This window comes from Salinispora pacifica CNR114 (genome assembly GCF_000514775.1).
Taxonomy (GTDB): Bacteria; Actinomycetota; Actinomycetes; order Mycobacteriales; family Micromonosporaceae; genus Micromonospora; species Micromonospora pacifica.
Map to the genome: position 1 here is coordinate 1 of NZ_AZWO01000028.1, position 57,671 is coordinate 57,671.

General features: G+C 68.7%; 37 protein-coding genes and 1 pseudogene (1 of these 38 running past the window's edge). 15 read left to right on the top strand and 23 right to left on the bottom strand.

Annotated elements, in window-relative coordinates:
- A partial coding sequence (locus B118_RS0117575) for a transposase family protein (RefSeq protein ID WP_080678069.1) occupies window positions 1-725 on the bottom strand: 725 nt, incomplete at its 3' end.
- Between the two features lie 536 nt (window positions 726-1,261).
- On the opposite strand from B118_RS0117575, the gene B118_RS31820 reads away from it, so the two are divergent.
- Complete coding sequence (locus B118_RS31820; protein ID WP_028193099.1) at window positions 1,262-1,771, top strand: DUF6444 domain-containing protein; 510 nt, start codon at window positions 1,262-1,264, stop codon at window positions 1,769-1,771.
- On the opposite strand, the gene B118_RS0117585 is transcribed toward B118_RS31820, so the two are convergent.
- The 7 genes from B118_RS0117585 to B118_RS0117615 all read right to left on the bottom strand — a co-directional run bounded on the left by B118_RS0117585 (window position 1,713) and on the right by B118_RS0117615 (window position 12,542).
- On the bottom strand, window positions 1,713-3,410 hold the full coding sequence (locus B118_RS0117585; protein ID WP_028193100.1) for an RCC1 domain-containing protein: 1,698 nt from the start codon (window positions 3,408-3,410) through the stop codon (window positions 1,713-1,715). The two genes, B118_RS31820 and B118_RS0117585, sit on opposite strands and share 59 nt — an antisense overlap.
- A gap of 6 nt (window positions 3,411-3,416) precedes the next feature.
- Entirely contained in the window at window positions 3,417-3,656 is a 240-nt protein-coding gene (locus B118_RS0117590; RefSeq protein WP_018811991.1) for a hypothetical protein, read from the bottom strand.
- Window positions 3,657-3,922: 266 nt separating this feature from the next.
- Window positions 3,923-5,596: an amino acid adenylation domain-containing protein gene (locus B118_RS0117595; protein WP_028193101.1), complete on the bottom strand. Its 1,674-nt coding sequence runs from the start codon at window positions 5,594-5,596 to the stop codon at window positions 3,923-3,925.
- Window positions 5,593-8,610: a condensation domain-containing protein gene (locus B118_RS0117600; RefSeq protein ID WP_028193102.1), complete on the bottom strand. Its 3,018-nt coding sequence runs from the start codon at window positions 8,608-8,610 to the stop codon at window positions 5,593-5,595. The genes B118_RS0117595 and B118_RS0117600 overlap by 4 nt, the downstream gene beginning before the upstream one ends.
- Window positions 8,607-9,728, bottom strand: a complete 1,122-nt coding sequence (locus tag B118_RS0117605; protein WP_028193103.1) for a 2-oxo acid dehydrogenase subunit E2 — start codon at window positions 9,726-9,728, stop codon at window positions 8,607-8,609. Before B118_RS0117605 ends, B118_RS0117600 begins: the two co-directional genes overlap by 4 nt.
- Complete coding sequence (locus tag B118_RS0117610; protein ID WP_028193104.1) at window positions 9,718-11,700, bottom strand: thiamine pyrophosphate-dependent enzyme; 1,983 nt, start codon at window positions 11,698-11,700, stop codon at window positions 9,718-9,720. The genes B118_RS0117605 and B118_RS0117610 overlap by 11 nt, the downstream gene beginning before the upstream one ends.
- An 11-nt stretch (window positions 11,701-11,711) precedes the next feature.
- Complete coding sequence (locus B118_RS0117615) at window positions 11,712-12,542, bottom strand: class I SAM-dependent methyltransferase (RefSeq protein WP_080645042.1); 831 nt, start codon at window positions 12,540-12,542, stop codon at window positions 11,712-11,714.
- A gap of 300 nt (window positions 12,543-12,842) precedes the next feature.
- On the opposite strand from B118_RS0117615, the gene B118_RS0117620 reads away from it, so the two are divergent.
- The 4 genes from B118_RS0117620 to B118_RS0117635 all read left to right on the top strand — a co-directional run bounded on the left by B118_RS0117620 (window position 12,843) and on the right by B118_RS0117635 (window position 21,165).
- The gene (locus tag B118_RS0117620; RefSeq protein ID WP_080678067.1) at window positions 12,843-14,501 is read left to right on the top strand and encodes a condensation domain-containing protein; all 1,659 of its coding nucleotides are present in this window, start codon (window positions 12,843-12,845) and stop codon (window positions 14,499-14,501) included.
- A gap of 70 nt (window positions 14,502-14,571) precedes the next feature.
- Window positions 14,572-15,837: an MFS transporter gene (locus B118_RS0117625; RefSeq protein ID WP_018220070.1), complete on the top strand. Its 1,266-nt coding sequence runs from the start codon at window positions 14,572-14,574 to the stop codon at window positions 15,835-15,837.
- Complete coding sequence (locus tag B118_RS0117630; RefSeq protein ID WP_028193106.1) at window positions 15,837-18,932, top strand: type I polyketide synthase; 3,096 nt, start codon at window positions 15,837-15,839, stop codon at window positions 18,930-18,932. The genes B118_RS0117625 and B118_RS0117630 overlap by 1 nt, the downstream gene beginning before the upstream one ends.
- On the top strand, window positions 18,916-21,165 hold the full coding sequence (locus tag B118_RS0117635; RefSeq protein ID WP_028193107.1) for a lantibiotic dehydratase: 2,250 nt from the start codon (window positions 18,916-18,918) through the stop codon (window positions 21,163-21,165). The genes B118_RS0117630 and B118_RS0117635 overlap by 17 nt, the downstream gene beginning before the upstream one ends.
- A gap of 57 nt (window positions 21,166-21,222) precedes the next feature.
- On the opposite strand, the gene B118_RS0117640 is transcribed toward B118_RS0117635, so the two are convergent.
- Together B118_RS0117640 and B118_RS32985 are read right to left on the bottom strand one after the other, a co-directional pair.
- Window positions 21,223-24,135 carry a condensation domain-containing protein gene (locus B118_RS0117640; RefSeq protein ID WP_028193108.1) on the bottom strand — a complete coding sequence of 971 codons (2,913 nt, stop codon included), beginning with the start codon at window positions 24,133-24,135 and terminating at the stop codon, window positions 21,223-21,225.
- 120 nt (window positions 24,136-24,255) lie between these two features.
- Complete coding sequence (locus tag B118_RS32985; protein ID WP_238323978.1) at window positions 24,256-24,402, bottom strand: hypothetical protein; 147 nt, start codon at window positions 24,400-24,402, stop codon at window positions 24,256-24,258.
- A 721-nt stretch (window positions 24,403-25,123) separates the two neighbouring features.
- Here B118_RS32985 and B118_RS0117645 point away from each other — a divergent pair.
- The 4 genes from B118_RS0117645 to B118_RS0117660 all read left to right on the top strand — a co-directional run bounded on the left by B118_RS0117645 (window position 25,124) and on the right by B118_RS0117660 (window position 38,988).
- On the top strand, window positions 25,124-27,850 hold the full coding sequence (locus B118_RS0117645) for a LamG domain-containing protein (RefSeq protein WP_238323986.1): 2,727 nt from the start codon (window positions 25,124-25,126) through the stop codon (window positions 27,848-27,850).
- 306 nt (window positions 27,851-28,156) lie between these two features.
- Window positions 28,157-34,240 (top strand): RHS repeat-associated core domain-containing protein, encoded by a 6,084-nt coding sequence (locus tag B118_RS28445; protein WP_238323988.1) that lies wholly within the window; start codon window positions 28,157-28,159, stop codon window positions 34,238-34,240.
- A gap of 23 nt (window positions 34,241-34,263) precedes the next feature.
- Window positions 34,264-34,791 (top strand): hypothetical protein, encoded by a 528-nt coding sequence (locus tag B118_RS0117655; RefSeq protein WP_028193110.1) that lies wholly within the window; start codon window positions 34,264-34,266, stop codon window positions 34,789-34,791.
- Between the two features lie 669 nt (window positions 34,792-35,460).
- On the top strand, window positions 35,461-38,988 hold the full coding sequence (locus B118_RS0117660) for an nSTAND1 domain-containing NTPase (protein ID WP_028193111.1): 3,528 nt from the start codon (window positions 35,461-35,463) through the stop codon (window positions 38,986-38,988).
- Here the strand turns inward: B118_RS0117660 and B118_RS0117665 are convergent, their stop codons facing one another.
- From B118_RS0117665 to B118_RS0117680, 4 genes and pseudogenes are all read right to left on the bottom strand, one after another.
- Window positions 38,989-39,255 carry a hypothetical protein gene (locus B118_RS0117665; RefSeq protein ID WP_018220064.1) on the bottom strand — a complete coding sequence of 89 codons (267 nt, stop codon included), beginning with the start codon at window positions 39,253-39,255 and terminating at the stop codon, window positions 38,989-38,991.
- Window positions 39,233-39,838, bottom strand: a pseudogene (locus B118_RS0117670) (AMP-binding protein); the annotation flags it as partial. The pseudogene B118_RS0117670 and the gene B118_RS0117665, both read right to left, overlap by 23 nt.
- Window positions 39,839-39,893: 55 nt before the next feature.
- Window positions 39,894-40,142, bottom strand: coding sequence for a hypothetical protein (locus tag B118_RS0117675; RefSeq protein WP_028193112.1), 249 nt, complete (start codon window positions 40,140-40,142; stop codon window positions 39,894-39,896).
- A 63-nt stretch (window positions 40,143-40,205) separates the two neighbouring features.
- Window positions 40,206-40,586 (bottom strand): hypothetical protein, encoded by a 381-nt coding sequence (locus tag B118_RS0117680; RefSeq protein ID WP_028193113.1) that lies wholly within the window; start codon window positions 40,584-40,586, stop codon window positions 40,206-40,208.
- 439 nt (window positions 40,587-41,025) lie between these two features.
- Between B118_RS0117680 and B118_RS0117690 the strand changes: the two genes are divergently transcribed.
- On the top strand, window positions 41,026-41,367 hold the full coding sequence (locus B118_RS0117690) for an HIT family protein (RefSeq protein WP_018220049.1): 342 nt from the start codon (window positions 41,026-41,028) through the stop codon (window positions 41,365-41,367).
- Window positions 41,368-41,481: 114 nt separating this feature from the next.
- On the opposite strand, the gene B118_RS0117695 is transcribed toward B118_RS0117690, so the two are convergent.
- The 3 genes from B118_RS0117695 to B118_RS0117705 are packed head-to-tail and all read right to left on the bottom strand — an operon-like array spanning window position 41,482 to window position 47,746.
- Complete coding sequence (locus tag B118_RS0117695) at window positions 41,482-43,122, bottom strand: hypothetical protein (RefSeq protein ID WP_028193114.1); 1,641 nt, start codon at window positions 43,120-43,122, stop codon at window positions 41,482-41,484.
- 11 nt (window positions 43,123-43,133) lie between these two features.
- Entirely contained in the window at window positions 43,134-46,208 is a 3,075-nt protein-coding gene (locus B118_RS0117700; RefSeq protein WP_028193115.1) for a helicase-related protein, read from the bottom strand.
- Entirely contained in the window at window positions 46,205-47,746 is a 1,542-nt protein-coding gene (locus tag B118_RS0117705) for a sigma-70 family RNA polymerase sigma factor (RefSeq protein WP_028193116.1), read from the bottom strand. Before B118_RS0117705 ends, B118_RS0117700 begins: the two co-directional genes overlap by 4 nt.
- Before the next feature lie 202 nt (window positions 47,747-47,948).
- On the opposite strand from B118_RS0117705, the gene B118_RS0117710 reads away from it, so the two are divergent.
- The 4 genes from B118_RS0117710 (at window position 47,949) to B118_RS0117725 (ending at window position 51,661) form a co-directional block, all read left to right on the top strand.
- Window positions 47,949-49,520, top strand: a complete 1,572-nt coding sequence (locus tag B118_RS0117710; RefSeq protein WP_028193117.1) for a nucleotidyl transferase AbiEii/AbiGii toxin family protein — start codon at window positions 47,949-47,951, stop codon at window positions 49,518-49,520.
- A 64-nt stretch (window positions 49,521-49,584) separates the two neighbouring features.
- Window positions 49,585-50,277 carry an ATP-binding cassette domain-containing protein gene (locus tag B118_RS0117715; RefSeq protein WP_018811971.1) on the top strand — a complete coding sequence of 231 codons (693 nt, stop codon included), beginning with the start codon at window positions 49,585-49,587 and terminating at the stop codon, window positions 50,275-50,277.
- A complete protein-coding gene (locus B118_RS0117720; RefSeq protein ID WP_027647966.1) occupies window positions 50,274-51,026 on the top strand; it encodes a DUF7224 domain-containing protein in 753 nt (250 codons plus the stop codon). The genes B118_RS0117715 and B118_RS0117720 overlap by 4 nt, the downstream gene beginning before the upstream one ends.
- Window positions 51,023-51,661 (top strand): hypothetical protein, encoded by a 639-nt coding sequence (locus B118_RS0117725; RefSeq protein WP_027646445.1) that lies wholly within the window; start codon window positions 51,023-51,025, stop codon window positions 51,659-51,661. The genes B118_RS0117720 and B118_RS0117725 overlap by 4 nt, the downstream gene beginning before the upstream one ends.
- 24 nt (window positions 51,662-51,685) lie before the next feature.
- Here B118_RS0117725 and B118_RS32990 read toward each other — a convergent pair whose 3' ends face one another.
- From B118_RS32990 to B118_RS0117745, 6 genes are all read right to left on the bottom strand, one after another.
- A complete protein-coding gene (locus B118_RS32990; protein ID WP_018811968.1) occupies window positions 51,686-51,919 on the bottom strand; it encodes a hypothetical protein in 234 nt (77 codons plus the stop codon).
- 16 nt (window positions 51,920-51,935) lie between these two features.
- Window positions 51,936-52,724, bottom strand: coding sequence for a hypothetical protein (locus B118_RS28450; RefSeq protein ID WP_238323980.1), 789 nt, complete (start codon window positions 52,722-52,724; stop codon window positions 51,936-51,938).
- On the bottom strand, window positions 52,705-52,911 hold the full coding sequence (locus B118_RS33905; RefSeq protein WP_238323982.1) for a sigma factor-like helix-turn-helix DNA-binding protein: 207 nt from the start codon (window positions 52,909-52,911) through the stop codon (window positions 52,705-52,707). Before B118_RS33905 ends, B118_RS28450 begins: the two co-directional genes overlap by 20 nt.
- Window positions 52,881-53,237 carry an RNA polymerase sigma factor gene (locus B118_RS28455; RefSeq protein ID WP_238323984.1) on the bottom strand — a complete coding sequence of 119 codons (357 nt, stop codon included), beginning with the start codon at window positions 53,235-53,237 and terminating at the stop codon, window positions 52,881-52,883. Before B118_RS28455 ends, B118_RS33905 begins: the two co-directional genes overlap by 31 nt.
- A gap of 820 nt (window positions 53,238-54,057) precedes the next feature.
- Window positions 54,058-56,388: an ABC transporter permease gene (locus B118_RS0117740; RefSeq protein WP_018811965.1), complete on the bottom strand. Its 2,331-nt coding sequence runs from the start codon at window positions 56,386-56,388 to the stop codon at window positions 54,058-54,060.
- Window positions 56,385-57,071 carry an ABC transporter ATP-binding protein gene (locus B118_RS0117745; RefSeq protein WP_018811964.1) on the bottom strand — a complete coding sequence of 229 codons (687 nt, stop codon included), beginning with the start codon at window positions 57,069-57,071 and terminating at the stop codon, window positions 56,385-56,387. The genes B118_RS0117740 and B118_RS0117745 overlap by 4 nt, the downstream gene beginning before the upstream one ends.
- Before the next feature lie 138 nt (window positions 57,072-57,209).
- On the opposite strand from B118_RS0117745, the gene B118_RS0117750 reads away from it, so the two are divergent.
- Window positions 57,210-57,671, top strand: the 5' portion of a protein-coding gene (locus tag B118_RS0117750; protein ID WP_018811963.1) for a sensor histidine kinase. Its footprint extends 372 nt past the window's final position; 462 of the gene's 834 nt are visible here — the first part of the coding sequence; the start codon lies at window positions 57,210-57,212; the stop codon falls past the right edge of the window.

Below are 57,671 nucleotides of genomic sequence, written 5' to 3' on the forward strand. Positions count from 1 at the left end.
GTGTGGGCGGCGCGGCGGTAGTCGCGCAGGATCGTGAAGCACTTCATGCGGGCCAGGGCGTGTTCGACCTGGGCTCGGACAGTGCGGTGGTGCCTGTTCAGGTCCTTCTTCCAGTCGGGTAGTTCGCTGCCGTCGGCGGGTTTGCGGTACGGGATGATCACGTTGGGGTTGCCGCGGTAGGCGCCGTCGGCCATGACCGGCCGTCCTGCCAGCTTCTGGTCGATGCCCGAGGTGCGGTAGACGATGGTGTCGTTGCGGTTGCCGGGTTGCGGGTCACCCAGGGCCACGACAAGGTGGGTGTGGGCGTCGATGGCGACCTGCAGGTTCGTCGAGTAGCGGTAGTTCTTGCTCGGGGCGGCCAGGCGGTGGTCGCGAGTCGGGACGAGGGTGCCGTCGACGATCGCGATCTGCTGATCAACCCGGCGTCGTTTGGTCGGGGCCAGGGCCAGCAGTGGGCCGAGGGTGTCGATGACCCGGTGCGCCGCGGAGTGCGACACCCCGAACAGCGGACCGATCTGGCGCATGGTCAGGTTCGTGCGCCAGTACACGGCCACCAGCAACACCCGGTCGGCGAGGTCGAGTGACCACTGCCGGCCCGGCCGCCCGTCCGCGATCGCGTCACCGCCCCGCTCGGCGACCAGCCGGACCAGCCTGCGGAACTGGACGGGCTGTAGTCCGGTGAACGGGAAGATCCATTCCGGGCGGGTTGACGTGATCACCTGCACCCCGAACATCCTGCACGACTGTCCCTAACAGACGGACATCAGGGTTACGAGACATCCCTTAGAGAGATGGATCGAACTTTTTTGGACGCTGTTGCGTCAGAGATATCTAGCGAGGGCCGCGTTGATCAGGAGCAGGTGTTCCGAGAGCTTCGGGAACGTACCCTTTCTCCCGTCGAGGCTATTTACGTTGCTTCTCGCGTTCTTGGCCTGTCCTTGCCTGATGCGAAAACCGCGATCTATGCGAGCGGTGCCTGGTCGGATCAGCGCGAGAACTGGCAGCAAATTCAATCTGGCTTAGAGGGGAAGTGAATCTCCTCCGGTGCTGTATCTAATCTGATTGCCTGAGTGGTGGCTCCCGTCGTACTTCCCTCGGTGAGGGGCCACCGTGCTAATTTTGTGTGTCTATTGATCCGAAGCCGATAGTGTTATTTAGAAGTTTCCTATTCTTGGATTTCCGAGGGTAAGTGCTGCGTAACTGGATAGGTGCCTGACCTCGACAATGCTGTCTGCTGTGGAGGCTGGTAGGTTGACCAGCCATGCCCGCCGATCCGTCGCCGTCGTATGACGAGTTGTTGGCGGTTAACGCCGGGCTGGCCGCGCGGTTGGAGCAGGCGCTGACGCGGATCGCTGAGCTTGAGGCCCGGTTGAAGCAGTCGTCTGGTAACTCGTCGAAACCGTCGTCGAGTGACGGGCTGGCCAAGCCGGCGCCGAAGTCGCTGCGGGGTCGTTTGGGTCGCCGGCCGGGCCGTCCCGCTGGCAGCGAGGGCACCACCCTGGCCCAGGTGGCTGATCCGGACGTGGTCGTCCGGCATGTGCCGGACACCTGTGGCGGCTGCGGTGGCGGCCTGACCGGCGTGGCCGAGGTCGCGGTGACCCGCCGGCAGGTGTTCGACATCCCCCTGCCTGAGGTTGTGGTGACCGAGCATCAGATCGTCACGGTCTCCTGCCCGTGTGGGCATAACACCACCGGTCCGACATGGATGGTCCTCAGGTCCTGTGTGTTGGTCGGCGTCGGTGGGTGGCGAGGGTCAGGGCTGTGCCGGTGAGGGTGAGGAGGAGTCCGGTGGTGAGGATGGTGGGCAGGTTGGTGCCGGTGACGGGGATGGTGGGCTTTGGGCTGGTGGGGTTGGGGATGGTGACTGTGGTGGGGTTGGAGGTGGAGGCTGGGCAGTTGTTGTCGCCGTTGTAGCGCGCCTGGATGTGGTGTGTGCCGGGTGTCAGGTGGGTGGCGGTGAGGGTTGCGGTGGCGGTGGGGTTGCCGGTCAGGGGTGTCGTGTCCAGGGTTGTCGTGTCGTCTAGGTAGGTCACGGTTCCGGTGGGGGTGCTGCCGGTGCAGGTCACGGTGGCGGTGAGGGTGAGGGGTTGATCCGGTGTCGGGTTGGGTGGGGTCGCCTGCAGGGTCGTGGTTGATGTCGATGGGACGACAGCCAGACTGTGGAAGCTGCCGGCGGTGACGGCGGTGATTGTGGTGTCGGCTGGCAGGTCGACCGCGATGGGGGTGCTGCTGTTGCTGTTGGTCCCGTCGCCCAGCTGGCCTGAGGCGTTGTAGCCCCAGGCCAGTATGGTGCCGGTGGAGGTCAGCGCCAGGCTGTGGCCGGCCCCGGCGGCGACGGTGGTGATTGTGGTGTCGGCCGGCAGGTCCACCGCAATGGGGGTGTTGCTGGTGGTGGTGCTTCCGTCGCCCAGCTGGCCGGAACCGTTGCCGCCCCAGGCCAGCATGGTGCCGGTGGCGGTCACTGCCAGACTGTGGCCGCTGCCGGTGGCGACGGCGGTGACCGTGGTGCCGGCCGGCAGGTCCACCGCAACCGGGGTGCTCCTGTTGGTGATGGTCCCGTCGCCCAATTGGCCGGTGAAATTGGCGCCCCAGGCCAGCATGGTGCCGGTGGCGGTCACCGCCAGACTGTGGCTGCTGCTGCTGGCGGCGATGGTGGTGATCGTGGTGCCGGCCGGTAGGTCCACTGTCACGGGGGTGCTGCTGGGGGTGGTGGTCCCGTCGCCCAGCTGGCCGGAACTGTTGGCGCCCCAGGCCAGCACGGTTCCGGTGGCGGTCAGCGCCAGACTGTGGGCGTTGCCGGCGGCGACGGCGGTGACTGTGGTGCCGGCCGGCAGGTCCACCACAACAGGCGTGCTGCTGTTGGTGGTGGTTCCAGCGTCTAGCTGGCCGGTGACGTTGAGGCCCCAGGCCAGTACGGTGCCGGTGGCGGTCACTGCCAGACTGTGGCGGTCGCCGGCGGCGACGCCGGTGATCGTGGTGCCGGCCGGCAGGTCCACTGTCACGGGGGTGCTGCTGGGGGTGGTGGTCCCGTCGCCCAGCTGGCCGGAACTGTTGCCGCCCCAGGCCAGTACGGTGCCGGTGGCGGTCACCGCCAGGCTGTGGCCCTGGCCGGCGGCGACGGCGGTGATCGTGGTGTCAGCCGGCAGGTCGACTGTCATGGGGGTGCTGCTGTTGGTGGTGGTCCCGTCGCCTAACTGGCTCTCGGCGTTGTCGCCCCAGGCCAGGCCGGTGCCGGGAGGGCTTGCTGCCGCCGACGGCACGCTCTGCGCGAGCACGGGTGCCGCGCCGACCGAGGTTATGCCCAGCACGATTGCCACCATCAGCGGCGCCGCGAACAGCTCCCGCAGACTCGCGGGCCGGACCCAGCTTCTTCTCACGTCCGCGACCGTGCCGGTCCAGAAGCTCTCCACCTACCCCTACCCCTCTGTCTCCCCGCCACCGGCCGCGTCCGACCACGGCCTGTACAACGACTCCAGCCGGCCGCAGGTCTCGACCGCGTCGGGGAGGTCGGCGCGGGTGCGGTTGGCGCGGTAGAGGCCAGCGTCGTAGCGGCCGCTCAGCGCGGGGCTGACACGGGTGTGCGCCTGAAGAAGTTCAGCCGGCGTTGACAGTGTCGTTGATGAGTGGTTCGTGGTGATCTCCTTGGAGACCACCACTGGTCGCGGGGCTCCAACGTATGCGGACAGGCCCCGACGGCTTCCTGGGATCGCGGGCTTTCGGAGCGCCGTTGACAAGGCGATTGACGCGTCGTACGACAGCGTGCTCGTCTACACGCTTCCTCCTGCCCCGCCTGTGGCGGGGCAACCAGGAAGGGCTGGGCGTCTGGCGGGACCCACCGCTGTGCACCCTCTCCTGAGCACGATGGCGCTGGTCGCCCGGGTCTTTGTGTCTCGGCCACGCACGTCACCGGGCGGGTGCGGAGCTACTGGGGACCGGGCAGCATCCGGTGCAGGGCACGGCGGTCGACCTTGCCGGTGGAACTGAGCGGCACTTCGGGCAGCACCAGCCAGCGGGCCGGGATCATGTAGCCGGGCAGCCGTGCGCCGAGCGCCATGTTTAGCCGCCGCGGCAGCGTGCCCGGCGAGTCGCCACCCGCGGCCAGGACGAACCCGACCAGCATTGAGTCGGGGCCAGACCCGACCTTCTCCACGAACGCGGTGTCGACGAGCCCAGTGGCCAGGACCGCGGATTCGACCTCCTCCAGCTCGATCCGGAAGCCCCACAGCTTGATTTGGCGGTCGAGCCGGCCGAGCACCTCGTAGTCGCCGTCCGGCCGAAGCCGGGCCAGGTCGCCGGTGCGGTAAATAGTCTCGCCGGTGTCGGGATCGGTGACGAATCGTGGCGCGGTAAGGTCGGGCCGGCGCAGATAGCCGAGTGCGACGCCGGGGCCGCCGACGCACAGCTCGCCAGTCCCGCCCGGCGGTACGGGGCGCAGGTTCTCGTCGAGGATCCGCAGCGTGGTCTGCTGCAACGGCCGGCCGATCGGGATCCGGTCCAGATCGGAGAGACTCGTCTCGGTGCAGTCGAAGTAGGCGGCGAAGGTGGTGGTCTCTGTCGGCCCGTACCCGTTGACGATCCGGCCGGGCGGGCCGGCGGCGAGGACTCGGCGGACCGCGGTCAGGTCCAGTTGCTCGCCACCGACGACGAGGTTACGCAGCGGGGCGAGCGCGGCCGGTCGTTCCCGGGCGATCAGGTGGAACAACGACGTGGTGAGAAACATGGTGGTGATGCCCGCCGAGGTTAGCAGCGCGTTCCATTGGGCGAACGTCACGTCGGTCAGCGCCGGGAAGACCACCACGGTGCCGCCGGCTACGAGCGTGTTCCACACCTCGAATGTGGTGGCGTCGAACGCGGGGTTGGCCGCGTGCGCGACCTGGTCACCGGGCGCGATGGTGCAAAACAGCGGGTTGACGGCGAGCCGCCGCACCGCGCGGTGCGGCACCACCACACCCTTCGGCGCGCCAGTGGACCCGGATGTGTACATGACGTAGATCGGGTCGTCTGGGGTGGTCGCCGGCGGCAGTGCGTTTCCGGCGGACGCGGCGTTCCGGTGCGCGACCAGCCGCAGGCCGCGGGTGACCGGCGTGCCGTCGGCAGCGCTGGCCGGCTGCAGAATCGCGGCGATCTTGGCCTGGCCGAGGATCGAGGTGATCCGGTCCGGCGGCGCGTCCGCGTCCAGGCACAGATAGGCCGCGCCGGTCCGGGTGACGGCCAACATCGCGATCACCAGGTCGACGGAACGGTTCATTCGCAGGCTGACAATGTCACCGGCGCCGACGCCGCCATCGGCCAGGTCGACCGCGAGCGCGCCGGCCGCCGACCACAGGCCGGCGTACGTGAGCGTGTCCCCGGTCGTCGCGTCCGTCACGGCCGGCGCGTTCGGGCGCGCTGCGACCTGTGCCTCCACCAGGTCGTGGACACCGTCGCCGCGCGCGCTGCGCGGGCGCTGATCGGTCCATATCCTGCCAATGTGGTCTAGGCACTCCACGCGGCTGCCGGTGAACCCGGTCTCGCGCCAGCCGTCCGGTGGCGCTGTGCCGCCAGCCGGCCAGATCGAGTACTGCTCCTCATCGTTGACCACCACGAGGTGTGTCATCGCGCGCCCCCGTTCAGGAGTCTGACAATCTGCTCCACGAGCCCGTCCACGGTTGCCGTGCGGTGCACTCCACTGCCGTGGTGTACGGCGAGTCGCAACCGCCCATCGCGCAGCTCTCCGGCAATGTCGAGCAGGTAGGGCCAGCGGCCCTCCGGGTCCTGGGCAGTGCCGGACGGGTGTGTTGACGGCCGCAGGATTCGGGCAGCCGGCTGCCGGTCCCAGGAACCGATCTCGCCCAGGTAGTTGAAGCTGACCTGCGGCCCGGCCGATCGCGCCTGTTCCTCCCGTACCGCCGGATCGGGGTGTGCGTGGGTGAGGAGGCCGTGCCCGAGCCCGTGCATCGGCACCGCGCCGATCTGCACGCGCAGCTCGCCGGCGAGCCGTGGCAGGGATGATGTGTGGCCCAGGCGCAGACGGAGCGGGTAGAAGTACTGAAACCAGCCGACTGTCCGCGTCACGTCGACGTCGTGACCGGGTGGCCCGCTGCGGCCCGGCGCGGCCAGTGCGACGGTCACCTCGTCCCCGCCCTGCCACGCGGCGATCGTGACGGCGGTGGCGGCCAGCAGTAGGTCGCTGAGGCCGGCACCGGCTGCGCGTGCCTCCGAGGCAAGCCGCGCGGTGACGTTGGCGGTGAGGACCCGGTGCACTCCGGCCCGTGAGCCGAACCGCACGGCGGTACCGGGTAGATCGACTGGCAGGTCCTCGGCGCGGGCCTGCGCGCGCCAGAATGCGCGCTGGCCGGTCAGCTCCGGGGCGGCGGCCGCCGCGCTGAGCAGGCGCGCCCATGCGGCGTACGGCAGCGACGGTGGCGCCGGCCGGGCAGCGGGGTCGAGCATGTCGGCGAGGTCGTTCATGAGCAGCGTGCGGGAGAAGCCGTCGACCAGCAGGTGATGGCAGATGAGGAGCAGCCGGTCCGGCTGCCCGCCGGGCATCCGGAAGTGGACGGCCCGCATCGGCGCTGTCGACAGGGACAGGCCGCGCTGTGCGGTTTCCGCGATGTCCGCGCCGAGCCGGTTTGCCTCTTCCGCGTCGGCGTCGCGTAGATCGTGCGTGTCGAATGGTACCGGCCCGGTGTCCGGGGTGCTGATCTGCCGCCGCTGTCCGGCGCCGTCGGGGACCAGCCGCAGCCGTAGCGCGTCGTGCCGTCGGGTCAGCGCGTTCACCGCCCCGGACAGCTCGGTCGCGGTCACGGGCCGGACCAGTTCCGCATGGTACGGATGGTTGAAGTGCCCGGGACGGCTCAGGTGCGGCAGGATCTCGGTCAGAAACCACGCCTGCGCCGGGGTCGGCGGCACATCACCCGTGACCACCGTCTCCCGTCGCTGTGGCTGACGGCGTCCCAGGGCGGCGAGTCCGGCGACGGTGGGGTGGCGCAGCAGGTCGCCCGGGGAGAGGGGCAGCCCGGCGGCGGCCGTCTCGGCGATCACCTGGATCACCTGCATAGAGTCGCCGCCTAGCTGGAAGAAGTTGTCGTCCGCGCCGATCCGGTCCACCCCGAGCACCCGCGCCCAGACACCGGCCAGCAGTGTCTCCGTTGGAGTGCCCGGCGCCCGGTAGGCGGCCGCCGCGGGTGCCGCCAGGACCGTGCGGACCCCGTCCGGTATCGGCGCAAACCGGCTGATCGGCTGGTCCGCACCGCTCGCCATCCGATCCAACAACCCGATCAGGTCATCCGCCCACGCGGCCACGTCCGGCTCGTCGAGGTGGCCGGCGAACCGGCACACGCCGGCCATCCCGCCACCCGCGCCGACCGTGACGGTCACGAACAGGTCCATGTCGGTACGCCCGGCCGGCGCCGGGTCGAGCAGGAACCGCGCCCCGCCGCCGTGCCGCTCCGCAACCGGCGCGTCGAGCAGGCTCAGCATGGTCTGGAACAGCGGGTTGTGCCGGTCCCCGCGGGTCGCGCGTAGGGCCCGAACCACGTCCCCGAACGGCACGTCCGCGTTTGCCTGGGCTCCGCCGACGGCACGGTGGGCGCGACGCAGCAGCTCCCGGACTGTCGGGTCGCCGTCCAGGTCGAGCCGCAGCGCCTGCGGGTTGTAGAAGCAGCCGACCACCCGGGCCAGTTCCGGTCGGGTACGCGTGCTCGCCGGCACGCCGACGATCATGGTGTCCTGCCCGTTCGTACGCCGCAGCGCCAGACTAGCCGCGGTGAGCAGCGCGGCGTACCGTGTCACCCGCTCTGCCCGCAGCAGCCCGAACAGCGCGGTGGTCCGGCTGGCCGGCAGCTGCAGCGGCACCTGCCCGCCTGGCCCGGACTCGGCCCTGGCCCGGTGCGCCGGCAGCGTGGACAGCGGTGGCGTGCCGCGCAGCGTATTCGTCCAGTACGCAAGCCCGCGTTCCCGGTCCGCGGCACGCTCCGCGGCGCAGTGCTCCCCGAACTGGTGGCCGGCGTCGGCGGACCTGCGATGCCGGTCGGCGACCGCGTCGTCGTACGCGGCGGCCAGGTCGTCGAGGACGATTGTCACCGAAGTCGCGTCGAAGACGATGTGGTGCACGGCGGCCAGCAGCACGGTCTCCCGATCGCCGAGCTGGACCGCGTGCAGCGCCACCGGCGGCCCGTTGGTCAGGTCGAAGGTCCGGATCCCGTGCTCGGCCGTGAGCCTGTCGAACGTGGTGTCACGCTCCGGCGCCGGCAACCCGGACAGGTCGGTCCAGGCGAGCGTGGCGCGCAGGTCGTCGCGGACCACCTGCGCCGGACCCTCCTCGACGATGACGGTGCGCAGCGCGCCGTGTCGGTCCAGCACCGCCCGGATCGCAGTCTCCAATGCCTGCCGGTCGAGCGGGCCGGCGATTCGGATCGCGAACGGCACGGTGTACGCCGGGTGACGTGGCGTCAGCGTCTCCAGCAGCCACAGCCGTTCCTGGGCGGGGGACAGCGGCCAGGACGCTGCCGATACCGCCGGGCGTTCCTCGGCGTTCTGCCGGCGTCGGCGCAGCCGCAGCCGTTGCAGGAACAGTCGCTGCTGTTCTGGGGTGAGCCCGGCCAGCTGCGCGGCGAGAGGATCGCTCATCGGTCCGCCAGCAGCTGCGCGCGCACCCGGGTGAGGAAGTCGGCCACCGCCCGGCCGCTGGTGACCCGGTGGTCGAAGACCGCGGTCAGCGTCATCGGGCGGCCGGGCAACGAGGTGTCCGCGCCGACGCCGACTGCGAGCGTCTGGTCCTGGTTGATCCGCGGCTGGAATTGCAGGATGTTCTGCCCGGACAGGTCGCTGACGGTGACGGTGGCACCGGCGACATCGTCCGCGTGGAGGCTGCGATCGTGGTAGGCGGCGAGCAGGTCGAGCAGCTCCAGCGTGATCTGTTCCGGATCGAGCCGGTCCGCGTGCTTGACTACCGGTACTCGCAGGCCGTGTCCAGCGTCCACCGCCACGCCGACGTTGATCTCGGTGTACTGCTCCACATGGTCACCGGCGAACCGCGCGTTCAGTCCGGAGAAATCGGTCAGGGCACCGGCCAGTGCGTGAATGATCAGTGCCAGCGGCAGTGGTGGCACGTTGCCCTTGGTCGGGGCCCGGTCGAGCGCGTCCGCGCCGAAGGCGACGGTGAGTGCGCTGGCGAGTGCGGCGCCGCCCGCGTGCAGGCGGGCAATCTCGGTCTGTTTGGCCGGGCCGATCGGCGCACGCCGCACTGCGGGCCCAGTTCGCGTCAGCTCCTCAGCGGTCCGGCGGACGATGGCGCCGGTGACGAGGCGGCGTTCCTGGAACAGATCCGCGCTCAGGTCGAGTCGTCTCAGTTCGCGCAGACCCTCGGCGGAGAAGCGCGGCCCGCTCACGGTGGGTACTGTCTCGTCATCGTCCGGTCCGCTCACGGTCGGTGCCGTCTCGTCATCGTCCGGTCCGCTCACGGTCGGTGCCGTCTCGCCAGAGCCCCATGCGGTCGCGGTCAGCTCGTCCAGCGAGGGGAAGAGCAGCGCGATCGGCGTGCCGGTGGGAACCACGTCGCCTTCGGCGGCGAGCTGGCGCAGGTACCCGGGACCGGGTGACTCGATGACGGTGACCGCCTTGGTCGACTCGACCTCGAGCAGGTTGTCGCCGGCGGAGACCTGCTCGCCGTCGGCGACCAGCCAGCGGAGCACTTCGGCGGCGTCGTCGTTAGGGTTCTGTCTCGGCAGGGTCACTTCAGCCGGCACCGTGCAGCACCTCCAGCGTGGCGGTGACGACCGAGTCGGCCGCGGGTAGGACCGCCCGTTCCAGCGAACGGGCGGCCGGGATCGGAACCGGCGCGGCGGCGACCCGCGCCAGCCGGGGACTCCCGGGGACCGGGCGCTCGGCGAGCTGGGCCAGGACCTCGGCACCGAAGCCGGCGAAGCCCTGCCCCTCCTCGGCGACCACGATCGCGCGACTGCCGGCCAGCAGGGGGCGCAGTGGGCCAAGGTCGAACGGGAAGATCTGGGCCGGGCAGAGGACCTGGGCGAGGACGTCGTGTTGGACAAAGAGCCGGTCGGCGGCGGTGAGTAGCTCGTCGAGCATCCCGCCGTAGCCGATGAGCGTGACCTCGGCGGTGGTGTCGTCCGGGGCCACCCGCACGGTCGGCAGCGGGTCCGCGGTCTGCCAGGCGATGAACCCGTCCGGCAGGCTCGCACCGAGCCGGCGGCCGTAGAGCAGCTTGTTCTCCAGCACGACCGCAGGGTCACTGTCCCCGTCGAGCAGTCCACGGTAGATGGTAAGTGGGTCGAGCAGGCTGTGCAGTGCGGCGACTCGCAGGCCGGGGACACCGACGAGGTGCCGGTCGAGCGTTTGGCTGTGGGTAGGCCCGTAGCCGCGATGTCCGCCCATCGGGGTGCGCAGGACCAGGCGGCCGGGTCCGCTGGCGCCGTAGACCGCGTGCAGCTTCGCCGCCTGGTTGATCAGCTGATCGGCGGCGAGTAACACGAAGTCGCCGAACATGATCTCCACGAGCGCGCGCCGTCCGCCGAGCGCGAGCCCGGTGCCGACTCCGACGATCGCGGCCTCGGAGATCGGCGTGTTGCGAACCCGGCCGGGGAACAGCGTGCTCAGCCCGGCCGTGGCCTTGAACGCGCCACCGTACGGATCCTCGACGTCCTCGCCGAGCAGGAGTACTCCCGGGTCCGTGTCGAGTAGCGCCTTGAGGCCATCGCGTAGCGCGGTGACCACACGCCGGCCGTCGGTGGCGGCCATCTGGTGGAAGCACGCCGGCTCCGGGTCGGCCGGCCGGGGCAGCAGCACGGTCGGGTCCGGTATCGGCGAGGCCCGGGCGGTCTCCACCGCCTGCTCGACCCGCTCGCGCGCGGCCCGGTCCAGCGCGGCGATGGTCTCCCCGCCCTGGTCCAGCGCGCGGCGTAGCGGGTCACGGAACCATCTCGCGGCGATCTGCGCGGGGTCGCGGTGGTCGTCGCCCTTGGAGTGCGGGGCCAACCGGTACGTGTCGATGATCAGCATCGCCGGCCCCGCACCGGAGCGGACCGTGTGGGCGGCGTGCGCTGCGGCGGCGGACAGCGCGGCCGGATCCGCGGTGCCGGTTTCCACGACCGGGATGCCGAACGCCTCCGCGCGCCCGGCGGCGGTGCCGGCGGTGGTGGTGCGGGTGTCGGTCGACTGCGCGACGCCGTTGCGCTCCAGGACCAGCAGCAGCGGCAGGTGCCAGAGCGCGGCCAGGTTCATCGTCTCGTAGAGCACGCCCTCGCCGAGCGTGCCGTCGCCGATGAGCGCGACCGCGATTCCGGGGGAGGCGTCGAGCCGGTGCGCCATGCCGGTGCCGGCGGCGATCGGCACCAGGCCGCCGAGGACGCCGCCCGAGTAGAAGCCGTCCCGGTGCAGGTGCTGGCTGCCGCCGAGGCCGCGGCAGGCCCCGTCGTGGCGGCCCATGATCTCGGCGAACAGCCCTTCCAGGTCGTGCCCGGCGCCGAGATAGTGCCCGTGGCAGCGGTGGTTCGAAAAGACGGTGTCGTCCCGGATCAGGATCTCGCCCAGCGTGGCACCGACCAACTCCTGGCCGATGCAACAGTGCACGGTACCGGACAGTTCACCGTCGGCGAAGAGTTCGAGCAACCGCTCCTCGGCCCGGCGAATCAGCAACGCCCGCTGCAGCAACGGTGTGGCGGGAAGGTCGGTCTCGGGCGCCGGCGGGAGCGGTGCGGTCACCGGTCCCGTCCTCACCGCTCCGGCTTCGTGGCGACGAACGTGACGACCAGCGGCAGCGGGTCACCGGGGAGCCGCCAGTACCCGTCCTCGCCCTGCACCATCGATGGGAATCGTTGCCGCATGTCGAACGGCAGCTCCCGGAGTCGGTCGATGCGCAGGCCGGCGTTGATGAGCGCGGTCGCCAGGCTGCCGACGGACCATCGCCAGAAGTACTCGGTGTGCGGCTCGACCGGCTTGAGATCGGCGTAGGTCTTCGCGACCTCCATCCGATTCGGACCGTCCTGGAACAACGAGTAGGTGAGGCGTAACTCTCCGTCCGTCTCGGTGAACAGTGGTAGCACCGGGTGGATCTCCACGATGCACACCTTGCCGCCGGGTTTCAGATAGGAAGCGGCGATTTCGGCCCACCGGTCCAGGTTGTGCATGAACACGAGCGCGCCGTAGCTGGTGAAGACGATGTCGAACTTCTCGTCCAGCGTGTTGGGTAGCTCGAAGATGTCGCTGCGGATGAACCGGGTGTCCAGCCCCAGTTCGGCCGCGATCGCGCCGGCGTTTTCGATCGCCTCGTCGGACAGGTCGACGCCGGTGGCTCGGGCGCCGAGTCGGCTCCACGACATCGTGTCCAGGCCGAAATGGCATTGCAGATGCAGCAGCGATTTGCCGGTGACGTCACCGACCTCCTCGATTTCTATTCTCTGTACCGTGTTGCGGCCGTTCTTGAAAGCCTCGACACCATAGAATTCGGTGTCGAGATGCTCCTTTGCGCGTAGATTCCAACCATTTCTGTTGGCGCTTACGCACTCTTCGATGGAAGGGGTGACAATCGCGTCGGAAGTGGTCATAAAATGATCACCTTCGCTGGTCGCGGCTCGTGTCCAACGCAATCTAACTGGCCGATCTGAGCTCGTCAATAGCGTCCGGATGGCCCGATTTTTGTGGTGTTGCAGCGGCTCTGTCGGCGATGTCGGCGCATGCCGGACACGGAATAGCGCATCCTCTATGTCAATTCCTCGAAATTTTGTGACCTAGCCCTGCCCCTTTCGCGGGTTCGTTATTCATGCCATACTTCCCGACGTAATGCATTCGATCATCGACTTTTTCGTGCTATAGGTTTCCCGCTGGCGACACATTCGGGGGATTAAATGATCGACGATGCAGCTGAGGTTGGCGACGCGGGCCTTCTTGCGGCGTCGCCCGCTCAGGAATCGATGTGGTTCGCCCTGCAGCTCACTCCGGACCCGGCCTACCACGTGCCGTATCGGGTCCGACTGGACGGCCCGCTCGACCCCGGCGCGCTGAGCGCCGCCCTCGGCGACCTGGTCACGCAGCACGACGCGCTGCGGGCCTCGTTCCCGCTCACCGGCAGCGAGCTGCGGCAACGGGTCCGGTCGGCCGGCGCGTTCACCCTGCGCGTCACCGATCTCGTCGCGCTACCGCCCGGAGCCGCGACGACGCGCGCGGAGGAGTTGGCCCGGGAACCGTTCGACCTGGCGGGCGGCCCGCTGCTGCGAGCCGAGCTGCTGCGGCTGGCACCGGACCGGCACGAGCTGATCCTGGTGGTCCATCACCTCGTCTTCGACGGCAGGTCGGCGCGGGTGTTCTTCGCCCAACTCGCCGAGGCGTACGCGGCCCGCGCCGCGCACCGTATCCCGGAGCTGCCGCCGCAACCCGTGGCGTACCCGGACCTGATCGACGCCCAGCGCGTCCGCCCGAGCGGTGTCGACCTCGCGTACTGGCGAAACCGCCTGCGCGACATGCCACCACCCCTGGCTCTCCCCGGCTCGCCGGCCCCGGGCACCCCGGACGGGCTGCACCGCGTACGCCTCACCCCCGACCTGGCCGACCGGGTCCGGGGCACCGGTCGTCGACATCGGTGCACCTCGTTCATGACCATGCTCGCCGCGTTTGCGGTGCTGCTGCGCACACACACCGGCCGCACCGACGTGGTGATCGGGTCACCGGCCGCGGATCGCCGACGCCCGGAGACCGCGCACGCAATCGGCCTGTTCGTCAACATGCTGCCGTTGCGCGTGACGATGACCGGCGCTCCGGCCTTCGCGGATGTTCTCGCCGGGGTACGGGACGCGGTGCTGGATGGATTCGGTCATCAGATCCCGGTCGAGGACATCATCCGGGAGACGGGTCCCGCCCGCGGCGGACACAGCCCGCTCTTCCAGGCCGTGTTCTGGCTGCATCCGGCGCAGGCCGAGTCGCCGACCCTCGGCGACTGCCGCACCACGGTGGAGGAGATCTTCACCGGCACCGCCAAGTACGACCTGACGCTCGGCGTCCGCGAAGCCCCGAATGGCACGGTCTGCGACTTCTTCTACCGGGGAACGGCGCTGGACCCGGCCGGGGCTGACCGGCTCGCCACCGCGTACGTGCAGCTCCTCGCCGCCCTGACGGACCCGGACGCGGTCCTTCCGAGCCTGCCCCCACCGGTCGTGACGGCCGCGACGGCCACGGCCACGGCCACGCCGATCGCGGAGTCGGCCGGATTGCTCGCCGGCCGAATCGCCGAGGTCTGGCGCGAGGTGCTGGACGTGCCGGCCGTCGGTTCGCAGGACAACTTCTTCGACCTAGGCGGCCACTCCCGGTTGATGCTGCGCGTGCAGGGCTTGCTCGCCGAGCGGCTCGGCACCGACGTGTCCATGCTGGACCTCTTCGACCACCCGACCGTCGCCGCGCTCGCCGGTCACCTGGCCGCCACCGCACCACCAGCGGCAGCCGGCGACGATCCGGCGGAGCGCCGGCGTGCCGGCGCGCTCCGCCTCCGACAGGCGAGGGGGCAGCAGGAATGAGCAAGCTTGCGAGCGAACCAGCGACTCAGCGCCGACCACGGCGTGGCCGCAACGTCGAGGTGAGTCCGGCATGACGCGAACATCGAGCCGGCTGGGGACGTTCGTGGCGCTCTGGTTGGCCGAGTTGGTGTCGCTGACCGGTACCGCGATGACCGGCTTCGCGCTCGGCGTCTGGGTCTACCGCACGACCGGATCGGCCGCCCAATTCGCCGGCATCGTAGCCGTGCTCTACCTCCCGCAGGTGCTGGTCACGCTGGTCGGCGGCGTGCTCGCCGACCGGTACAGCCGGCGCCGGTTGATCCTGCTCGCCAACGCCGGTGGCGCTGCCGTGCTGGCCGTGCTGGCGGTGCTGGTGGTGGCGGACGCGCTGAGTGTGGCGTTGGTCTACACGGTCACGTTCCTGGTCGCCACCTGTGGTGCCATCCAGTACCCGGCGTTCGCCTCGTCCGTACCGCAACTGGTCCCAGAACGTCTGCTGCCCCGCGCCAACAGCATGGTGCAGATGGCGACCGCGTCCTCCCGGCTGCTCGCCCCGGCGTTGGCGGCCCTGTTGATCCCAGTCGTGGAGATTCTCGGCGTGGTCCTCATCGACCTGGCCACGTTCGCCGCGATGGTCGTCGTCCTGGCGGTGATCCGGATCCCACAGCCGGCCGCGACCGGGCAGGCCACCGGCGTCCGCCGGATCATCGGCGACATCGGCGCCGGATGGGCCTACATCTCCCGCCAACGTGGTCTGCTGATTATGCTCGGCTTCTTCTCGGTAGCCAACATCGCCGCCGGATTCACGCTCGCGTTGTTGCCTCCGCTGGTCCTGGAATTCGGCACGCAGGGCGACCTCGGCCTCATCCTCTCTGCCGAGGGCCTGGGCTGGCTCGCCGGCGCCATCCTGATGATCATTTGGGGTGGACCGCGCCGTCGCGTCCACGGTGTGCTCGGCGCCGGCATCGTCTTCGGCATCGGCATCGCGATCCTCGGCGTGCGCGCCACAGTCCCGGTCGTCGTGGCCGGCGTGCTCGTCTATGCCCTGGCCCTGCCGGTGATCAACGCCTGTAACGCGACAATCTGGCAGGCCAAGGTGCCGGCTGACATGCTCGGCCGAGCGTTCGCGACGCTCCGTGTGGTGGCGCTCGCCTCGGTACCGGTCTCCGCGCTCACCGCCGGAGTCCTGGCCGACGCGGTCTTCACGCCGCTGCTCGGTGAGGAGCGCGGCATCGCGGGTCTGCTGATCACCGTCGGGTTGCTGCCGATCGTGGCTGGGGTCGCCGCGTACCTCTCCCGCCACGTCCGTGGCCTCGACCGCGAGCCGGCTCCGGCAGCGGGCGTGGGAACGAGCTGATGACGAACTCGCCGGACGAAGTCACCAACCTGGAGATTGCGGTGATCGGTATGGCCGGCCGCTTCCCGGGTGCACCAGACTGCACGCGTCTGTGGGAGACAGTTCTGGCCGGACGCGAGCGGATCACCCGCACCCAACCGGATCGGCCCGGCCACGTTGCGGCGTGGGGACGGTTGGACGACATCGACCGATTCGATGCGGCCTACTTCGGATACTCGCCGCGGGATGCCGCACTACTCGACCCGCAGCAGCGGATTTTCCTGGAAGTTGCGCAGCACGCGCTGGAGCACGCCGGCCACCACAACGGTGGCCGTGCCCGGGTCGGCGTCTACGCGGGCAGCAGCATCAGCACGTACCTGCTGCGCAATCTGCTGGGCGGCACCACCAACGCCGGCTACGGCGAACTGATCATTGCCAATGACAAGGACATGCTGGCATCCCGGGTCTCCTATCACCTCAACCTCACCGGGCCCAGCGTGGCCGTGCAGACGGCCTGCTCGACCTCGCTGGTCGCGGTGCACATGGCGGGGCAGGCGCTGCTGGCCGGCGAGTGTGAGATCGCGATCGCCGGCGGAGTCTCCGTCCAGCCGCCGCAGGGCGGGTACCACCCCGAGCCTGGCGGGGTACTGTCTCCGCGCGGGGTCTGCCGGCCGTTCGACGCCACGGCCGACGGCATGGTCCCTGGCAGCGGCACGGCCGCCGTGGTGCTCAAGCCGTTGATCGACGCGGTTCGTGACCGTGACACCGTGTACGCGGTGATCGCGGCCACTGCGGTAAACAACGACGGTGGTGACAAGGTCGGTTTCACCGCGCCCCGAATTGACGGGCAGGCGGAGATGATCCGGACCGCGCAACGCCTGGCCGGCATCGATGTCACCCGGATCAGGTACGTCGAGGCACACGGCACAGCCACACCGCTCGGCGACCCGATCGAGGTCGCGGCGCTGACCCGGGCGTTCCGTGCCGCGACCGACCGGACCGGGTTCTGCGCGCTCGGGTCAGTCAAGGCACTGATCGGTCACCTGGATGCGGCGGCCGGTGTCACCGGTCTGATCAAGACGGTGCTCGCGCTCCGCGCTGGCGTGCTGCCACCGAGCCCGTACCTCGGCACGATCAACCCGGAGCTGTCCCTTGCGGACAGCCCGTTCTACCTCCCCCGGGTCCCGCAGCCGTGGCCGGGTGACGGGCCGCGGATCGCGGCTGTCAGCTCGATCGGCATGGGTGGGACGAACGCGCACGCGATTCTGCGGCAGGCACCCGTGCCGCCGGCCCCGGTGGGCCGGCGGCACCGATGGCACGCGGTCGCGGTCTCCGCCCGGTCGAGGAAGGCGCTGGATCGGATGCGCGCCGACCTGGCCGACCGGTTGACGCCCGGCGACGACCTGGCCGATGTGGCGTTCACGTTGCAGGCTGGGCGGCCGCGGAACGCGTACCGCGCTGTGGTGGTGGCTGAGGACCCGGCCGGTGCCGTCGAGGCGCTCCGCAACGGCGGGCGGCAGGCGCACGAGCCCCCCGGCGACGTACCCGTGATGTTCCTGTTCCCGGGACAGGGCGCGCAGCGTCCGCGGATGGGACACGGGCTGTACCAGACGGAACCGGTCTTCCGGGCCGCGGTGGACGAGGTCGCCGGGCTGGCCCGCGCGCACGGCGTGCCGTTGCTGGAGCTTCTGTTCGATGACACACCGAAGGCCGCAGCACGCCTGACGGACACCAAGATCGCGCAACCCGCGCTGTTCGCGGTGGAGTACGCGCTGGCGCGCCTACTCAATTCGTGGGGGATCAGGCCGGTCGCGATGCTCGGGCACAGCGTCGGCGAGTACGTGGCCGCCGCGCTGGCTGGCACGTTCTCACTGGCCGACGCGGTGGCGCTGGTGGTGACGCGCGGGCGGCTGATGGCGGGCCTGCGGCCTGGGACGATGCTCGCCGTAGCCGTCGCCGCGGACGAGCTACCGGCGCTGCCCACCGGCGTCTGGCTGGCGGCGGACAATGCGCCGGGCAGTTGCGTCGTGGCGGGCGAAACCGGCCCGGTCGATGCGTACGCGCAACAGCTGGCTCGCGACGCGGTCCCGACCCGGCGGCTCGCGGTCTCGCACGCGTTTCACACGCCCATGGTCGCGCCCGCATTGACCGAGCTGGCCGAGGCAGTGTCCGCAGTGCAGGCGCGCCCACCGGAGGTCCCGTTCGTATCGTGCCGGACCGGGCGGTGGATCACCGCGGCGGAGGCCACCGACCCGGGCTACTGGGCTGGGCAGGCCGCCGATCCGGTGCGGTTCCGGCCGGGGCTTCGCACGCTGCCGGATGGCATCCTCCTTGAGGTTGGGCCAGGTATGGGGCTGATCGGCTTTGTCACCGACCGCACCGCGTTGCCCACGCTCGGCCGCTGGGCTCCCGGTGACGAGCCGGATGGCGAGGAGAAAGCCCTGGTCACTGCGCTCGGCCGACTCTGGCTGGCCGGCGCCGCTATCGACTGGACGACCTTCCACGGCCCCACTGCTGGCAGGGTGCCGCTGCCTGGATATCCGTTCGCGTCGGACCGGCACTGGGTCGCACCCGGCCTTCATTCCGAGACTCCTCGCCCGGCCGGTTCCGACCTGGCGGACCTCCGGGCCGCCTCCGCCGACGACGTGACGGTCCGGTTGCGGCGGGTCTTCGCGGAGCTGCTGGGCATCGCCGAGGTCGGCGACCACGACGACTTCTTCGAGCTCGGCGGCACGTCGTTCCTGGCCACCCGGGTTGTCGCCGTGGTCAACGACGAGTTCGCGGTGCGCCTGACCTCCGGGGACCTCTTCGACGCGCCGACCGTCGACACCCTGGCCGAGCTGGTCTGGCGGCAGCTCACCGAAGGAGACGATGAACTACTCGAGGAGATCAGGCGGCTGTCGCCGCAGGAGGTCCGCGCGGCACTAGAGACTGTCGGGACGCCTGGCGACGGCTTCGGTGGGTCCAGCCGCCGACCGGCGGCGGCAGAGCTTGGTCCAGACACCACACCGGTATCCGGACCGAGCCCCGCGTTGCCGGACCGCCCCCTGGACTCCGCCTCGCTCGCCCCGGAGTGTCCCGACCGCCACTTGGGCGACGATGACGGCCGGGGCTGAGTTCGCCGCCGCCCGGCACCTCGTGCCGTTCGGCGAGCGGTGGGCGATCTGGCGGTGGGTGGCGCTGCGCGGTGCGGGCATGCCGGTCGACTGGCTCGCCCGGCTGAGTCGCCCCGGGCTCGCGACCATGGGCGAGGAGGAGTTCGTCCGGGCAAGCGCTGAGCTCGCGGCGGACCTGCGAGCGCTCGCGGCCGAGCCGGCGCTGCGGGAGGCGATCACCTGGCAGAACCGGCACGCGCTGCGAACCGGGGTGGACGTGATGCTGGCCTCGCCGGGGCGTCGTTCCTCAAAATTCCGGCAGAAGGAGGCGTTGGTCGCCCGCTACCTGCAACGCTACTGCGCGAAGAACGACACGATCGGCTTCTTCGGGCCGGTCGGCTGGGCCACAGTTCGCGATGACGGGCCGGCCATCACGATACGCCCGGGATCCGGTCTGGTCGCGGAACGGACGACATATCTTGAGGGCTGGTGCGCGGACGAGATCGCGGCCGTGATCGCCGCGGACGAGGAACTGTGGCCGTGGCTGGCGCCGCGGATACCGCCGTTCCTGCGCCTGGACGGCGATCAGCTGCACCGACCGCTCGCCCCGCCGCTGATGCTCCGGCCGGACGAGGCCGCGGTCCTGGCCCGCTGCGATGGCGTGACCCCGGCGCACGCGATCGCCTCCGCGCTCGCCGGTCAGGGCTTCGACAGGCCCAGGGAGGTCGTCGAGGTGCTCTACCGGCTGGCCGCCGCCCACCGGATTGTCTGGGGCCCGCAGATCGCCGCCGACGATCCCAACCCGATCCGCGCGCTGCGAGACCTGCTGCGTCCCCTGCCGGCCGGGCCGTCGCGGCAGCGTGCCGACTCCATTGTGGATGCCTTGGCCGAACGGTACCGAGCGGTCGCCGCAGCCACCGGCGACCCGGATCGACTCGGCACCGCGCTCACCGCGCTGGAGGAGTGGTTCACCGAGATCACCGGCAAGGCCTCCACCCGCAACCACGGCCGGTTGTACGCCGGCCGCACGCTTGTCTATGAAGACTGCCGCCGTGACCTCACCGCCGAGCTTGGCCCGGAGCTGCTGGCTGGCCTCGCACCGCCGCTGGAACTGCTGCTCACCTCTGCCCGCTGGTTCACCGAGCGCGCACTGGCACTCTACCGTCGAGAGCTGCTCGCGCTGTACAGTCGACTCGCCGCCCGGCACGGCCCTGCGGTGCCGTTCGAGAACCTCTGGCTATACGCCCAGGACCTGGTCTTCCGGGACGCCGGCGATGCGTTCGATGTCCTCGCCTCCGAGGTCCGGCAGCGGTGGGCCACCGTGCTCGCCACCGCGCCCGGCCCCGACTACGCGTCCGCCGACCTCCGCGATGCCGTCGACCGCGCCTTCGCCACCACCGTCATCACGCCCGGCGTGACCCGGTACTGCTGCCCCGACGTGATGATCGACGCCACGAGTGTCGACGCGATCCGCGCCGGCGAACACCGGTTCGTTCTCGGCGAGCTACACGCCGGATTCAACACGCTGACCTCCGCGTTCTTCGCCCGCCAGCACCCGGCTCCGCACGAGTTGGCCGACGCGGTCGAGCATGACTTGCCGGACCCGCAGATCGTCGCGGTCTTCTCCCGCGAGGTGCCGTCCCGCATGATGCGGGGCCTGGTCGCCCCCCGCGACCTACGCATCCTCTACGCCCAGGACAGCTGCGGGGTGCCGCCCGAGGTGTCGGTGCCGGTGAGCTCGCTGGTCGCTACGCGTGCCGACGACAAGCTGATGATTTCCAGCCGGGACGGCCGGATCATGTTCGAGAGCATGGTCTTCTTCGGTGAGCTGGTTATGGTCCGGGCCCATCGCGCGTTCGGCGTGTCCGCACCCGCCCCGCACACACCCCGGCTGACCGTCGATCGGCTCGTCGTCGATCGCGAGACGTGGCGTTTCGCCCCGCGCGACCTGGCCTTCGCGTGGATCACAGGTGAACACGAACGACTGGGGTCCGCGCGACGTTGGCGAGAGGAGCGGGGCCTTCCCCGCTACGTCTTCGTCCGCACTGCCCGCGACGCCAAGCCGCTCTACGCCGACTTCGACTCACCGGTGCTGATCGACCTGCTCAGCCGCGCCGTGCGGCGTGCTGCCGACGACGGTGAAGACGTGACGATCAGCGAGATGCTCCCTGCCCCGGAGCACACCTGGCTGCCGGACGCGCAGGGCCGCCGATACACGAGCGAGCTACGCCTGGTCGCCATCGCCCGCCCGTGAAACCGATCGGCACAACGCCGGCCACGTTCACGGTGAGCTGGGCGGCTGATTCGGATGTCAGGCGAGCCGAGCGGCGAACTCCGGCACCGTGGGGGCATCGAAGATCCAGCGAGCAGGGACGTCCACACCGAACGCCTCGCTGATCCGTAGCGCGACCGACAAGGCGAACAGTGAATGCCCGCCCAGCTCGAAGAAGTCTCGGTCGCCGGTCGCCAGCTCGCGCTCCTCGTCCGGTCCGCAGCCGAGTACGTCGGCCCAGATAGCGGCGATCCGGCCTCGTACCCCCTGATCGTCTGGGTCCTCGTCGACCGGCGGCGCGGCCGCGACCAGCCCGGCCAGCGCGACCGGATCGACGCCACCGGCACCTGTACGTGGCAGCCGGGGCACGACCACCACCCCGCCGAGGGACTGCCGGCCGGTCGACGCCGCGCGGGTGCGGCGCAGCAGGAGCGCGGGCGCGATCGTGGCACCCGGTGCGGGTACCACCACCGCCACTCGTCGGCCGTCGACGGTGGTGACGGCCGCGTCCGCCACGTCCGGCTCGGCCCGCACGGCGTCGGCCGGTGACGCCGCCAGCTCCAGGTCGCCCTCCGGTGAGACCCGGGCGACCTCGTCCCCGAGGAACACCCGTGCGCCGCGCCGGTCTCCGAACGGGTCCGGGCGGAACCGGTCGGCGGTACGCACCGGATCCCCCGCGTAGCCGATCGCCAGTCCCGCGCCGGTCAGGCACAGCCGTCCGCTGTGCCCGGCAGGCATCAGCCGTCCCAGGTCGTCAACCAGGTAAGCCCCGGCGCTGCCGACGACGGTCTTCGCGGTGCGAGTAGGCGTCGTGCTGGTCACCGGGTAGCCCGCCTCGACCGGGCCGGCGAGGCATTGCACGGGGAACGGGAGCCGGACCCGGTCACCTCCGGCGACCACGGCGGCTCGCAGCCGCGAACCGTGGGCCGCGGCCCAGACTCCCAACTCCGCGACGTCCGCGCCGCCGGCGAAGGCCACCGTGGCCCTCTCCTCCGGTGCGTTACCTGCCTGCAGGACCGCACCGGAGGACAGTGCGGAACAGGCCTCCAGCAGCCAGGCTGCCGGTCCGGCCCCGCGCCACGCCACGATATCGGCTGGTGCGAGCCCGGACAGCGCGGCGGCGCGCCCGGCGAGTTCCGCGAGGACGGACCGGGGAAGGACGACCGGTGCGGGCGGGGAGCCGTCACCCGCCACGTCAAGCAGCACGGCTGCGGCGGTCGCCCGGACCACGCTCGGCAGTACCGGCACGTCCGGCGCATCATCGGGATCCACCATGGTTAGGTGCGCTGGCCACTGGCCAGTCCTGTCCGAGCCGGGCAGCAGCATTGTGGCACCGGCCCGATCGGCCAGCGCGGCGCGTCGCTTCTGTGGCATCTCTGGGTCGAGCAGCAGGCAGGCCGCACCGGTCCTTAGGATCCCGAGCAGCCCGGCGGCGGTACTCGGCGCCACCTCGGCGTGCATCGCCACCACGGTGCCTGCCACGCAGCCGACAGCGCCGAGAGCACCGGCCACCCGCCACGCCCAGCGGTCCAGCTCAGCCCAGCTAACCTCGCCCGTGCCCGCGTCCACCGCGACTGCGTTCGGTGTGGCGCTCGCCCGCTCCGCTACAACCGGGCTCACGTCTGGATGCCCGTGCCCGGCAGCCGGTCTGATCACCGCGCGTGCCACCTGTCCCGCCGGCAGCGCCGCGAGGTCCGCGAGCGGCCGGTCCGGGTTGGCTGCGATCGCGGTCATGATCTCGTGCAGATGCTCGGCGTAGCCGGCGATCGTCCCGGCCGAGAACCGGGACTCGTCGTGCAGCAGCTTCAGCAGGACCGCGCGCTCTGCGAAGACCTGGAGAACCAGCGGATAGTTCGGTTGGCGCAACACCCGAAATCGCCGCTTCGTCCAGGCGTCTCCCTGGGCCCGCAGGGCCGCGTCGAGCAGGAAGTTCTCGAAGACCACGAGCGTGTCGAACAGGCGCTCGCCGGCTGTGGCGCGCTGGATCTCCATCAGCGACGCGTGCTGATGGTCGCGGACCTGTACCGCCTGGCCGCGCAGCGCGACGATCAGCTCCCGTACGGTCGACGAGGCGCCGACCCGGGCCCGTACCGGCAGGGTGTTGAGCATCAGGCCGACCATCGTGTCCGATCCGGGAACGGTGTTCCGCCGCACCGACCGTACCGCTCCGAAGACGACGTCCTCCCGGCCGTGACAGCGGCCGAGCAGCACGGCCCAGGCCGCCTGCATCACCGTGTTGAGCGTACCGCCGCACTCACGCGCCACCTCGCGCAGCCGCTCGGACAGTTCCTCCGTCAATTGCAGGTCATGCTCGGTGTGCTGGATAGCGGAGGTCTTCCGCCGATTCCCGGCAACCAACGTCGGGCCCGGCAGATCGCTCAGCGTCGCGCGCCAGAAGTCGCGCTCGACCGTATCGTCCCGCGTGGACAGCCAGTCGATGAACGCGCGATAGGGCACGACCGGCGGGAGGTCCGGGACCGTGCCGGTCCGCAGCGCGTCGTACGTCGCGAAGACCTCCCGCAGGAGCAGCAACAGCGACCGTCCGTCTAGCACCGAGTGGTGGAATGTGAGCAGGAACCGCACCGCACCCGCCTTCCGCTGGACGGCACCACGCACCAGCGGTAGCCGGTCCACCCGGAATCCGTGCGCCCGATCCGTACGCAGAAACGACTCCCAGTCCCCGGTCACCACAGTGATCGGGAAAGGCATCGGCGGATACACCTCCTGACGCACCTCGCCGTCCCCGCCGATCCGGAAGGCGGTCCGCAGGGCGCCGTGCCGGTCCGCTGCCCGCTGCCATGCCGCGGCGAAGGTGTCGATGTCGAGATCAGACTCCAGGTCACACTCCAGCTGTATGACGTCGAGGCTCGGCCCGTCCGCGAGCGGGTTGTCCGCGACGATGCCCAACTGCATGGGTGAGAGAGAATAGGTGTCGATCGGGCCGTCGGTCATGGCGGTCCTCCCGGGCGCGAAAGTCTGCGCCAAGAATACGTATCGATCATCATGATCGACATGACCGGATTTCCGTCGCTCGGCCGCCCCCAGCTTGCGTCATCCGCAGCCCGGCATGTCCTAGCGTCGGCGGTCTGCCGCCGTTGGGCGGGGCGAGATCGCCGAATCACCGGCGCGGGGATCGCTGCTGCGGGCGATGGCCCGACCGGCGTGGTCGCCGTCCCAGCGACGCGCCACACCCAGGATGACTGTTGGCTCGGTGGCCACGAACGCTAACCTCGGTTCGAAGACGCCGGCGCGAAGGGCTGCGGTGGCCGTGGCGGCAGTGCGTTAGGCAAACTCACCTTGTCGCCACAGGATCGTGCGACCCGCCTTGTACGGACTGCCGCCCGGGATTTCAGCCGTTCCGCCCCGCTTCTGTCCGTAGCCGCGTGGGCAGACGCTGCCGGGTACCGCATTCCAATTGGAAGCGCTGGCACGGACGCGACGCTTGATAGCTCTATCAGTTCCGTTTCACCTCCGAGATAAGCGACAGGGTCTGACGGACCACTTTAGAGCTACAACCCCAGACGTCCGCAGGGGTTACGAGACAAGCTGGGAACCCCTGCTGTCGCTATCGAAAGTGTGGCGAAAACCGCTGCACATTCCGCAGGGAGTCATTTACCCGTCCCGGCCGTTTTGGGTAGGTGAGTAGTGCTGGGGTGGTTATGACAGATTGATCTGATATAGCCATACCTAATGGCGTTTTGGGTTTGAGATTCTTACTCTCTTGTGGTCGGCATGGGCCTTTTGCTTTCAGGCGGCTTGAGTTACGGTCTCTGACGATTGTCGATAGCGGGGACGGGGGGTGGGTGCCGTGCGGTCACGGTTCTCCGGGCAGGGGTTTGTGACTGGGGCTTTGGCGCTGGTGGTGGTTGCACCGTTCGGTGGGGTGGTCCTGTCGGTGTCGCCGGCTTCGGCCTCGACGTCGGTCACGTGTGTGGGTGAGATGGCCTCTGCTGAGGCCGCGTTGGCGACGGCCGAGGCCTGCGATTCGCAGGTGGAGGTCAGTTCGATGCGGTCGGCGACATCGATTGCCTACGCGAATCCGGACCAGACGATGACGGCGGTGCTGTCGCCAGTTCCGGTTCGGACATTCGAGGGATCGCAATGGGTAGATATTGATACGACTTTGAAGCGTGCTGATGGTGGCCTGGTGTCGCCGGTTGCTACCACTCAGGATCTGACATTGTCTGGTGGTGGTTCGGGCCCGCTGTTGATGTTGGGTGAGCCGGGTCGTCGGATTTCGTTGACGTGGCCGGCAGACCTGCCGGCTCCGGTGCTGAGAGGGGATGTCGCGACGTATCCGGAGGTTCTTCCGGGTGTGGATCTGCAGGTGCGTGTTGGCGACAGCTGGTATCAGCAGTTGTTCGTGGTGAAGTCGGCCCAGGCGGCGGCGAACCCGGCGTTGGCCTCTTTGTCGTTTGGCGTGACGACGGAGGGTGTCTCGCTGCGGGAGCAGTCGGATGGGGCGATCGAGGCGGTCGATGCCGAGGGTGAGGTGGTGTTCGGCGCCTCGGCGCCGTCGATGTGGGCGTCGCCGGACCCGGCGGCGATCGAGGCGGCGGTTCGGTCGGAGCAGCGGTCACGGGCGGTGTTGGATGCACTGGTGGCGGGTGCTGTTGAGGAGCCCGCGGAGCCGCATCGGGTGCGGATGGAGGCGGAGGTTTCCCAGTCGCGGTTGACGGTGGTGCCGGTGCAGGAGTTGCTGCGGTCGCCGGACACGGTCTTCCCGGTGTACATCGACCCGAACTTTGCGTACCCGTCGCCGGCCTACTGGACGAATGTTATGGATGATAATCCGAACCATTCGTACTTCAACCAGCACGACGATTATAGGGTCGGTCGGCAGTGGAATACTTCGAATGTGTGGCGATCGCACATGCAGTTCCACAACTTTGATGAAATGTCTGGTTCGATCATCATCTCGGCGGATCTCTCGGTGACCGCTGACCATACCGCGGCTTGCAACGGTACGAACATTCAGCTGTGGGAGACGGAGTACATCAGTCATTTCTATCAGTACACGTGGAATGCGGCAGCCGATGGCTGGCTGAAGTACCTGGACACGAAACATTTCGATGCGAATCAATCGTCATGCCCCAAGAATAACGATACGGAGACGTTCGAGGGGGCAGCGTTGAAGTCGGCGGTCCAGGCGAAAGTGAGTGCTGGTGCTAACACGATGACGTTCGGCCTGCGCGCTGCCAGTGAATCTGATTACTATCAGTGGACGAAGTTTCTGCCCAGCAAGACCGCGTTGACTGTGCAGTACAACAGGGCGCCGATGCGGCCGGTCGGACTGCCCTTCACGACGACGTCGGATTGCTACTTGCAGTGTTCGTCTCCCGCGGTGGTGCGGAATGCAACGCCGACGTTGCGGGCGCGTGTGCAGGACGCGGACGGTGGCGTTTTGCAGACAGCGTTCGAGATTCGGACAGCGGCGAGCCTGTCGGCGCCGATCGTGGTGGGGAGCACGACGATGCCGCGGTCGTTCGTGACGACGTCGGCCAACGCGACGGCGACCGCGACATCCCAGGTGCCGGCGAGCAAGTTGACCTCTGGGACCACCTACTACTGGCACGCCACGACAGTGGACGAGTTAGGTACCTGGAGTGGGTGGGGTTCGTGGTACAGCTTCACGGTTGATACGTCTGCGCCAGCGGTGGCCTCTGTGGTGTCTGGTGAGTTTCCTGCTCGGCAGTGGGGCGCTGAGGTGGGTTCGGCGGGGACGTTCACGCTCAGTGCTGCCTCGGATGCGGTGGAGTTCAGCTGGCAGGTGGATGCGGGGCCGGTGACGACGGTGGCGGCCACGGGTGGTGATCCGGCTACGGCGACGACGGGTCCGTATGCGCCGGCTACGGACATGGTGCATACGTTGTATGCGAGGGCCAAGGATGTGGCGGGCAATGTGGGTCCGACCGTGGAGCACCAGTTTTGGGTGACGCCGGCTGCGAATCGGTGTTGGAACTGGCGGTTGGATGAGACGTCGGGGGCGACGGCGCAGGACTGGGGTAACCAGGACGCGAGCGACGGTGTGTGTCCGCCGATTGGGTCGTCGGTGACGGCGATGCCTGGCGCGGTGTCGTCGGGGGTGACCTGGATGGCGGATGCGGAGCGGGGGCAGGTGGCCAGCTTCGACGGTACGGGTGAGATCGCCGCATCGAGTCCGGTGCTGGATACGACGAAGGCCTTCACGGTGACGGCGTGGGCGAAGCTGACGGATCTGGCGTCGGGCGGTGTGCAGACGGTCGTTTCACAGGCCGGGCCGGATACCAGTGATCTGAGTCTGGAGTATCGGCAGGACGCTAATGGTGGAGCGGGGGGCTTCTGCTTCACGATGGCCGCGAGTGATGGCGAGTTGACGACGGCGTGCGCGGAACCGGTGTCGTGGCCGGTCACTGAAGGGCAGTGGCTGCACCTGGCCGGTGTGTACGACGCGACGCTGGACGTGATCCGGGTGTACGTGATGGGCGACCCGGTGCGCTGTGCGGGTGATGCCGGTGAGGTCGCCTTCACCTCACCTCGGCCAGCCAGCGGCGCGCTTCTTATTGGTCGTGGCACCCAGGGCGCTGGTGCCGCACCGGCACACCATTTGGTGGGGCAGCTATCTGATGTGTATGCGCTCCAGCGGGTGTTGAGTAGCAGTGAGATCTGCCAGATGAGTGCGCCGTAGCGCGGGGAGTCACCAGGCCGGCGGTGCCTCGGTCACGACGGGGGCAGCCCGTGGGCCGACCCTGCGGAAGTCGCGCGGGGTGACACGACTGCGGCTGCTGGGTTGCGGCGGTGACGCTGTGGCCTAGCAGCCGGAACCGGGGTGAGTGGGCTACCCGTAGCTGAGAATTTGCAGCCCTAGCAACACCAGTCAGGTCCATACGCATAGGGGAGCGGCGTGGTGAGTGCAGTAGGCGCAGGTCGGAGTAGGGGCAGCGGCTGGCGGGCGCGGCGGTCGGTGTGGCTGGCGGCTGGCTTGTCGGCGGTGATGACGTTGACGATGTTGGGTGAGCAGCCGGAGGTGATGGCGGCGCCAACGATGGACCTACCCACACCCCAGCAGGCAACTGGGGTGAAGACACGTACTTTCACGCCGACGCCTGGCGAGTCCGAGCACGCCGATTCCCGGGTGGTGTCCGGGGCGACCGAGGTGGTGTGGCCGTCCGGGAGTGCGGTCGCGGATGTGGCCGGGGCGACCACGGCCGCTGGCGAGTCGCGGAGTACCCGGGCGGGGTTGACGGGTCCGGTGCGAGCTCGCGCGGGCTCTCTTCCGGTCACGGTCTCCTCGGTGTCTCCGTCGGACGACATGTTGCCGCGTAGGAGCGACGTCGCGGCGGTGACCGCGGTAAAGGTGAATGTGCACGATCGCGCGGCCACCGCCGAGGCTGGTGTGGAGGGTCTGCTGGTGTCGGCTGCCCGCGTCGATGGCAAGCCTGGGGTGGGGCGGGCGCGGGTGCACGTCGATTATGCGGGGTTCGCGCAGGCCTACGGTGGGGGTTGGGCGTCGCGGCTTCGTGTGGTTCAGTTGCCGGAGTGTGCCCTGAGTACGCCGCAGGTGCAGGAGTGTCGCATCCGTACGCCTTTGGTGACCGACAACGACGCCGCGAACAGTGAGGTGTCGGCGTCGGTGTCGGTGGGGGCGCGGTCGGCGGTGGTGTTCGCTGTTGAGGCGGGGGCGTCGGGTGACAACGGTGACTACACCGAGACCAGTCTGTCGCCGGCGGGGCAGTGGCAGGTGTCGACGCAGACCGGTAGTTTCTCCTGGTCGGCTTCGGTGCGGACGCCGCCGTCGTTGGGTGGCCCAGCCCCGGACATTGATTTCTCGTATTCGTCGGGCAGCGTCGATGGTCGGACGGCGTTGACCAATAATCAGGGTTCGTGGCTCGGTGACGGGTGGGATTCGTGGCCGGGGTTCATCGAGCGTAAGTATAAGTCGTGTGCCGTGGACAATCCTGGGCAGAAGACCGGGGACCTGTGCTGGTTCACCGACAACGCGACTCTGTCGTTGAATGGTCATGCGGGGGAGTTGATTCGGGATGGGTCGGTGTGGCGGCTGCGTAACGATGACGGTACCCGGGTGGAGCGGCTGACCAGTTCGGCGCGGGGTAACGGGGACAACGATAACGAGTATTGGAAGGTCACCACCCCTGACGGTATGCAGTACTTCTTCGGGTACCACAGGTTGCCGGGTTGGAGTAGCGGTAAGCCGGTCACGGATTCGACGTGGACGGTGCCGGTGTTCGGCAACGACTCTGGTGAGCCGTGTTACAAGTCCTCGTTTGAGGGGGCGTACTGCGCGCAGGCGTGGCGGTGGAATCTTGACTACGTTGTGGATCCGAATGACAACACGATGGCGTATTTCTATGGTGCGGAGACCGGTGCCTACGCCCGTGGCCTTGATCCTGATCAGCGGACCACCTATGACCGTGGTGGGTATCTGAAGCGTATTGAGTATGGGATGCGCGCTGGCGCCGAGTACAGTCAGGCGGCGCCGCTGCGGGTGGTGTTCACCACGGGGGAGCGGTGTCTGACGTCGTGTTGGAGTGGGGCGGCGTGGTCGTCGGATCCGGTGCCCGCGAATTGGCATGACACTCCGTGGGATCAGTACTGTGACAGTGCCCCGTGTACGACGCAGGGCGCGCCGACGTTCTGGACGGCGCATCGGTTGGTGAAGGTCACCACGCAGACCCGTAGTGGCACCACCAGCTACGCGGATGTGGAGTCGTGGACGCTGCGGCACGAGTTCCTTAATGCTGGTACCGGTGAGACGGTGCCGATGTGGTTGCGGGGTATCACCCGTACCGGGCATGTCACCACCGCTGGTGGGGTGGTTGTTTCAGAGCCGGAAGTCACGTTTGGCAGTGGGTCCGACCCGTTGCCGAACCGGGTCGATGGTCCGGATGACGGGCGTACCGGGTTGTATCGGTGGCGGATCAAGGCAGTGCGCACCGAGTCTGGTGGGGACGTCATCGTGTCCTACTCGGGCGCGGACTGTACCCGTGGTAGCTTGCCGGATCCGGCGACCAACACGAAGCGGTGTATGCCCTCGTACTATGACCCGGACGGGCGGGAACCGACGTTGGACTGGTTCCACAAGTACGTCGTCACCAGGGTTGATCTTGATGATACGGTCACGGACCAGCCGACCGAGGTCACCATGTACGACTACGGCACGCCAGCGTGGGCATACAACACCGACGAGTTGACCAAGGACAAGTATCGCACCTGGAGTGACTGGCGCGGCTACGGGAAAGTCACTGTCCGTCACGGTGCTGTCGGCGGGCAGCAGACCGCGGTCGAGCACCGCTACCTGCGTGGTCTCGACGGCGACAAGGCCAGTTCCGGGGTCAAGGACGTGTGGGTCACCGATTCGTGGGGTGGCAGGATCGAGGACCATGAGGCCCTGAGGGGCTTCGAGTTGCAGACGATCACCACCAACGGGCCGGGCGGTGCGGAGGTGTCGTCGACCCGCAACGATCCGTGGATCAACGGGCCGACTGCGACCCGTAGTCGTGATGGGATCACCACGAAGGCGTGGATGGTCGACACCGACGTCACCCGCACCCGTACCGCCCTCGCCGCCGGCGGACATCGCTACGCCAAGACCGTCACCAGCTTCAACAGCGACGGCCTACCGGTCACGGTGGAGAACCACGGCGACGAGGCTGTCGACGGTGACGAGACCTGTGCCCGCAGCAGCTACGCCCGGAACAATTCCAGCTGGATGATCGACCGCGTGTCCCAGGTCGAAACGCTGTCCAGGCTGTGTGCCGGTGCGCCGACTCCCGCGGATCCGGCCACTGTGCTGAACCGGTCACGGTCGTTCTACGACACCTACACCGATGATTCCTCCCACGGACAGGCGCCCACGAGGGGCAACCTAGTCCGTACCGAGGAGTTGGAGAGGTTCACCGGCAGCACGCCGGTGTACACCCGCACCTCCACGACGGCCTACGACGCTAACGGCCGGATCACTGCTGTCACGGACCCGCGGGGGCACACCACCACCACCGCTCACACCACCGCTGACGGCGGCCAGGTCGTCGAGACCGTGGTGACCAACCCGAAGGGACACCCGGTCACGACGCTGCTGGCGCCGGCGTGGGCCGCCCCGACGAAGGTCACCGACGCCAACGGCGCGGTCACTGACCTGACCTACGATGGTCTCGGCCGGTTGACCAACGTGTGGAAGCCCGGCCGGAACAAGGCCACCCAGAAGCCGACCACGAGGTTCGCCTACCAGGTGCGCAACAGCGGTGGCCCGACCGCGGTCACCACCGAATCCCTGCTGCCGACCGGGACCACGTACCGGAAATCGGTGAACCTGTATGACGGGTTCCTGCGGCTGCGGCAGAACCAACTCCAGGCCACCGGCGGTGGACGCACGATCACCGACACGATGACCAACAGCCTCGGCACCACCGCGTGGACATCTGCGCCCTACTACGACTCCACCAACACCGAGGTGAACACGAGTCTGGCCACCCCCCAAGGCCAGATCCCCTCAATCACCCGACACACCTACGACGGCGCCGGCCGGCAGACCGCGAAGATCCTGATCGGTGACGGCGTGGAGAAGTGGCGCACCACTACCAGCTACGGCGGTGACCGCGTCCACACCACTCCACCAGCCGGTGGCACCGCCACCACCACCATCACCGACGCCCATGACCGCACCAGCACACTGCGGCAGTACAAGAATCCCGCCGACGTCGGTAGCGACGACCCGGCCACGTTCGACATCACCACCTACACCCACACCCTGCTCGGGCAACTCGAAGCCGTCACCGACACCACCGGCGCCAACACGTGGTCCTACACCTACGACCTACGCGGCCGCCAAACCCAGGCGGTCGATCCGGACAAGGGCACCACCACCAGCACCTACGACGCCGCCGGGAACCTCACCATCAGCACGGGCACGGGCAGGTCCCCCCTCGCCTACACCTACGACGAACTCGACCGCAAAACCAGCGTCCGCGATGACACCCCCACCGGGACCACACGCGCCGAGTGGGAGTACGACACCCTGCCCAACGGCATCGGGAAGCTCACCGCCGCGACCCGCTACACCAACGGTGACCCCTACGCCACCCGAGTCGACGGCTACGACGCCTACGGCCGACCCACCTCCACCAGCCTCGTACTCCCCGCGACCCAGTCAAACCTGTGCGCCGCGATGAGCCCGAACACCTGCACCTACACCACCACCCACACCTACCGCGCCAACGGGCAGCCCTTTCGTACCGGCCTGCCCGCCGTCGCCGACCTTCCCGCTGAGACCCTGACCCACACCTACACCGACGTCGGCACCTCTGCCGGTCCCCTCTCCTCAGCCCAGCTCTACGTCTACGACGCCACCTACAACAAGCTCGACCAACTCATCCAATACCAACTCGGTCAATTCGGCCGCCGCGTCGCGGTCACCTCCACCATCGACGAACCCACCCGCCGCCTCACCAGCACCAACGTCGTCGCCGAACTCAAACCCGAAGCCGCAAACCACACTTATACCTACGACGACATCGGCAACGTCACCGAAATCCACGACACTCCCACCGGCGGCACCGCCGACCATCAATGCTTCACCTTCGACTACCTCCGCCGCATGACCGAAGCCTGGACCCCGGAGTCCGGCGCCTGCGCCACCACCCCCACCACCTGGAACCAGGTCGACACCGCCACCGACCCCTACTGGTACACCTGGACCTTCGACAACACCGGCAACCGCACCACCGAAACCCGCCACAGCACCGTCGACACCACCCACACCTACACCTACCCCAACCCCGGCGCCCCCCAACCACACGCGGTCACCACCGTGACCGCCACCGGCGCCGACACCTGGAACCGCACCTACACCTACGACGATGCCGGTAACACCACCACCCGATCCACCACCACCGGCGACACCCAGATCCTGACCTGGAACCGTGAAGGCAAACTCGCCGCCACCACCGACTCAACCGGCGACACCAGCTACATCTACGACGCCGACGGCAACCGCCTCATCCGCACCGACCCCACCGGCGAGACTCTCTACCTCCCCGGCGGCACCGAAGTCCGCGACACCACCAGCAGCACCACCCAAGCCACCCGCTACTACACCTTCGCCGGCCGCGCTATCGCCATCCGCACCGCCACCACTCTTCACTGGATCATCAGCGACCACCACGGCACCGCCGAACTCACCATCGACGCCACCACCCTCACCACGGCCACCCGCCGCACCCTGACCTACGGTCAACAACGCGGCACCACCACCGGCACCTGGGCACCCACCCACGACAAGGGCTTCCTCGGCGGCACCCAAGACCCCACCGGCCTCACCCACCTCAACGCCCGCCAATACGACCCCACCCTCGGCCGCTTCATCAGCGTCGACCCCATCATGGACCTCACCGACCCCCAACAATGGAGCGCCTACACCTACGCCAACAACAATCCAACCACCTACAGCGACCCCAGCGGCCTGTACTTCGAAGAAGGTGGTGTCTACGGCGGTGGCCGGCGCGCCTACAAATACGGTGGTAAAACCATAATCACCGGCAAGCCACCAAGGAAACCAAAGCTCCCCAAGCGGCGTCCGGCACCGGCCCCTGCGCCCTCGCCGTCACCCGGTCGTTCCGATTCGAAAGCCGCTGCTCCCGAAAATAACGAAAAGGTGAATCCGCTAAAACTGGCCTTCCTGGCGGGGAAGCAGTTTGTGTCAACGATGCACTCAGACAGCATCGGAAGGGCCACACGATGGCTGGTGACGAACACGGGCGGGCGTTGTGCGTATGTTCACGAACTGTGGGTCTGCGAGCAGGGGCGGTTACCGTTGAAGGCCAGGGGTGGCACCACGTATGGCACGACATTCGTCACCGACGTGGCCCCCTGGAAGGTCGGTAGGGATCTCGCTGCTCACGAGAAGTACCACCGCGACCAGCAGTGGAACCAGGATGGTCTATTGTTCCCGGGACTGTATTATCGTGCCGAGGTGATCGACGTCTGGATCGGCGGGGGCTGCAACAGATATGAGGCAGCGGCCGAAGCTGCCAGCAATGGAGGAGGGGAGTACACCTGTTGAGGATGCGATTCGCCGCTTGCCTCGTGAGTCTGTTGCTGATCTCCGGTTGTGGTGTGTTCTTGCCCAGCCATGACTATTACGCGGTCGGGGTTGCGCAGATCGGTGACCAACTTTACGTCTATGCGCCGTTGTGTGACGGTGAACGAGTGGTGGGGGTTGAGGCGTACGATAATCTATTGGCCGGGCAGGAGCCCAACTATGACCCTGCTTCGATGCAGTTCACCTACTGGAAGGCGCAGGATCCGACTGACGAGTCGGTGGCGAATGGTTGGATTGCGCTTGGAGACAGCAGTGGGTTCCGGACGACTGCTGTGGTGGCGGGCTCGAATATCGAGCTTCCGGAGATCATAGGAGTCAGCCTGCAGCTTGACGTGGGGGGTCCACATGCTGTGGGGGGCGTAGTAAGGGTTTCGAAGGCGCCAAGATATCCTGCCGGCGCGGACCCCGGTAGCGTCCGCTACGTGTACCGGCCCTGGGGCGATGGAGAGGACATGCGCGATCCCAGTGAGATCCGCGATGAATCCGGCTGCGCTGCGGGCTACCCGGCGTGATTGGGCTATTCGACCAGATCTGGCGCCAGGTCTGACTGGGAAAGGATGGTGAAGGCCGCCCGGCCGGTCCTGGCCGGCTCGCCCAGGGCAGGTGTGGCCAGGACAGGTGTCGGATCGGGGGACCACCACGTCATTCGATCCCGTCGGCCGCCTACCCCTACGACAGCCCCCGCGAGCCGTGCCCGCGTGCCCGATACCGCGGTCGACATCAGCAGACCGCGGTCCGTTGCGCGGCTCCGAGACGTGGCCGATGGCTTTGCCGCCAGCCAGCACCACCCTCTGGGACTGCAAACCAATCCGGTTCCCAAGCTGACCGTCCAATCTCTGAACGCTGGTCGCAGGCCCGAATCCCGCCAGACGCGCCGGTGGAAGGCTCAGCGGGCGGCCTTGGGATGACGCCTGGCAGTGCGAGCTTGTCGGCCTGACGGGAGCCCCTGGGAATGGCCCATACCTCGCCGTCGTCATCCCCGACGCGACGCCGGTTGACGGACCGTTCCGCCGCGATCAGTCAGCGCAACAGGTTCCGCCGTCTGCCCCGGCTTGCTGCACCGCGGCGTCTGTGGGTGCATGCGCGGGGTGGTGTGTGGCGGTGCGGTGATCTCGAGCTGTCACCGTCGGCTGTTGCTCAACTACTGTTGATGCGGCGGGGTGGTGGTGTGGGGAGGCGGGATGCGGCATGGCCGGCGTTCGTCGCTGACGTTGCAGCTGTGTCTGCTGGTGGCGGCGATTCTGTTGGAGGTGGTGGCGAACTTCGCGGCGAGCGCGGCTGAGAGTTCCAGTTTCGCCGCCGCGGTGCAGACCTTTTCCGGGCCGGCGTTGATCGTGTTGTTGGTGGTGGTGATCGCTGGTAACGCGATGGTGTTGTGGTGGGAGAGTCCTCGTGGTTCTCGGCCGGTGTGGAGCGGTGATCGGTGTCCGTTCCCGGGTTTGGGGGCGTTCACCGAGCAGGACGCGGCGGTGTTTTTCGGTCGGGAGCAGCTGACCAGGGATCTGGTTCGGCGTCTACATGTGCTTACTGGGCAGCCGGCGGCCCGTTTCGTGTGTGTGACAGGTGCTTCGGGTAGCGGCAAGTCGTCGCTGGTGCACGCGGGTGTGGTACCGCGTCTGCGGGGGCATCGGTGGCATGTGTTGCCGTCAGTCGTTCCGGCGGGGGAGCCGTTGGGGCGGTTGGCGGCGGCGGCGACGCTGGCCGGTGGGCAGCGGCATGCGGTGCTGCGTGCGATGTGGGCTGATCAGGATGGTGTGGCGCAGAGTGTCGCGGCGTGGCGAGCGAAGACGGGAAACCGGTTCGGCCGGGTGCTGCTGATCGTTGATCAGCTTGAGGAACTGGTCACGTTGTCCGGCCCGGTTGAGCGGAAGCTGTTCGTCGACCAGATCGCTGCCGCACTCGCGGCGGACCGTCGGTTGTGGGTGTTAGCCACGCTGCGGGTCGAGTTTCTGGCGGACCTACTTGCGAGTGAGCACGCGGAGTTGTTCGGCGGGCCGGTGGCGGTTGGGGCGATGCGTCCCGCTGATCTGGTGGAGGTGATCGAGCAGCCTGCCCGGCTGGCCGGGGTGAGTTTCGAGGCGGGGTTGGTCGCCGAGATCGTGGAGGAGACCGGGACGTCGGATGCGCTGCCGCTGCTGGCGTACCTGTTGCAGGAGATGTACCTGACCGTTGGTACGGGCCGTGTGGTGACCCGGCAGATGTATCAGGCATCGGGTGGGGTTGCTGGGGCGCTGGCCCGGCAGGCGGACACGGTCCTCGCCGAGCTGCGCACGCAGTACGACCCGGAGGTGATCCTGTCGACGCTGCTGCGGCTGGTGTCGATGGAGGGGGTGGAGCCCACCCGGCGTCGGGTCCCGGTGGCTGAGCTGTCGGCGCAGCAGCGTCAGATCGTGCAGGTCTTTACCGATGCCCGGCTGCTGACCTCCGACGTCAACGACGGCCAGCCGGTGGTGCAGGTGGCCCATGAGGCGTTGTTCCGTCAGTGGGCGCCACTGCGCCAGCAGGTCGAGACCAGGGCCGTGCATCTGAAACGGCGCGCTGAACTGGAACGCTGGGCGGGCGACTGGCAACGCTCCGGGCGTAGCCCCGACTATCTGCTCACCGGGGATCGGTTGGCGCTGGCGGGACAGTGGCTGGAGGCGATGCGTTCGGCTGGGCAGGACACACCAGCGGCTCGTGGGCTGGTCGAGGCGTCTCGGCGGCGGGACACGGCGTTCCTGCGGAGGGTGTCGGAGTCCGTCGGCCACTACGCGTTGACCAACGTTGACCGGTTCCCGGAACTGGCCGTGCTCCTGACCACCGCGGCATTGACGGAGTGCCCCACGACCCCCGTCGCCGGGCGGGCGTTGATGTCCGCGCTGGCGTCCAGCCACATCGAGGCCGTGTTGGCCGGGCACACAGACGTCGTACGAGGGGTGGCCTGGGCGCCCGACGGGCGCAGCATCGCGACTGCCTCCCGCGACGGCACCGCCAGGGTGTGGGATGCCGACACCGCGATGGTGACCCACGTGCTGCATGGCCACACCGGCATGGTCGAGGCCATCGCCTTCTCCCCGGACTCCACAATGGTTGCTACCGCGTCGCGGGACACCACCATCCGAGTCTGGGACACGGCCACCGCCACCCCGATCACGGTACTGACCTGCGGCGACCACGCCCGCAGCGTGGCCTGGTCCCCAGACGGCACGGCCCTGGCCGGGACCAGCCGCGACCAACTCACCCACCTGTGGGACACCGCCACCTGGACGAAACAGACCACCCTGACCGGCCACGCGGGCGATGTGTGGGGCGTTGACTGGGCACCGGACTCGTCCCGCCTGGCCACCGCCTCCCACGACCGCACGGTCATCGTCTGGGACGCGACCACCGGCCAACCTGCCGTCACGCTGCGCGGCCACCTCGACCTCGTCGAAGCCGTCGCCTTCTCACCCGACGGCCACTGGATCGCCACCGGATCGGCTGACCGCACCGTGCGCATCTGGGACGCCCACAGCGGCAACCAACACCGATGCATCGGTGGACACCGCGACGCGATCTGGTCGCTCACCTGGGCCCCCGATGGTGACCGGCTCACCCTCGCCGCCGGCGACGGCACCATCCGAGTATGGGACGTGACCCGGCTACGAGAAATCGCCGAGCTACGCGGACACGAACACACCGCCTGGAGCGTCGCGGTCAGCCCGGACGGCACCCGGGTACTCAGCGGCTCCGCCGATCACACCGCAAGGTTCTGGGCCCTGTACCCCCGCGGCGCCGAACAGGTCCAACTCACCGGGCACCACGCGGCGGTCACCGCCCTGACCGCCCCCAACGGTCGCATCGTGACCGGATCCGCCGACGCCAGCGTGCGCCGCTGGCACCCCGACCACCGCCCACACCCCACCTCCCACCCGCTGCCGGCGGCGGTGGTCGCCCTCGCCGGCACGCCGACCGACTCCACGCTCGCCGCCGCCACGCAGGACGGGTCGACGCACCTCCTCGACACCGGCGGCACCCACCTGCTACCCGCCGACACGGTGGAGTGTGAATCCCTGACCTTCTCCCCGGACGGTAGCCGCCTCGCCGCCGGCGCCAAGGACAACACCATCCGCGTTTTCGACGTGCGCACCCGTACCCTGGTTGGCATCCTGTCCGGACACGTCGACTGGATCGGCGCGCTCGCCTGGTCGCCCAGTGGCCGGTATCTCGCCTCCGGCTCCGACGACCGCACCGTGCGCATCTGGGACATGCACCACCCCAGCGTCAGCACCGTCCTGGCCGGGCACCAGAACTACGTCGACGGGGTGGCCTGGGCGCCAGACGAACACCACCTGGCCAGTTGCTCCGCCGACTGGACCATCCGCGTCTGGAACCTGACCGACCACACCTCGGCGCGTGAGCTCACCGGACACGACCGGCGAGTACGCGCCGTCGCCTACTCACCCGACGGCCGATACCTGGCATCCGGCTCCGACGACCGCACCGTGCGCATCTGGGACACCCACACCGACTACGAAAGCCACGTCGTCGGAGTCCACCGCGACGCCGTCACCTGCCTGGCCTGGCTACCCGACGGCAACCACGTCGTCACCGGTTCAACCGACGCCACCACCCGGATCTGGTCCACCGAAGTCGACCTCGACGCGCTCCTACATACCGCACGTCACCGCGTCTTCCGGACCCTCACTCCCGACGAACGCGCCGCCCACCGCCTACCGGCAGCAGAGTAGCTACAAGACCTGCTCCACCTCACGGACCTGCTCACCCACCAGGAACTCCGCCGGATTCACCCCCAACCGCTCCCGCTGCGGCGACGCCCAATAGTCCGCGTTAGCCTCCGCGAATGATCGACCTCCCTCGTAGGAAACCACCCAGATATGAGCATTCGCGTCTCGGTCCACCCACGAACCGTGCACCTCAAAACCGAACTCCCGCCGCAACGGAACAATCAACCTCCGCCACGCGTCAACCCACTCATCCAACCGACCCACCCGCACCAGATACGTACGAACCTGGACTGTCCTCACCGCGCCCACACCCCTCCCAGCACGACAACATGCCAACCACAACGCCGCTTACTTTATGGCCAGGACTTTCAGAAACAGCCAGGCCGACGCCGGTGTGGTGGGGCGCGGACGGAGCACCCCCACCGGCGAGCAGGTGCCGCAGGCCACCGAGGGCGTCGAGACGGGTGTTGACCATGTGGTGGAAGAAGCCGGCCGTCAGCCAGAGCACGCTGACCTGCTCGTTCGCCAGGACCTCGGCGAGAGTGTCGGGGGTGGTGCGGCCGGCTGGGTGGACCGCCAGCCGGCCCCCGAGGGTCAGCGGGGTCCAGATCTCCAGCGTGGACGCGTCGAAGGCGACCGGCGCGAGTTGCAGGAACACGTCGTCCGCGGTGAACGACGCCCAGTCCGGCTGCTGCACCAACCGGGCGACCGCGCGGTGCGGGACGCACACGCCCTTCGGCTCGCCGGTTGACCCTGAGGTGTAGCTGACGTACGCCCGGTCTTCCGGGGTGACCGGGGTGGCCGGCACCGGGTCGGTGACCGGTTCGGCGAGGAGTCGGTCCAGGTCGGCTACGGTGATTTGCCGATTGGGGTGGCCGGCGCTGACCCGCTTCTAGTCACTGCTGCGGCTACTTGATCTCACCTCGGCAGTCATCGCCGCCGACGCCCTGCATTCCCAGCGCGGGAAGGGTGGCGGCGACGGCAATCGTCGCCCACAGCCCAGTGTTGGTGACCAGCACTCCGCCGGTGCGGTAGGCCAGGGATCCGGCCACCCCGTTTGCGGACGCCAGCCAAGCGAACGCGGTCGGTGGACGAACGCCCGTCAGGTTCTCACTCAGATCGGCCAGCAGCGCCGCTGTCGCCGGGGTGATGAACACGCTGGCGAGAACACCAGTGGGTACAGGGCCGGAGCGGACCGGGCGGAGTCCATACGTCTACCGTCAGCCCTCGGCTTGCGCGTGCCGGCCTTCGCCGACCGGCGTGGCCGAAGTCGCTGCCGGTGCGGCGTGCCGCGCTGCCTGCTCCGCGAGCATCTGCCCGAATAGCCCGTTGGGTCGTCCACAGTCCCGGCACAGAAAGTTGTCGTCGAGCTGCGGGCCACCACAATGGTCGCAGCGACCCCGATCCCGCGGATCGTGGTATCCCCGCAACGCCTCCACCAATGCCCGGGCGACCGGGGCTCGCAGCGCCAGCCGCGACTCCCGCCCGCTCAGGCATATCGTCAAGTCCCCCAGAAGCGGCGCGCTCGGATCCAGCGCGTCGATCCGAGCCACGAAGTCTCGCACAGCGGCCAGGACACCATCGGGTACAGGCAGCGACATGGCCTCGACCCTACGGCAACCCACCTGGCGGTTGTCGTTCATGCTCGAACAGCAAGCAGCGCCCCGCCACGACGCACAAGCATGCCGGCTACGGGTTCCGCTGCCTGTCCCAGGACGGGCAGACCGCGCACGCCGAAGGCGGGCGGGCGGACATCCGCATCGACCTGAAGACCCTGCGCCCTGCCGTCTGGGCGGATGACACGCGGTCGGTAATGAAGGCCCTGTGTCGTTACGGTGACCGGGTCTTCCAACTCATCGCGCACCACCACGAGGTCGAGGACGAGGTGCTCTGGCCGATGCTGCGGAGCGGGAGCTCACGGACCGGGGACACGGCCGGGCTTCGTCACGGCTCACAACCCTGGTCGATCCGGGTGTTAAGGTCACTGCCTTCGAAGATCAAAGTGAGTCGCGAACCAGACTTCGTGCGGGAGTGTGTGCGATGACCGAGGATTTCTACTGCGACGAGGCGCTCAGCGGCCGAACGAAAGTGGTCGTGGTGGCAGAGACCGATGAGGTTCTCGCCTTCGAACACACCAGACCCTTCTGGCCGGTGCACATCGTCGTGGTGCCGAAACGGCATGTGCCGTCGCTGGTTGACCTCGGCGATGCCAGCGTGGATCTCTTACAACGCGTCCTCGAGGTGGTCCGTCAGGTCGCCGGCCGGGTTGAGCGGGAGCAGGGCGCCTGCCGGGTGCTGACCAACCTCGGCCGCTATCAGGACTCCAAACACCTGCACTTCCACGTCTGTAGCGGACAGCCGCTTCAGCCTGACCCGGCATAGGTGCGACGAGCGGACCGGTGCTCTCCGGTGCCGAACGCGACCGCCCAGGTATCGATGCACCCGTGCCGGGCCCGCACGCCGCGGCGCAGATTTCGTGTTCCTGGCGGCGGTGGTTCAGGTTGAGCGCCGCAGGTAACCGTTCCGCCCGAACAACACACCACGGTCCAGGAACAGATTGAAGAATCGGCACGACGGCTCACCCAGGTGCATGCAGGCCGCACACGCGCCACTGCCGATCCCACACCCCGGATCCAGTGGACAACGGTGCTCCGCGGTAGCGAAGGCGGTCAACAGGTCATCAAGGTTCGACTCGAAGACCGCCTGGATGCCGCCGAGTACGAAGTCGCTCCGGGCGGCCGGGTACAGGAAGAAGCCGAGATGATGGGGTACGAGATACTCGCTGAGCGCGTCACGTTCGATGCCGGAGAAGACGGCGGTCTGTCGGATGAGTCGGTGGGCGTAGGTGTGAATCAGCCTCAGCACGTCGGCTCCGATCGACTCCACCAGCGGATCGTCGCGTTTGGTGGGAATCGAGGCTGAATCCAGGATGGCGACTCGGGCCATGACCGGGTCGGTGCAGTTCGGCGTCCATCCCGGTAGCTGGTGACCGCGACCGGCCAGCCACGTCCCCACCCGGATCGGGTCGAGCCGGATCAGGAACGCCTCGGTCTCGGCGAGGTTGCCGTAGAGCCGGTAGCCGCCCCGCCTGCGCCGGAACGGCATCAGCCGACACTTCGACGGATCGTCCGCACCCCGCGTGTAGCCGTACATGGCGTTGAGGATCGGGAACCGGTCGATCAGGTCGAGCCCGTCGATACCGGCCCGCCGCAGGGCCGGCGGGTACTTCTCCCGATAGCGCTTCTCGAGTGGGTCGTCGGGGTCCGGCAGACGCAACGCGGTCGTCGGTGTCCGGCTCTCGGCCAGGGCCATCGCGATGTCGACGGCCTCCCGTTCGACCACCGCACGTCGGGTCGGGGAAAGTCGGTCGACCGGGTGATCACCTGCCCTGGCCGACTGGCCAGTCGCCTCGGTGGACATGCCCACCGGCAAACCCTCGACCACCCAGATCAGTGTCTTACGCGGACCGCCGGCGAGGCTGAGGTTCTCCCCATGCTCGGGCCGAGCTGGGTGGATCAGCACCACGCCTCGTGGCACATAGACCATGCGGGCCTTGTGCACGTTCCAGCGCACGGTGCCGGTACCGCACCCGCACTTCTTCTGGAAACCCAACCCCCGCATCGTCGGCGTGGCACAGACCGGGCACACGAAGCGAATGTCCGCCGCCTTGGCGCTCCTCGGCACGACCACCCGTACGTCGTCGTGCTGCGGGCATCGCCGGATCCAGGGTTCGGTGATCGCTCCGCACTCGTGAACGCCGACGAAATGGAGCTGACCCCAGTTCCGGTTGCCGCACCTGCAGCGTGCCTCCGCGGACCTGCCGATGCGCTTGCAGCACCGGCACAGCCAGGTTCGCGGGTACTTCTCGACCGTCACGCCACGGCGTTCATCCAGCTCGACGACCTCCACCGGTACCTTGCGCAGCAGTTCCCCGGCCATGCCGCCATCTGTGTCGTTGGCGGTCCACGCGCCGATCTCGGTCAACAGACTCCACCGTACGACGTCGGAGTTGATCTCGATCGGTTTCGGGGCCGTCCACTCGTTGACCCGGTAGATGTCGCCGCGCAGGTCAACCGTCTGTGCCGGCAGGAAGGTGCGCAGGATCTGGCTGCCGCTACGGGAACCCAGCTTCGCCATGTCGCCCGCCTTCAGTCGTGAATCGGAGCTTGGGCCTCGACATCGCGAAGGCTCCGCATCGGGGAGGGTTGGCCGATCTCGCTGATGAACCGCGCCGTGGTGGTGGGGTCCGCAAGGCCGGCGAACCACTCCCGGACCCACTCGACGATCTGCTGTCGGTGTAGGGAATCCTCCGGCCCGTCGAGACCGAGGAGCTCCGCCACGGCCGCCGCCTCGACGTCGGGCGTCAGGTCCACGTCCCGGAGGTACTGGTGCAGCTTCGCCGGGTTGCTCAATTGTTGCCTGCTGGCCGGCTCGTGCACCATCAGGGTGCGCGCCGAAACCAGCCCGGGAAGCGTGAGGGCGAGGACGCGCCGACTGCGGCGGGTGATCGGGATAGCGTCGACGAACCGATCGCCCTGGCGAACGTACTTGTCGAAGTGCCGGAACGTCTGGGCGTCGCGTTCCCGGCCGATCTTGTGTAGGACGTACACCAGGCCCGGATGCCGACGACCGACCCGGGCGGTGGTCTGGATGAACTCGGCCGTCGTCAACGGCAGTCCCAACATGACCATCGTGTTGAGCCGGTCGATGTCCACCCCGTGCGACAGCATCGAGCTGGCCGCGAGCACGTGAATGCGGTCCGAGAACTCTTCCTCTGGCTTCTCCAACCGTTCCAGGATGTCCCGCACCTCGTCGAAGTCGGTCTGCCCGGTGAGCTGCTCGACGTTGATGCCATCGACGGTGCTATTGCTGCCGAGGCTCCGGCCGGCTGCCTCGACGTCGTGCAGAGTGGAGCCGTACACCACGTTCGTACCGTAGAGGCTGAGCAGTGCGTCGACATGCCTCGGATCGATCCCGGCCTCCGTGCAGACGGCCGACGGCGCGTCCGCCAACCGGCGTACGCTGCGCTGCAAGGCGTCCAGAGTCCGGTCGCTGACGTGCTCCACCGTCACCCCACGCGGTGCGACCGCCACGAAACGCCGCAGCTTGTCCGACTTGCGCACCGTCCAGAATGACTCACCGGAGCGGGGACCCGGCTGCGGGAAGACCCGGCCTTCACGCCGGTAGAGAACCTTGACCTGCCGGTCGTACCCGATGAGTGTCGCGCTGCCGGCCACGATCTTGGCACGGTTACCGGACAGCTCCTGCTGTAGATAGTCGAGCAGACTCTCATAGTGTGAGTCGACGGCACCGAGACTGTCGCGGAGTAGGTGCAACTCGTCCTGCAGTCGCAGCGACGGTGCGAACCGGTCCGCCGGCATCGGCAGCGACTGGAGCGCCCCCTGGCAGCTGGGCACCAGACAGCCGTTGGGTGCCTTCGCCCTGGTCGCATAGGTGAAGCCGTGCCAGTCAACCGAGCAGATTTTCAGCGGCGGCCCGACGAGACCGCGCATCGCCTGCTGCAGGCCGATCGAGGCGGTCTTGTCCAACGTTCCCACCACCACGGTCGGGAGGAAGCGGAATATCTCCTGGTCAACGACGTACACCGGCAGCGCCCCGCGCCGCCAGGGGCAGCGCGGGTTGGTGCAGTGATGTTCCAGCTTCCAGCGTTGCCGGTCGAACTTCATCCGCAGGCTTTCGTCCCGGCAGAACGGGCAGTGCAGAAGTACCCGGTACTTGTCTGGAATACCCGGGCTGTCCGGACCGATCTCGTCGCCCGCCGGCCTGGGCACGATCTTGTTGGGCGTACCGGCCTGACCGACCAGGAACCCGAGGCTGAACGGAGCACCTTTGACATCGGCTACCCGACGCGCCACCGCATCCCGGCGTACCAGCTCGGCGCCGGCGAGCACGTCGGCGAAACGTTGCGTCTGTTGCAAACTCAGCAGCCGGAGCGGAAACCGGGACCAGGCCGTCACGCCGGTGCGCTTGCCGGTGAGCCGATCAAAGAAGGCCGTGGTCAACAACAGCCCCAAATAGGTCTCGGTCTTGCCGCCGCCGGTGGCGAACCAGACAGTGTCGACGAACTTCGTGTCCTCGGCGGGTTCGGCGAGGAAGCGGATCGCGGATAGCAGGAAGCCAACCTGGAACGGCCGCCAGGCGTCGTAACCGCGCCCCTGTGCGCTCCACCCGATCGCCTGGTTCATCAGCTGGAACGACTGGCGAATATGTCGATTGGTCGCCAGTAGCTGCAGCCCTGTCCGAAGCCGGTCGAGTTCGGCGAACACCTCGACGGCCGCCTCGTCCGCCGCGGCGCGCATTCCCGGCGTCCAGCCCTCAACCGCCTCCCGGGTAGCCAGCGCCGAACCAGACCAGTGGGCCTGGTCGTACGCTTCGAGCGCGTCAACCAGCGCGGTGAGCTCCGGAACCGGGTCGGCGGCGAGCCGCTCGAACGACAGCGTCGGCTCCGGCCGGCTGCTGTTCCAGTAGTCGGGGCGCACGGTCTGCACCGTGGTGGTGTCCGAACTGCGGAACACCCCGGGTGCGGGCACCTCGACACCCACGTTGAGGCCGTACGCCGGCACGTCGCGGTCGTGGCGGAAGCTGTCCGGCAGGGCCTCCAACTGGAACGGGGTGGTGCGGAGACCGGCGACCTCAAGCTGCGTTTCGTACAGGTGCGAGTCGGTCCGATCGCGCGACTTCTCCGGGCTGGTGTTGACCAGCTGTACGACCAGTTCGGGGTCCTGATGCCAATCCTCCACATCGATCCGGACCTCAGCCCTCCGCCCCGGCGCACCCACCGCGGCGAAGGCGTCCCGCAACTGCTCGGCACCGAAGGTTCCACCTTCGGCGCCGGTCACGACGGAGATCTTCTCTGCGACGGGACCGGTACGCCACCAGCGTCGGTCCGGGTCCGGACCATCCTTGGGGTCCTTGACCCAGGCGCGGGCCCGCACCGTCACCGTCATCGACCACGGCGGCGCCTCGGCCGGGCGGAACCGGATGCCGATCGCGCACGGGTCCAGCCGCTCAGCTCGGTCGTCGTTGGTGCCCTTCCGCACCTCGTCCTCGCACCCGAGTCGTCCCAGCCAAAAGGTTTCCGACGGCGCCACGTCCAGTCGATCCAGTCCGTCGCCCCGGCCCGCCGCGACGACCCGTCGATCGAGCCAGGTGACGAAGGCATCGCACGCCTCCTCCAGCGACTGCGCCACCTTGCCGCTCATCGCGGCTTTCTCTCCGTCGACGGGCCGTGCCCCGGTTCGCTGCCCAGGTACGGCCGCAGCGCCATCCTCTCCGTCGACCGCTGCAGCCTGCTCATGGCCAATCCCTGGATCTGGCGGATCCGTTCGCGGCTGACGCCGTGGTCTGCGGCGATGTCGTCCAGGGTCTCCTCCGCCCCGGTGCCGAGGCCGAACCGGCGGCGGATCACGTTGGCGGCTCGGTTGGGGAGCACGGTGCGGAGGAGGCGATCGAGCTCGTCGCGCAGCGTCGCCTGTTCGACGATCGCTGCCGGGTCGGTGCGCCCATCCCGCTCCTCGTCGTGGACGAGGACGTCGGAGAGGCGAAGGTCACCATCCACACTGAGTAGCAGGTCGATGCTGAGTACCGGTTGGCCAAGCTCCAGCATCGCCTGCACCCTGCCCGGCTGCATGCCGGTGGCGTCGGCAAGTTCGTCGAGCGTCGGCTCTCGGCCCAGCCGGTCGGCGAGCTTCCGGGTTGCCCGCCGGATCCGCTGGATCCGTTCCCGGACATGCATGGGTACGCGGATCGTCCGGCCGTGGTTGCCGATGCCCCGTTCGATGCTCTGCTTGATCCACCACGTCGCGTAGGTGGAGAACTTGTAGCCCTTGGAACCGTCGAACAGATGGGCGGCGTGGATGAGACCCGTGTTGCCGTCCTGGATGCGGTCGGCGAACGCTACGCCGGTCTGGCGGTATTGCCGGGCCTTGGCGATCGACACCACGAGGCGCAGGTTCGCGCACACCAACGCCGTGTGGGCGCGCTGCCCCTCGATCGCACGGTGTCGCAGCGACCGGCGGTCTGCCGCGGACAGGTCCGGTCCGCTGGCATCGAGTGCGGTCCGCGCCGCTGTCCCCTGCTTCATCAACGACCAGAGCTCCACCTCGCGAGCGGCGTTGAGCAGTGGGTATCGGCCGATCTCCCGGAGATACTGGCGAACCGTGTCGTCGGTTGGTTCGTAGCCCTGTGCGGCGGATCTGACCGGTTCCGTGCCGGCCGGGGCTTGGAGGTCAACGCCGGCGTCGGCCAGGAGGCCGAGCAACTCACCGGTCTGTGCCGCGGTGAGGCTTCGCCGGGTTGCCAGCAGGGCGACGTCCGCTCGGGTGAGCCTTCCCCCCGTCCGGGTCCAGTCGCCGAGAAGGTCCTCGAAGGCCTGGCCGACGGCATCGTCTGCGGGAAGGAAAACGGGAGGCACCGAATCGTCGTCGAACATCCACCCGACGTCACTGTCTGGTGGGTCGTCATCCAGTTTGGGCTCAGACCCGCGCTGCACCGGCTCGGTCCCGGTCGCGGTCTCGGTGGCGCTGGTGGAGGTGGTGGCGGTAGTGGTGGCCTGAGCTTCGGGTGCCGAGGTGGCGGCTGGGGGACGGGTGTGGTCGCTGCCGGCGTGGGGCTGGGCCAGCGCCACCACGAGCGCATCAATGTCGCTGCGGGTAAGGCGGTGCCGGGCGACGAACTCCGCGATCGCGGATTGTGCCTGGTGTACGTCCTGGTTGTCGATGATCGCTCGTAGTTCGTCCACGAGTGCAGCAGACGCTTTCGCGGATCGCACCATTTAGGTGATGATGGCGGTAGTCATGCTTCCTCCCCTGGTTGGTAGCGCTCAGCGTAGGGAATGAGTGCGACAAAGAACATGAATCGAACAAATGTTCCATTTCGTCGTCGGCGCGGTGCCGCACGCCCAGCGGTCTCCCAGCTTGAACGCTGCGCCGTACACTCGGTCGGTGCTTGAGGTGGCGGGGGAATTCGAGATTCACATCACGGCTCATGCTCAGCACGCCGAGCGGATGGCGGCGTTCGCCGCTGAGCACGGGGTCAAATTTATCCACATTGTGCTTGATCGTGGTGAGTACGTCTCTCAACCGATGCTTACCTTCACCGGGCACGGCGCCTTGGCTGAGCAGCACGCCACGGTGCAGCGTAGGCAACACGAACTGCGCACGGCCGGCATCCACCCCTGCCGTTCGAAGATCGAGGCGGCGCCGTGGTGCGTCGGCGTGCCGCAGTCAGACGAGCAGGCCGAATCCGAGCCGAGTGGCCGGTACTTCGAGCATCACGTGAAGCTGCTGCTGACCGGTGCGGGGGTGGCGGATCTGCTGACGCTCACCGATGTGGTCGCGCCGCACGGGGCGCGGCTGTCACGCAACGCCCGCCGGACGTTCGGGGACGGTACGCAGGAACGGTTCGTCACCCAGCGCTGCCACGGCGTCGGACTCGCCTCGGCCAAGCGGCAACTGGACGAGCTCGTCGAGACCCTTCGGACCGCGGGCCACGAGCCCAGGACGGTGGAGCAGGAGTACGTCGTCTTCGACAGTGACCTTCGCCACGACCGCGGCTGGCTGGACCCGCCCACGTCGGGCACGAACGACTGGGCGCTTGAGCGCGAGCAGGGGATGAGATCCGCGCCAGGTGGCTCCCCGCACTACCCGCCGACCTACCAGCCGCTACCCGCGAGCCTGACGGTGCGGCAGAGTGCCGCCTTCGACCCCGCCCTCAAGCAGTACGCGAACGCCTACCGCGCGGGCGAGCCCGAATTCCTCGTGACCGCCACCGGCCAGCGGTGGAGCAACGCCCGACGCACGGCCATGAAGCACCTCCTGTCCGCCATCGCCGCGACGACCTGGCGTCAGCATCTGGTCCTCCGCGGCAGCGTCACCATGGCGACCTGGGTCGGTGCCGCCGCCCGGGAGCCGGGCGACCTCGACTTCGTCGTTACTCCGCACACCATCACCAGCGACAGCGCCGAGGCCCGGGCACTGCTCGATGACCTCAAGACCGCTACCCGGACCGCACCCGGCGCCGGCCTGCACCCCGACCTGATCACCGAGTCGGCCATCTGGACGTATGAACGCGCCGACGGACGCCGGCTCGTCATCCCGTTCAGCGCACCCGAGGCACCCGACGGCCACGTGCAGCTCGATGTGGTCTTTGGTGAAGAGCTACCCCTCGCACCAGAGGCGCTGATACTGCCCGAGGTTGACGCACCGTTGTTGGCCGCACCCGCCGAGCTGGCGCTGGCGTGGAAGCTGCTCTGGCTGGCCACCGACACGTACCCGCAGGGCAAAGATCTCTACGATGCGGCCCTGCTCGCCGAACACACCACTGTCGACCGTGCTCTGGTCCGCCGGCTCATGCGCGCGGAACTCGGTGCCGAAGCCGATACCTTCACCGCCGAGACTGTGCTGTCGTGGCAGGTCGACTGGACCAACTTCACCGACGAGTACCCCGCAATCACGGGCACCGCCGAGCAGTGGATCAGACGGCTGGCACTGGCCCTCGATGGTGCATGGGTCTGACAAGGTTCATCTGGTGCCCGTGCAGATCAGAGATTGTACTTTTCAGTACCGTGCCGGCATTCCGGTGATTCGTGACCTGACCGTCGAGTTTCAGCCCGGTGCGACGGTGCTACTCGGCCCTGACGGCGCCGGCAAGTCCACGCTGCTGTCGCTGATCGTGGGGCTGCTGCGGCCAGAAACTGGCACCATACGGATTGGCCGGTTGGTCAGTCACGCCCGGCGTACCCGGTCCCGATACCGTCGCTCGGTCGGTTGGCTACCGCAGCGCGTCGCGGCGATGCCGGGCTTGAAGGTGCGGGAGCAGGTCGCCTATGCGGGCTGGCTGAAGGGGCTCAATCGCCGGGATGCCTGGGCCAACGCGGCGCAGGCGTTGGGTCGGGTTGGCCTGCGGGAGCTGGCGGAACGACCCAGTAGGGCGCTTTCCGGTGGCCAACTCCGCCGGGTCGGGATTGCGCAGACCCTGGTCCACGACGCGAAGCTGGTCGTGATGGACGAACCCTCGGCCGGGTTGGACCCGCAGCAGCGGCGGGTGCTGCGGGAGGTGCTAGACGGGATTGCCGGCGATGTCGACCTGCTGGTGTCAGCGCATCAGACCGAAGACATCAGTGATATCTACCAGCAGGTGGTGGTGTTGGATCACGGCGTGGTGCGGTTCCACGGTGGGGTGCCGGAGTTTATGGCGCTGGCTCAGCCGAACGTCGAGCTGTCTCGACGGGCCGAGGACGCCTACGCGCAGTTGATCGGTGCGAAGGTATGAACGAGCGGAGCGCTGGCAGCTGGCGGACGATCTACCCCTGGCGCGCTCGTGCCGAGACCTACGTGACCGGGCCGATGCTCGCCCTGGTGCTTCTCCAGGGGACGGCAGTGGCCGATACGGTCACGTCCGGGTACTGGATGGCTGCGGTGGCCAAGGCCAGCCTGATGTTGTTCATCCTCGTGCCGATCTGCGCGGTCTGCGCCGCCTGGGAAGGGGTGCGGCACCGCGGCGGCGGCGTCAACGAGCCGGACATCGCCCGACCGGTGTGGGTGGTCGCTGCCGTCGCGGTGGCCCCGACGCTGGTGATGGGGGTGGTCGGGCTCGGCGAGGTCGCTCCCACGCTGCCGGCGACGGTGACCAGCGACGTTGGCGCTGCCGACACCAAGCAGAGCAACGCGGCCGAGGCGGTCGTCATCGGCCTACCGGCCAGGCCGGACCCGCAGATCGTGGTGATGAGCCTGGCGACCAGGATGGTGCCGGACACACCGCCGGCCTGCGCAGCCCACGAGCCGTGGCCCGGTGCCCACAACCGTGCCGCGTTAACGGTGTGGGTGGCGTTGGCAGCCGGCGTGCCGGCATTGGACTCGACCGCCCCGCCGGAGCTGATCGACCTGGTGGTCCGGGTACGTCAAGAACTCGACAACGAGCAGCAGCTCGCCTGGTACCGCGCCAACCTGGTGCCGATGGGCGACTGCACCACCCCGCTGCGACTTGACCCAGCTTACTTCGCATCGGAGCAGCCGCGGTGATCTGGTGGTGGCGCACCCGCGCCTTGACCGCGGTGACGGTCGCGTTCGCCGGGAGCCTCGCCGCCGCGATCGTGATCGGAGGTGAGGTGCTGCCGCTGCCCAGTCTGGCCGGGGCGTTGCTCGTGCCGATCGTGTTCGCGCTGTTGCTACCGCTCGTCCCGATCGTCATCCTCTGGCACGGCATCGACCGCAGCGGCGGTGACCTGGACGCCACCGCGGTCCGCCTGGTGGCCGCTCGGGACCTGGGTGCCGCCGCGACGATCGTGCTGGTGACCGCGATTCTGGTCGGCGTCACCTCGGCGACCGGCTCATGGCAGCTCGGCCCCGGATACCTGCGTAACCTCATCGGTTTCCTCGGGCTAGCCCAACTGGTCGCCCCGATCATCGGCACCCGACTCGCGGCGCTGGCCCCAGTCGGCGCGGTGATCGTCAGCGCGCTCTTCGGCGCCGGCCACGGTGGCCTGGTGTACTGGTGGGCGTGGCCGGTCGCCGAGACCCACTCCACACTTGCCTTCGCCGAAGCGGCACTGCTGCTGGGGGCCGGTGCGGCGGTAACGGTGTGGCGGTTCAACCGAAGCGGGCCTGCTCGGTTGGGCCGTTGGCGAGTAGCCCGACAGCCGGCCCAGCCGCGCTGATCCAAGAGGCATGCCCGGAGTCTGTCAGCGGGGCATGGCAGCGTACTCGGCGACCAGGTACGACCGGTAGGTGATCACCGCGGGGATCGGCACGTTCAACATGCCCGCCGTCTCGGTCAGCACCTCCTCGTATCCCAGCAACGCGCCGGACCCCGGATCGATGATCACCGTGTACTGGGCGGGCAGGCCATGGAAGTCGGAGGTGATCGAGAACGTTTCCCCGGCCCGTCCGGCACGGTCGGTGACGGTGCCGGTCACCGTGATGCCCGGTAGCTCAGCGAGGAGTCTGAGTGCCGCCGCGCGCTGCGCCGGGGTCAGTAGCCGTACCCCCGCGAGTTCGGTAACGGACCCAGATACTGCACGGTGCCTCGTGGGCGGGCACGCCCGTGGTGAGCCACTCGCGTAGCGCGGTGGCGTCGGTAGGCACTGGGCCCTGCCAGTGGCTGTAGTACCCGCCGGCCGTGTAGTCGCGCGTCTCTTCCGACGAGTCGATCTGGCCGCCGCGCCGCTTCCATTCCCGGAGGTCGGCCTCGGAACGGAATATCGGGGGGAGTGCCTTCCGGACCTCCCGGCCGGCGCCGTCTTCGGTCCGCCAGGACCGCCACTGCTCCGGCACGACTGCGGACGTCGTCCGTTCGTCGGTGACCGAGGAGTTCAGGAACCAGTTCGCCGACTCCAGGTGCTCCACCGTGCCGGCCGGCCGTGGCGGTGCTGGCTGCCCCGCCGCCACCTCCGCCAGGCGCCGCAGCCGGGTGCTGGCCGGTTCCGCGCTCGCCGGCGGGCCGTAGATGAGCATCGCCGGAGTGGCCGCGTACGCCGGCTGCGGCTCCCGAACTGTCTCCAGCGCCACGCCACCAGCAGCTACCGCCAGGACCACCCCGCCGGCCGCCAGTACGAGACGGCGTCGTAGCACCGCCCGGTTGGCCGGGGGAGCGGCGCGGTCGGAGGCGAGGATACGCGCCAGATCGCGCGCGCGACGCTCCGCATCCTCAGGTCGGCTGTCCCAGGCGGGATCCAAGCCGCCCAACGTCGAACGAACCTCGTCAACTGCCTTCATCCTCATCGCCCCCCATTCGACATCGACGGCGTGACCCGTGGCGCCTGCCCCGCGTCGGCACTGACCCATCCAGTTGCGCCCGAAGCCGCCGCCGGGCACGCATCAGCCGCATCGTGAACGTCGCCCGCGAGCACCCGAGAACGACCGCCGCCTCGGCAGCGGTCAGACGCTCCCAGGCGACCAGCCGAAGCACTCCCGATCTGTCGCCGGGACTTGGTCGAAGGCGACGGCAACGTCACACTTGCTGATCACCTCGTCCGCGTGATCCGCCACCACTGCCTGATCCCGCTCCGCCGCAACCCGCAACGTCAACTCCCGCCACCGTCGACGCCCCCTGGCCTCGTTGGCCAGCACAAGGCGCGCCACCCCGTACAACCACGGCAGGGCCGACTCTGTCGGAACCTCGTTCAGGCGGCGCCACGCGACGAGGAAGACCTCGGCGACCACGTCGCCGACGTCAGAACCGACGATGCGGCGAGTCACATACCGCCACACGTCACCGTGGTGACGCTCGTACAACCCGGTGAAACGGTCTTCGCTGCCACCCAGGGCACCTCCTACTGGTGCTTATGTCCGGCACCAGCTGCGACATCACCACCAGTAACGAGAAACCACCCAAGAGTGTCTGCCGCCGGCCGATGACCAGAGCGGCCGGCGGCCATCTTTTGGCCTACTGAGTCATTCCGCGCAACGAGGCCGGTGCGGTAGGTGACGGTCCGGCTTTTCCGGATCGGCCGGGACGTCGCTGCGGCGAAATGCCGCGGGACCTTGTTCTGAGGGTGGTCCTACGCGCGGTGCCTGGCCGACCTGCTCAGCCGTGAACGGGCACGCCGGGGCGCCCGGGCGGGCGGCCGTGCGTCGTCCTACCGGGGCTAGGTGGTGCTGTGTCGCCCGCTGTCGAGTTGCCCTCATGGATGGGGCGCAGGAATACCCGCGCCCGCCCAGCAGCCCGCCGTTGCCTGGCCTACGCCGAAACTGCGCCGGCCGCCCCTGGGTCACCGCCGGTCGAGCCTTGGTGTCGGTCCCGCCGGTGGGGCAGCTCGACAGCGAACGTAACGCTGGCATCCTAGCGGCCATCAGCATTGATGCCCATTAGCATCGATCGATGCTGCTTCGAAGTGCCCCTCCTCATCCGCGTCGCCGGCAATCCGTGCCCGCCGACGCGCCAACCTTTTCGGGGCATCGCCGGCCACCATCTCGGGGCGCCCCGGGCCCGCGACATCAGCCTCTGTCCCTGGAAAGTCGGCGACACCGTCGCGGCAGCTCTGGTCATCCTCCACACCGACCACCAACAAGCCCACCTGATAAGCCAACGTCACGGCCCGTTACGCGGAAAGGCTCACTCGCTGTGGAGCACCGCGGCGATCGGGAGTCGGCCGGCTCTTCTGGCGGGCAGGGCAGCGCCCAGGACCGCGATCGCCACGCCGACGAGCACCACCAGGGACAGACCGCCGACCGTCCAGACGTTGGTGATTCGGGCCGGTAGGTCGCGCTCCGCGGCCTCGGCCATCAGCGGTAGGACCAGGCGGTGCGCACCCACCCCAAGCGGGATGCCCAGGCAACCTGCCGCCAAGCCCAGGGTGGCCATGGAGGTCACCATCATCGTCACCACCTGACCCGGTGTCATCCCGATCGCCTTCAGCATGCCGAGGTCCCGGCGACGTTCTCGCGTGTTGAGCAGGACGGTGTTGAAGACGCTCAGCGCGACGACCAAGCCGACCATTGCGGTGAAGGCGATAGAAATGATCGTGACCGACACGGTGAAGGAGTTACCTAGGCCGGAGTCGGCTGACCAGGCCGACAGGCCTGGATCTGCCTGGCGAACCGCGGCCAGGTAGGTGGCGACCGGCGTGTCGGAGGCGAGTCGGATGTAGTAGAGGACTTCGTGACTCACCACCCGGTGGTCGGGTGCGAGGCGGGTGCGGAGATGCCAGTCGGCGAAGATGGTGTCGCGGTCAAAGGCACCCTCGATCGTCTTGCCCACGATGGTCACCGGCTCGTGGCCACCGGCATAGGCCAGTTCCAACCGGTCACCTACCTGGGCGTCCAGGTGGTGGAGGGCGGCCGAGGAGGCGACCACCTCATTCGTCGCGGTCATCCACCTACCCTCGACGAGCTGGTCCTGATGGCCGAGGGTGGCCGAGTCGCCGCGCAGGAAATTCACCGGGACCGGGTCGCGGTGGCCGAGGGCGGTGAGTTGCATGGGCAGCTCAGCGGTGACGTGGGAGGTTCCGGGCAGCCCGCGTAGCAGCGACTCCACCTGCGGGTCGGTGCGGTCGGTGGGGGGGTTGCCCAGGGACGGGTTGTTCGGGCGCACCTGCACCTGCACGGCGTCGGCGCGGTCCACGGCCTGGCCGTAGCGGACCAGCGACGCGGCCAGACCGCCAGCGAACGTCACGCTGGTGACGCCGAGTAGCAGCGCCGCCATGGTCAGCCCGGTCCGTCCGGGACGGCTGAAGGGTAGCCCCAGACCCAGGCTGACGGCCCGGGGCAGCCGAATCCCGGAGAGCGCGCGCTGCACCCACAGGCCCCGCTCCATCTTCGGCGCGGCACTGGCGCTGATCGCCTCGGCGGCGGACAACCGGCGGGTGCGGGACGCGGGAACGAGAGCGGTCAGCATGACCAGCGCCGGGACGCCGAGGAGCCCGGTGAGTGGCACCCACGCGCCGGTCTCGAGCTGACCGCCGAAGCCAAGGCCCTGAAACGCGATGCCGATCAGGGGACGGGTAGCGACCGTGCCCAGTACAGCCCCGGCAACGGCACCGGCCGTCGCCGGCGCCGTCACCATGACGAGGTAGACGGACACCACCTGACGCGGTGTGAAGCCGAGCGCCTTCAGCACGCCGATGTGCCGGAATCCGGAGACGACCGCGCCGCTGATCACGTTCGCCACGATCAGGACGGCGACGATCAGGCCGAGCACTCCGAAGACGATCAGAAACGGCAGGATCGTGCCAGGACCGGCGGCGACGGCTTCCTTCTGGGTCAGGTAGGAGCTGGCCGCGAGCAGGCCATCACGTGGCAGGCTGGCTGTCGCCACCTCCACCTGCGCGGTGGTCGCGGCGTCGCGGAAGCGGTAGAGCACCTGGGCGGTGGTCGGCCCAAGCTGGGCCATCGTGGCGGGAGAAACCCAGGCGTCGGCGGTGTGGGACACGCTGTAGGCGACACCGACGATGGTCAGCTGCGGCCGGCCCGGCGTGGTGATCATCTTCCCGATGACGTCCTGGGTGAAGCTGTCCGCCGCGGTCAGTGACGGCGGCGGCAACATGTTCACCACGATCTCGTCCGGGTCGGTGGCCCACCGCCCGGCCCAGAGGTCTACCCGGTCCACCGGTCCGGCGGGGTCAGCGCGGCCGACGACGGTGAGCGGTCCGGTCGCCCAGACCGGCCCGCCGTCCGCCGGAACGTCCAAGACGAGTTGTCCGAACGGGCCGGCGACCGCCTCGGTGTCGGTGGCGTCCGTGGGCGGTGCCGGGGTCGAGTAGGTGGCGATGACGTGCGGGCCGCGCTGCGCGGCGAAGGCCCGCTCGAAGGGGCCGCTCGACAGGTCCAGCAGCCCCGCCGCCAGCACGACCGTCGTACTTGCGCAGAGCGCCACCAGCGCGATCACCGAGGTCTGGAACCTCCGTCGCCGTACCGCCGCCCGGCAGGCTCGCCATACCGCGCTCATGCCGTCCGCTCCAGTGCCCGCTCGCCGACGATCCGGCCGTCGGCCAGCTCCACCACCCGGCTCGCGCAACGTTCGGCGACCGCCGGGTCGTGGGTGACCAGCAGCAGTGTTTGGCCGATCTGGTTGAGGTCGAGCAACAGGTCCATCACCTGCTCGCCGGTACGGCTGTCGAGCGCTCCGGTCGGCTCGTCGGCCAGCAGCAGCGCCGGGCGGTTCATCAGCGCGCGGGCCACGGCGACCCGCTGCCGTTCCCCGCCGCTGAGCGTCGCCGGGTAGGCGTTGCGGCGATCGGCGATGCCGAGCTCCTCGAAGAGCTCCAGCGCCCGCCGCCGCGCCTGCCCGGCCCGTACGCCCATCAGCTGGGCGGCCAGCGCCACGTTGTCCAGCGCGGGGAGGTCGTCGAGCAGGTTGAAGAACTGGAAGACGAAGCCGATGCGGCGTCGCCGGAACAGGGCCAGCCCGGCCTCGCTGAGTTCGCTGAGGTCCTCGTCGTGCACCTCGACCCGCCCGGCACTCGGCCGGTCCAGCCCCGCGATCACGTTCAGTAGCGTCGACTTACCGCAGCCCGATGGCCCCATGATGGCGACCGCTTCCCCCGACTCGACCCGGAGTGAGACACCGTCCAGGGCCGTCGCGTCGCCGTACTCTTTGCGCACCTCATCCAGGCGCAGCACCGTTGTCATGGCCCGAGGCTAGGTCGGCGTCCACGCCGGAATCGTCCCCGCCGGGATGCAGCTCGACGCCGGGTGTCATCCTGCCGATGTACGCCGCCACTACCAGGGACCGATGCGTGCACGCGCCCGATCTGAGATTGTGGCCCGGTGATTTCCTTGGCCGCCGCGCTGGCGGCAGCAGGTGTGGCAGCGGGAGCCGCCGTGGCGTTCGGTATCGCCGCGGCCCGTGCTCGTCACCGGCACCGCCGGGTCCTGGCGGAGCGGGGCTGGCTGTTGGAACGGGAGCGCCAGGCTGCCGCCGCTGCCGCGGTTGACGCCGAGCGGGCCCGCATCGCCCGGGACCTGCACGACATCGTCAGTCACCACGTCAGCGTGATGGTGGTGCAGACCGGTGCCGCGCGGGAGGTGCTGGGTGCCGCCGGAGAGTCGGTCCCACCCGAGGTCGCCGAGGCGCTGGCCGCCGTCGAGGGGGCCGGTCGTGATGCGCTGACGGAGCTACGGCACCTGTTGGGACTGCTCGCCCCCGCCGCCGACGGCCAGGAAGCCGCCGAGACGCCCGACGAGTACGCGCCGCAGCCGAGCCTGAGCCAGCTGAGTCAGCTGGTCGAT

Excerpts from the sequence above, each read along its gene's own strand:
- B118_RS0117700 (WP_028193115.1), bottom strand. The coding sequence starts at position 46,208 with ATGAGCGGCAAGGTGGCGCAGTCGCTGGAGGAGGCGTGCGATGCCTTC.
- B118_RS31820 (WP_028193099.1), top strand. The coding sequence starts at position 1,262 with ATGCCCGCCGATCCGTCGCCGTCGTATGACGAGTTGTTGGCGGTTAAC.
- B118_RS0117745 (WP_018811964.1), bottom strand. The coding sequence starts at position 57,071 with ATGACAACGGTGCTGCGCCTGGATGAGGTGCGCAAAGAGTACGGCGAC.
- B118_RS0117625 (WP_018220070.1), top strand. The coding sequence starts at position 14,572 with ATGACGCGAACATCGAGCCGGCTGGGGACGTTCGTGGCGCTCTGGTTG.
- B118_RS28450 (WP_238323980.1), bottom strand. The coding sequence starts at position 52,724 with ATGAGGATGAAGGCAGTTGACGAGGTTCGTTCGACGTTGGGCGGCTTG.
- B118_RS0117690 (WP_018220049.1), top strand. The coding sequence starts at position 41,026 with ATGACCGAGGATTTCTACTGCGACGAGGCGCTCAGCGGCCGAACGAAA.
- B118_RS0117640 (WP_028193108.1), bottom strand. The coding sequence starts at position 24,135 with ATGACCGACGGCCCGATCGACACCTATTCTCTCTCACCCATGCAGTTG.
- B118_RS0117600 (WP_028193102.1), bottom strand. The coding sequence starts at position 8,610 with ATGAGCGATCCTCTCGCCGCGCAGCTGGCCGGGCTCACCCCAGAACAG.
- B118_RS0117660 (WP_028193111.1), top strand. The coding sequence starts at position 35,461 with ATGCGGCATGGCCGGCGTTCGTCGCTGACGTTGCAGCTGTGTCTGCTG.
- B118_RS0117695 (WP_028193114.1), bottom strand. The coding sequence starts at position 43,122 with ATGGCGAAGCTGGGTTCCCGTAGCGGCAGCCAGATCCTGCGCACCTTC.
- B118_RS28445 (WP_238323988.1), top strand. The coding sequence starts at position 28,157 with ATGACGTTGACGATGTTGGGTGAGCAGCCGGAGGTGATGGCGGCGCCA.
- B118_RS0117720 (WP_027647966.1), top strand. The coding sequence starts at position 50,274 with ATGAACGAGCGGAGCGCTGGCAGCTGGCGGACGATCTACCCCTGGCGC.
- B118_RS0117615 (WP_080645042.1), bottom strand. The coding sequence starts at position 12,542 with ATGACCACTTCCGACGCGATTGTCACCCCTTCCATCGAAGAGTGCGTA.
- B118_RS0117740 (WP_018811965.1), bottom strand. The coding sequence starts at position 56,388 with ATGAGCGCGGTATGGCGAGCCTGCCGGGCGGCGGTACGGCGACGGAGG.
- B118_RS0117635 (WP_028193107.1), top strand. The coding sequence starts at position 18,916 with ATGACGGCCGGGGCTGAGTTCGCCGCCGCCCGGCACCTCGTGCCGTTC.
- B118_RS0117680 (WP_028193113.1), bottom strand. The coding sequence starts at position 40,586 with ATGTCGCTGCCTGTACCCGATGGTGTCCTGGCCGCTGTGCGAGACTTC.
- B118_RS0117630 (WP_028193106.1), top strand. The coding sequence starts at position 15,837 with ATGACGAACTCGCCGGACGAAGTCACCAACCTGGAGATTGCGGTGATC.
- B118_RS0117620 (WP_080678067.1), top strand. The coding sequence starts at position 12,843 with ATGATCGACGATGCAGCTGAGGTTGGCGACGCGGGCCTTCTTGCGGCG.
- B118_RS0117645 (WP_238323986.1), top strand. The coding sequence starts at position 25,124 with ATGGCCTCTGCTGAGGCCGCGTTGGCGACGGCCGAGGCCTGCGATTCG.
- B118_RS0117595 (WP_028193101.1), bottom strand. The coding sequence starts at position 5,596 with ATGACACACCTCGTGGTGGTCAACGATGAGGAGCAGTACTCGATCTGG.